Here is a 57,671-nt window from a genome sequence, read left to right as displayed (position 1 = left end):
CAGTTGTTAGTAGATGCAGAAGGGGCTGTAGCTGGGGCGACAGGAGTTAACCGTCAGACTGGTGAAAAGTGGGTTGTGCGATCGCATTCAGTGATCATTGCCACCGGAGGCTGTGCTTTCTTGAGTAAGGCCTTGGGTTGCAATGTGCTAACAGGGGATGGATACCTGATGGCAGCCGAAGCCGGTGCAGATATGTCAGGAATGGAATTTTCCAACGCCTATGGCATCGCACCTGCTTTTTCTTCTGTCACCAAAACCTTATTCTATAATTGGGCAACTTTCACCTACGAAGATGGGACACCTATCCCCGGCGCTGGTTCGCAAAAAGGGCGTTCTGTCATTGCCGAAACTTTGCTAACTCAGCCTGTTTACGCCATTATAGACAAAGCATCAGCAGAAATGCGGGTGACAATGCGTTTATCTCAACCCAATTTCTTTCTACCTTTTGATCGTGCAGGTATTGATCCCTTTACTCAACGTTTCCCTGTGACTCTGCGTTTAGAGGGAACTGTTCGGGGTACAGGTGGGATTAGAATTACCGATTATACTTGTGCTACTTCTGTGCGTGGACTCTATGCTGCTGGTGACGCAGCCACAAGGGAATTAATTTGTGGTGGTTTTACTGGTGGTGGTAGTCATAATGCCGCTTGGGCGTTATCTTCAGGGTATTGGGCAGGACAGTCTGCGGCTACATACTCCCACAATTTAGGTGTGCAAGCAAACCAAAGACCAGTTCAAGCTGTAGGTGGTGTAGGATTTATCTCTGGTAGTGAAAAACAAATTCACAGTGAAGACATCATCAAAGCTACTCAGGCGGAAGTTTTCCCATATAACCGCAATTATTTCCGCAATGAACAAACTTTAACGGAATCATTGCAAAGATTACATTCTCTCTGGGATGAAATTCGCAATAGTCAAGTTGCAGATAATAGCAATATTCTCCGCACGAGGGAAGCTGCGGGAATGGTAGCCACAGCCAGATGGATGTATAGCAGTGCCTTGGAACGCAAAGAAACACGCGGAATGCACAAACATTTAGATTATCCACAACAGGATACTAACCAACAACATCATTTAATTAGTGGTGGTTTGGATCAAGTTTGGGTAAAAGCTGCACCTATCCAGGATACAAAAGCAAAAGAACTTGTAACTGTTTAATTGTAGCGACTGTCTTGATTGTCAAGCGATCGTTAAGGAAAAATTTAAAGTCTAGGAAAAAAGTCAGAAAATAGAGGAGAAAAACAGAACAGAACAAAACAGGTAAATTATAGGTTGCCATAAATTACCAAACTAGATTGGAGGTATAAAAACGACAGTAGAACTTTATGCAGAAATTGGTTGTGAGTCTTGAGAAATAGACCAAGGAAGATGATCTCGAATCATCGCATTTAAAATAACTAACATTTTATGAACGCAAGCAGTAATGGCCAATTTTTTGGGTTTACCACGTTCAACCAAGCGCTCATAAAAAGTTTTGATAACAGGATTATGACGCATGGCAACAACAGCACCCATATAAAGAATGGCACGAACATGGGCGCGACCACCATTAATCATGCGCTTACCTTTGTGCTGACCACTATCATGATTAATTGGTGCAACACCAACTAAGCGAGAGATTTGTTTGGCAGTTAATTGACCTAATTCTGGTAAGTCAGAAACTAAAGTGGTAGAAATTACTTGACCAATGCCAGGAGTAGTTTTGAGTAGATTGACTTTATCAATCCATTGTTGATTATTTTGGGTCAACGTCTCAATTTCTTGATTGAGTTGTTGAAGATGTTGCTCAAGATAATCAATATGGGATTCAATATCTGTCAAAGCTTTACCACGAGCGCGGTCACGGCGATTCTTTTCCGCTGTAGACATTTCTACTAATTGTCTTCGGCGACTAATTAATTCGCCTAATTGACGTGACATTTCACTTTCGATTGCTAACACCTCCGGTTTCATTGCTTCACCGAAATGCGCCAAAATCTGTGCATCAATGGCATCGGTTTTGGCTAACTTACCTGTAGCTTTAGCAAAGTCTCTTCCCTGACGAGGATTGATTAATGCTACTGGTAAAAGAGCCGCTTGCAATTGAATGATTAATTCTGTTTCTAGTCCTCCTGTTGCTTCCAGTACGATTAGGTTTAAATCGTTAGATTGAAGTTGCTTAACTAGATTAGCTATTTCTGTTTCAGTATTAGCAAATTGAAATGCTTTACCCATTGGACGGATATAAACATCAAGTGTTGCTTTACTTACGTCAATGCCTACCCATTGGGAGATATAATCCATTTTTAACTCTCCAATTTCAATTACTTCTTTTTAATTTGTTTTGTTTTTATTCATCCCCTTGATTTCACTCATCCTTGCACGATACGGGCTATATTATCTATGTCTTTGTTCATAGTTTTTACCCCAGGCGACTGTTCGAGTTCTGTCATGGAGATTGTTGTGGTGATCCTTGCTACAAAGCGGTCTTTTCTGACCCAGGTTGGGACGGTCTACCACTTCTTCTAACATACCTCTAAGATACAAGGTTGGGTTGACGCAAGGAAACCCAACATGATTACAACTTGAATTGAACGCAGATGGACGCAGATGAACACAGATAAAGATGGATTAATCAAGGGATTTCAGGATTATGTGCAGCCTCACATAAAATTGGTATAACCCAACCTACATCAATATTAATTTTGGTTTTTTATTATGATTGAATTAGTTAGTGAATCCCGGTGCATTCAATGTAATCTCTGTGTTAAAGTTTGCCCAACAAATGTATTTGACAAAGTACCAAATGCACCTCCAAGAATTGCGAGACAAAGCGATTGTCAAACCTGTTTTATGTGTGAATTGTATTGTCCAGTGGATGCGCTATATGTTTCACCGGATGTAGAACCATTAACGGGAATTAACGAACAATCATTAGCAGAAGCTCAACTTTTAGGCAGTTATCGTAAAAATATCGGTTGGGGAAAATCTCTCACAACTACAGCTAAACAAGATTCAACATATCAATTATTGCAGAAGATGAAATAAGTAATTGGACAAAAATATTTACAGTCATTGCGAGCGAAGGGAAGCAATCACAACCCTTGCGATTGCTTCCCTTCACTTCGTTCCATATGGCTAACGCCACGCAACGCTTACGCAATGATATTGTGTAATTAATTCTGTCTCACTACTTAGAGTATCAAAAATAATCGGAGTTATTATGAAACTCATTTTACCTGTAGAAATTGCCCATAAAATTGAGCCTCATTTACCTAAAAATACTATTGTATTGCGTGTAGATAGTGAGGGTAATATAGATGGTGATGCCACAGATGCAGAAGTTTATTTTAGTTGGTTTTATCTCAAACCTACTACTTTACATCGAGTATTAGATGCTGCGCCTTTACTGCGTTGGCACCATGCCCCAAATGCCGGTGTAAATCATATTTTGACACCCAAATATTTAGAACGGGATTTGATTCTAACTAACGGTGCGGGTGTCCATGCTATTCCTATTTCCGAATTTGTGATTACTTATTTACTTGCTTATAGTAAGCAATTACCAAGTCTGTATAAGCAACACTCTGAACGTAATTGGCAAAGGGGTTTACCAATTCAAGAATTAACAGATAAAACTTTATTAATTATTGGTGCGGGTGGTATTGGTCAAGAAATTGCGGTTCGTGCTAAAGCATTTGGAATGCGGATTTTTGGCAGTTCTCGTAATGCAAGACCATTACCAAACTTTGATAAAGTAGTCGGTGCAAATGAATGGAAACAACTACTGCCAGAATCAGAATTTGTGGTAATTGCTACTCCTTTAACGCCGGAAACAAAGGGCTTAATTGATTTGGAAACTCTGCGTTTATTCCGTCCAGATTCCTATTTAATTAATATTGCACGAGGGGCAATTGTTGATGAATCAGCACTGACTACAGCTTTACAGGAAGGCTGGATTGCTGGTGCGGCTTTAGATACAGTATTTACTGAACCATTACCAGCAGAAAGTCCCTTGTGGACATTGCTAAATGTGTTTATTACACCCCATTGTTCTGGAAATACTCCTAGAGTTAAAGAGAGAACACTTGCCCTATTTCTGGATAATTTAACCCGTTATCGTCAAGGAAAACCTTTGCGAAATGTGGTAGATAAAACCGCTGGTTATTAGGAATTTTTATTCGTCAAAATAGGAAAACCAGATTTTTTTGCTATAATCTACAGTAAGCCTATCGAGTTGCTGTACTTTAGTTTTTTATTGACAAGAGAATTTATCATGACATTAGCCCAAGACATTAATATTCAGATCCATCAAAAAGCATATCCTCATTTTTCAGGGAAGGTATCAGAACTAGGAGTATCCTTATTTAAGTGGACATGGTGGTATATTCATCCTTATATAATAGTTTTCAAAATCATGCTGCTTGCTTTTGCTAGTCTCAGTTTTTTATATATTCATTACTCTAGGCAAAAGCTAATTAAAATTTTCCAAAATAGCAGTGTTTAAAAAAAAGAATGACTAAGATTACAAAATTACAGGCTGTATCTTATTTAGCTCCTAATTATTTTGGACTATATCAGGAGATTACAGCTTATTTAGGTCGTGTTTTACAAGTAGAAATTGCACTACATCAAAGTAAATACGACCCCTTAAAAGACACTCTATTATTTAAAGACCAAATAGACTTGGCTTTTATTTGTGGATTACCACTAATTCGTTATAGTCAAATAGCACCAAATCAATTACAGACATTAGTTGCGCCTGTGATGCAATCATCTCGATATGGTGATTGTCCTGTATACTATGCAGATGTGATTGTTAAGACTGATAGCAATATTCAGAAGTTTGCTGATTTATCAGGGAAAACTTTTTGCTATAACGACTCTGGTTCTAATAGTGGTTATCATTTACTTTGGCGGTGGTTGAGTCAAGAAAAATATTCACCCAATTTCTGGGGAAAATCTTTAGAATCAGGTTCTCATCAACGTTCTATTCGTTGGGTAGTTGAAGGACTGGCTGATTGTGCAGCCATTGATAGTGTTGTATTAGAACAAGAATTACGGGATTTTCCTGAATTATCACACCATTTACGTGTGGTGCAAATAATTGGACCTTCTCCGATGCCACCATTGGTAACAGCGCGGCATTTAGGTATCTCTTTGATTCAGCAAATGCAATTGGCTCTACTCCAACCAGATGCTCAGTTGCAAGAAATTATGAAACAATTTAGTGTTAAGCGTTTTGATGCAGTGAAGTTAGAGGATTATCGGGTACTTAATCAGTGCCAATAATATAGGGACGGGCAAGACTTGTACTGAGCTTGCCGTAGTATGCCCATCCCATAAGATTCTAAGCACTAATAAGATAAATTTGATGCTGCCTTTGTTCGTACAAGAGAGCATCTTGATAAATTTCTGCAAATAATACTCGCTGTGCATGACTTCCCCCAATCTCATGCAACCGCGATAATACAAATTTGAGTTCGTTAACAGTTGTCTGGAAATCACCTTGAGCATGAGCTACCATGCCCTTAGCTGCGGGAATTGCTATCTTTACCCAACTCCTGCCAAGAAAGGGATTAATACTCAAGGCGTGATGTTCCATACTTTGAAGCATTTCTTTTACCCAGTTATTGTGTCCAGCTTTGGCAAGGGCATAGACATAATGCAAATCCTGGAATGGTAATGCGTGTTCATCAATGCGACTGTAAAGATAAGGACTGATATCTTGCCAACGGTTGCCTACATCTACCCCACGTAATTCTAGCCGTAATAACATGGAAATTGCCCCTACTTGGTCTTTGGGAGATTGTTTGTTAGCACGTTGCCAAATATGCTCATCGTAGATTTTCAGAACCTTTTCGTAGTTTTCTAATTGCCAATAATACAGTGCTATATGCCACCAGTTGTGGGTATAAAGCATAGAGTTACAGTTGTCCCAGGTATATGCAAAATTCTCCATCCAAATTATTCCCTCCTGGGTTCTTCCTTGGGTTTCCATTACATGACCAATAGCATGATGCGCCCAAGGATCATATCTATTTAACGCTATTGCCTCAAGTGCCATTTTTTCTGCTGCTGGTAATTGGTGACATTGTTCTAAGCCAAAGGCCACCATCCCATATAGATAATGTTGTTGGGGATTGTTAGTTGACACTCCCCGCCATAAATGGACGGGGATTCTTAAGACCAAATAAATAATCTTAACGGCGATATCAATGCGCCTCTACTGATTCCACTAGAATTTAATCCTAGCTTTACCGCTACTTTTCTGAAAATATTAGCTGCACCGTTGCAATCTGCATTGATTTTTGTACCATCTTGAGAATGGTACAAACCCCGGCTAACTCTTCTTCCTGACTCTTTCCACCCTTCAGGTTTTGCACCGAATGTAGGTAGAAAATCATTGTCTAGGAACGATGTTTTTGAGGTATAAGATTCTTCAGTTTCAACGAACTTAATGCCGTATTGTTCACACAGTTGAGCAATGCGGTTTTTTAATCTTGCGGTAGGAACTTGGACAAATTTTTGATTAGTTTTAGAACCTAAATTTATAGAATCTTTTTGTCCGACGTTCCAGCCAAAAACGACAGTCCCAATTTTATGATCAATGCAATGGTTGATTACGATTCTAGCTGCTTTATTAGTAGCGTCCCTCATCCGGCGATTCCGCTTTTCAGCTATTGACGCTAATTGCTTAGACCAAAAACCTTGAGGTTGATTTTCTTTGAGAACCGAAACTCGTTTGTTGTACCATTGATTCACTGATTTTAACTTGCGTCCGTCAATCAGAAATGACGTACCAACGTTACTGATACAGGTTAGCCAGTTGTTCAACCCGTGATCAATTGATAAAACATTCTCAATATTTACGTCGGGCTTGTGAGAAGTTATTTTATAAATTAACTCCAAATAAAATTCATTATTCCTTGGCAGTATGCGGTATTCTTTGATGTCCTTATGCTCTAAATTAGAAGGCATGGGAACATAAAAAGCGTCAAGCCCAAACCAAACTTTCACCTTACTACCCATCGGAAATCTTAGCTTACCGCCCTTTAGTTTAATAGCTTGTCCAGGAAAAGTTACGAGATTTAATCCAGGTTTTCGGTATCCAGGTAGCTTAGGTTTTTGAGTGACTGTACCATTTTTAATCCCTTTCAAAAGTCCAATATAAGACTTGAACGATTCCGCCACAGTTGTTAAACATTGCTGTGCAGCTTGAGAATACATTGCCCCAAAATGTGAATTACTTGCTAACTCACGATGCAAGTCAAACTTACCAGGAATTTTACCCGTCTTAAAAAACAATTGTCTGGCATAATAAGTCCCACAATTAGCAAGTTTATTTGACTCCCCACATAAGAACTCAAGAACCGCTCCTAATTCCTTGTTGGGACTGATTAGTATTTGCTGGCATCCATACATTGCGTTTTTCTCCCTTTGTCTTATAATAACACAATGTACTAACAACCGCAAGACATGATGAAAGATAAAACAGTATCAGTCCGACTCTCAGAACGCAGAAAACATAAGCTGTTTTTATATGCAGCGCAAAGAGAGAAAACAGTTACCGCATTGATAGAAGATTGGGTAGATAGCTTGAAACTCAAGGATAATAAGGATAATATTGAAATAGGTTAAAACCTATCGTGTCGTTTTTCATCCCCTGTCTGAAGCACGAAAGACGGAACTAGCGTTCCTGTTTCTCAGGGGCTTTCAAACTTCCCGGTTTCCCTTGTAAAACTTTTTGGGCAATTTCTAGTAATTTTTCTTTATTACCTGTATAAAAATAGTGATATTGCCCCTGCTGCACGGAAATTAAATCAGTGGGAAATTGATTGGTAATCTCTTCATGAAGGGCTATTCCTACATCAATCTCTTGATTTGCCCAAGCTAAAATTGCTTCTACGTATAACTGTTCTCTGGCAGTAATTTTGCCTAAATTTCTTTGTGCGACTTGCAAATATGGTTGTGCCTGTTGCCAATCTTTTGTACTTTCTTGACTCAGATGATAAGCGGCTGCATAAGCATTAGCTAAAGCACAATTTGGATCAGCCTCAACTGCTTCTAAAATCGCTGTTTTTGCATCTTTACCATAAGCAAGGGATTGATCAATAAAACGGTTAATAGCAGCGATCGCTTCGGCTGAACCTGTTGTCACTAACAGCCCTTGTCCATCTTTAAGCATGATGAATTCCTTACAGCAAAATTTAAATTCTTAAACTACGGTAACTTGGTCGGAATACCGGGGTTATTGACTAGATTATGCCACAGCCTCTCCCAATCCGCAAGTAAAAACTACGGTAAGTTGATAGAGTTACTGGATAAATATACATTTTTGCAAGGCTTTATTTCCGAGAACTACCTCGATGAATGAATGCTGTCGATTGGGTTTAATCTAAATAAATACAAAATTACGGTATAATAGTTAAGTCACTTACTCGTAGTGTGTTAATTTTGACAGACAAACCAGAAATTTCCTTCATGCAGAAAGTGTGATAGAAAAAAGAATCCCTGAAAGCCTGAAACCTTAAATCCGCAAATATTTCTGACACGGAACTTGCATGAAGTCTTACGGGTAAAGGATTCACAGAATTAACACACTACACTCTGTGTACCTCGTTGCACTTATTTTCCTCTGTTACCCCTATTTATTGAGCCGATACGTTAATTCTTTCTTCTTGTACCTCACTTGAATGGTAATTGCTATAAAACAAGTAGAGGTCAACGTAAGTTGACCTTTACATTTTCAATGTAGATTACGCAAATTATGCAGTACAACTTATTATTTAGTCGGTTGTGTGAAATAGCTATACTCTTTTTTAAACTAGGTGTTATTGGCTTTGGTGGACCAGTTGCCCATATTGCCATGATTGAAGATGAAGTAGTGAAGCGTCGTCGGTGGTTGACACAAGACCATTTTCTCGATTTATTAGGTGCAACCAATTTGATTCCTGGTCCCAATTCCACTGAAATGGCAATTCATGTGGGATATATTTATGCAGGATGGGCAGGATTGATTGTCTCAGGTGTTTGTTTTATATTACCTGCGGTTTTAATAACAGGTATATTTGCTTGGATTTATGTTAATTATGGTAGTCTACCTCAAATTGCACCTTTACTTTATGGTATCAAACCTGCTGTTTTAGCGGTTATTGTCAATGCCCTTTGGGGGTTAGCAAAAAAAGCGGTTAAAAACCGTCAATTACTGATTATTGCTATAATTGTGGGACTACTGATATTAATTCGGCAAGTGAATGAAGTAATTGCCTTATTGTTTGGGGGATTACTAGGTATGATTTGGTTACATCCTCGAAATCAAGACAAACCACCAGGAAATAAACCTAACTTATTGATTGCTGTCTTAACTACAGGCGCAACTTTACAGACAACATCTACAATCAGTGCTATGGCAGGTACATCTATTCCTTTATGGCAATTAGGTTGGTTTTTTCTGAAAGTTGGTAGTGTTTTGTTTGGTGGTGGCTATGTGCTAATTGCATTTTTGCAAGGGGGATTAGTTCAAGAATATGGCTGGTTAACACAACAGCAGTTACTAGATGCGATCGCTATTGGTCAATTTACCCCTGGTCCGGTGCTGTCTACTGCCACTTTTATCGGCTATGTCTTAGCTGGTGTACCTGGTGCGATAGTAGCTACCATTGGTATTTTCCTACCATCTTTTCTCTTCGTTGCTGCCTTAAATCCGATTATTCCCCGTTTACGCAGTTCTGCTTGGACAAGATCATTTTTAGATGCTGTGAATGCCAGCGCTGTAGCACTGATGGTAGTAGCTGCCTTGCAACTGGGAATAGCTACTTTAAAAATAGCAAAACCACCCTATGTAGATATTCTGGGGATAGCGATCGCACTCATCTCCACAGTTTTGATTACTCGCTACCGCATCAATGCTGCTTGGCTAGTTTTAGGTAGTAGTTTAATTGGTTATGGTGCTATGGCTTTAGGTTATATCAAATAAAATACCTGTTATGGCAAGGCAAAAGGCAAGAGGAAAGAGTGAAGAGGGTTTGGGCGATTTTACGTTTCTTTACACAGTTTGGTTTTATTGTGTTCACCTACTTAATGGCTGAATACTCACTAAGAAAGGTAAAAATTTAGGTGAAGTGATAAAATACCCAAATTCTTTTGTTTAGTCAGAAGTCGGAAATCTGCTTATAAACAAGTGCTAAAGCCTCATTAAGAAAGTAATCCCATTTTTTGATATATTGGGTTTATCACTTTTCTAATATTTGATATTTGTCTAGCAAAAAAATACGTTCCCAAAATACAACAAACACCACCAAATGATAAGGAATTAGCAACGCCAATATAATTTGCTAATCCTCCGAAAAATAAATTACCAAAAGGCAATATTCCCAAAAAAGTAGTCATAAATATACTGGTTACTCGTCCTCTTTTATCTTCTTCCACTAAAATTACTTGCAGAAAATTACTAATTGAAGCTAGAGTTAAGGTGTTAGTTAATCCCACAATAAAGATTAATGCTAAACAAATTTCTAGCTGTGTTGAACGAGAAAATAATATTAAAGATACTCCCAAGATTAAAGTAGAGATTGCCATAACATTTTCTAATCCTATTACTTTCTTGCGCTGCATTAGATAAATACCAGAAAAGATAGAACCAAAAGCTGTAGAAGTCATCAAAAAACCCATCGTTTCTGCATTGCCTTTTAAGACTTCTTTGGCAAATATTGGCATGAGATTTACATAAGTCATTGCCATAAAGCAAACTATAATTTGCAATATTAAAATAGATTTAATAGGCACGAAATTATAGACAAAAATAAATCCTTCTTTTAAATTATGCCAAATTTTTGGAGATTTTGATGTAGATAAATTATTGATATTTGGTTTTATCCGCATGATGAAGATAGCTAATATAAAAGGCAAATAGCTAATAGCATCTACTAAAAAACATAAACCTGCTCCATTTCTAGCAATTATCAAACCCCCAATCATAGGACTAACAAATTTAGCTGTATTAATTAAAAATGAATGCACAGCCATTGCACTATAAGTATCACTTCTGTTTTCTAGCAATCTGGGGATAGTTACTTGACGTGCTGGTAAATCAAAAGCTTTGACTATGCCCTGAAGAATACCAATGATTATAATATCTGTAAAATTTATCTGATTACTAACAGTTAAAAAAGTTAGTAATGAAGATAGAAAAACAGATACTATCTGAGTAGTTAATAAAACATACTTTAAATTCCATCTATCTAGTAATACTCCTACCAATGGTGTAATAACTAAACCCATAGCTTGATTGCTAAAGCCAGCTATACCAACTAACATGGCTGAATTTGTCAATTGATAAACCAGCCATACTAAGGCAATTTGTGTCATCCAAGAGCCGAAAAAAGACACGCTTTCCCCAATGAGAAAACCAGATAAATTGGGTGATCTAATTGCAGGTGAAATTCTCAAAAAAGCAAATATCTTGTTGCTTTTCTTTAATGATGTTCTATTTTCTTCTAACATTAATATTACCTATTTTCAGGTATAGTCATTACCGTTCTTGTTGAGTTGGACGAATCAAGATTTCATTCACATTAACGTGCTGTGGTTGGGTAACAGCATAAATTATTGCTGCTGCTATATCTTCACTTTGTAATGGTGTAATTGCTTTCCGCCTGGCTGCAATTTCCTGCTTTGCTACTACATCGGTAATATGCTGATCAATTTCTGTTTCTACTAAACCAGGCTCGATGATAGTAACGCGGATATTATCTTGATATACTTCCTGTCTTAATGCTTCCGAAAAGGCATTTACACCCCATTTAGTTACATTGTAAGCCGCCATTCCTGCACGGGCAATGCGGCCTGCTACAGAAGAAATATTCACAATATGTCCTGATTTTTGCGCTTTGAAAATAGGTAATATAGTGTGAGTTGTGTACATTAACGCTAAAACATTAATATCAATCATTTTTCGCCAGTTTGACGGATCTGCATTTTCAATCCTGCCAGGAAATGATATACCTGCATTGTTTACTAAAATATCTACACGCCCAAATTCTGCATTAGCTTTTTGGATTAGGTTTCTAGTTTGAGCTTCATCGGTAATATCTGTAATAACGGATAATGCTTGTCCACCATTGTCAGTAATATGTTTTGCTACAGCCTGCAACCTATCTCCCCTTCTGGCTGCAATTACTACTTTTGCCCCTGCTGCTGCGAGTAAAATAGCCGTAGCTTCCCCAATTCCCGAAGAAGCCCCGGTAATAATAGCAACTTTTCCTTCTAATTTATCTGCCATAGTGAACACCCATTGATTAACTTAAAATACGGTATCTACATCAAGATACTGTGGATTAAAACTAAGCATCTCATAAATAACTAGAAAAAGCAAGAAAAGTAGCCTCTAATGCCGTAGCAATGTGTATAAATACTTGACTTGTAATTGTGCTAGAGTCAACAAGGGTAAGAGGTTGCCCAGTATCACCGCCATTACAGATACGAGGATCAAGGGGAATTTTGCCTAAAAGTGGTGCTTGGAGTTCATTTGACAATTTTTCACCGCCACCACTCCCAAAAATCGCAGTTTCTTCCCCATTTACGCCGATAAAATAGCTCATATTCTCGATAATACCGAGAACAGGAACACCCACTTGGCGAAACATATAGATACTGCGACGCACATCAGCAACAGCGACCTGTTGAGGTGTTGTTACCAATATCACCCCACAAATCGGGCTTTCTTGCACAATCGTAATTTGAGCATCACCAGTACCGGGAGGCAAATCTATTAACAGATAGTCCAATTCTCCCCATTCAACATCATGTATAAATTGAGTAATGATTTTATGTAATACAGGTCCACGCCAGGCTAAAGGATGATCCGGTTCTGCTAACAATCCTACAGACATGACTTTGATACCATGAGCTTCTAATGGTAAAAATTTCTGCCCATTAGCAGTATCAATAACCGTAACTTCAGATTGTCCTAATCCAAGCATCTGAGGAACGTTGGGACCATAAACATCAGCATCTAATAAACCCACTTTTGCTCCCGTTAATTTCAACGCTGCGGCTAAATTAACTGCGGTTGTGGATTTACCTACACCCCCTTTACCGCTAGATATGGCTAATGTCGTTTTTACCCCTGGAATTGTACAAACTTGAATGTAGGTTTTTTTACACCAACCTAATGATGATAATACCGCTTTAATCTCTGCTTCTAAGTGCTGCTGACGAGAACCTATATACAAGCGCAAATAAATATATTGATCAACTATCCGCAGATTTCGCACCATTCCCAAACTAATGATGTCGTTTTTTAGAGTGGGTTCAATTACTTGTTTCAGGAGTTGGATAACTTCTTCTTGTTGAAGATTGGCAGGATCTATTTGTACTTCCTCGCCCACAACACTTTTGTTCAAATCTAATTTTTCTGGCATTTTACGGCAAATAAGGGTATACGACTACACGCACGGTTAATATTTTTCCATAGACCTCTTGCATTCAAATCACTTTTATGTGATTATTTAAGAATAAAATACGGTAACTTGATTGATATACTGTAGTTTTATCATAAATTCACCTAAAGATAGCCCTCAAAGCAAAAGTCTGAGGCTATACGAAGTCCACCTATGCGGCTCTTTGAACCGACTCAGGCGGTCACTGAGCCTGCCGATAGCGTAGCGTGGCCTTAGCCATAGTGTAAGTTTTGTCTGTGTAGCCGTGATTTCCAATCGCCATCTGTTTTTAGATTCTCTTTACTCCGATTAGTTGAAGTTGGGATTATGTTTCTTAAAAAATCGAACATTCGCACTTTTTCTTTACTATTTACAGTTGGATTAGGTTCAACATTAGCTATTTCTGTTTTTTCTCCCAACGTTAGCAATAATGGCGGGACAATTCAGAAAGCTAATGCAAATACAATCGCTCAAAATAATAATAGCAAGACAGTAATTCGTATTGGTTATCAAAAAGCAGCAACTATCCTCTATGCACTCAAAGCAAAAGGCGAATTAGAAACAGCTTTAAAAGCCTCTGGCACTTCTGTTACTTGGACTGAATTTCCTGCTGGACCACCAATGCTAGAAGCTTTAAACGTTGGTAGTATTGATTTTGGCTACACAGGAGAAGCACCTCCTGTATTTGCTCAAGCGGCTGGAGTTCCTCTAGTTTATGTTGCCTATGATCCTTATGGTACTAAATCGGAAGCAATTCTTGTTCATAAGGACTCACCAATTAAAAGTGTAGCTGACCTCAAAGGCAAAAAAGTGGCTTTTGCGAAAGGATCAAATACTAACTATTTGATAGTCAAAGCACTGCAAAAAGCCGGATTAAAATACACTGATATTAAGCCAACTTTCCTCGCACCTGCTGATGGCCGTGCTGCTTTTGAAGGGAAAAATGTTGATGCTTGGGCAGTTTGGGACCCTTATTTAGCTGCTGCTCAAAAAGCCACAGGCGCACGTATTCTTACCGATGCCACTGGACTAGCTCCCAATCGAGGTTATTATTTGGCTGCTAAATCCTTTGCCCAGAAAAATCCAGCAGGTTTAAAAACAGTTTTGGCTGGGGTAAGTAAAGTCAGTGATTGGGCAAAGGGTAATCCTAAAGATGTGGCAAAGTTACTTTCTCCTGTATTGGGTATAGATGCGGCTGTGTTAGAGGTAGCAGAAAAAAGACGCAAGTATGGCGTTCTGCCATTAACCAATGATGTAATTGCCAAACAACAAGAAATTGCTGATACTTTCTATAAAATTAACTTGATTCCTAAAGAAATCAAGGTCAAAGAAATAGTTTGGCAAGGTAAGAAATAATTTAGTAATTGGTAATTGGCAATAAGAAAATTGCTAATTATCAATTATTTCTAGAAATCTTCGTTGACTTTCTCTGCGTGAGAAAAAATTTAAATTCTTGAAAGAGTTTTATATGGTAACAAACATCAATACACAGTGGCTAAAAACCGATGTTTTAGTAATTGGGGGTGGTACAGCAGGGACAATGGCAGGAATTAAAGCCAAACAGGCAAATCCTGATGCTGAGGTGTTAATTTTAGAGAAAGCAAATATACGCCGGAGTGGGGCGATCGCTATGGGAATGGATGGAGTTAATACAGCCGTCATTCCTGGCAATTCTACTCCAGAACAATACGTCCGCGAAATCACAATTTCTAATGATGGTATTCTGCACCAAAAAGCCGTTTATCAAACAGGTAAATTAGGTTTTGAAACCATTCAAGAATTAGAAAGTTGGGGCGTTAAATTCCAAAAAGATCCTCAAGGAAATTATGACGTTAAACAAGTGCATCGGGTAGGTAAATATGTCTTACCCATGCCAGAAGGTAAAGATTTAAAAACCATTCTTACCCGTCAAGTTAAACGCCATAAAGTGAAAGTTACAAATCGCGTTATGGCAACTAGAATACTAGTAAAAGATAGTAGAGCCATTGGCGCAGTTGGATTTGATGTGCGCGGTGGTGATTTTGTAGTTATTCAAGCCAAAGCAGTTATTCTTTCTACAGGTGCTTGTGGACGTTTGGGTTTACCTGCATCTGGCTATCTTTATGGAACTTATGAAAATCCCACAAATGCCGGAGATGGTTATTCAATGGCTTATCATGCAGGAGCAGAATTAAGCAACATTGAATGCTTCCAAATCAACCCGTTAATTAAAGATTATAATGGTCCAGCCTGTGCCTATGTTGCAGGACCCTATGGAGCATATACCGCCAATGCTGAAGGAAACCGCTTCATTAATTGTGATTATTGGAGTGGTCAAATGATGTTAGAGATTTGGAAAGAATTAAACTCTGGTAAAGGACCCATTCAAATGAAAATGACTCATTTGGATGAAGATACAATTTCTGAAATTGAGTCCGTTTTATGGGCAAATGAAAGACCGAGTAGAGAACGTTTTCATGAGGGTAGAGGGGAAGATTACCGGACTCATGGCGTAGAAATGAACATCTCAGAAATAGGATTATGTAGTGGACATAGTGCGTCTGGTGTATGGGTAAATGAAAAAGCAGAAACTACAGTAACCGGACTTTATGCAGCCGGAGATATGGCCAGTGTTCCTCATAATTATATGATTGGTGCATTTGTCTTTGGTCGGTTAGCAGGAGAAAATGCCATTGATTATATTGAAAATTTGGAACACATAGAACCTGATACTGATTTTCTGGAAATAGAAAAAGCCAGAATTTATGCGCCATTAAATCAACCAAATGGTATTCCTCATACCCAAGTAGAATATAAATTACGCCGACTGGTGAATGATTATTTACAACCACCAAAATCCGGTAATAAAATGGAAATTGGGTTAAATAATTTTGTGCGTTATCACGAAATATTAGCCCAAATGGGAGCGCGTGATCCTCATGAATTGATGCGATGTATGGAAGTACATTTTATTCGTGATTGTGCAGAAATGGCAGCACGAGCATCTTTATATCGTCGGGAAAGTCGTTGGGGTTTATATCATTATCGGTTGGATTATCCAAATAAGAATAATGAAGAGTGGTTTTGTCATGTGAATTTGAAAAAAGATGAAGCAGAAGAAATGATCTTATTTAAGCGTCCAGTTGAGCCTTATGTTGTGGAGGTTGATTTACAGCAAGAAGTTTATAACGTTGCTGTTAGATAAATGGAATGATTAAGTTAAGTAATTGGACAAAAATATTTACAGTCATTGCGAGGGAAGGGAAGCAATCACAACCCTGGCGATTGCTTCATTTCACTTCGTTCCATATGGCTAACGCCAACGCCCCCGAACTATTTATCCGTCAAGGTGATGTCTCAAAATTAAGCAATATTGACGAAATTCGCGCCATTGTTGCCAAAGTTCCCGACTCTCAAGTTTTATCAGATTTAGATGCTACCGTTGATTGGGCAGTAAAATCAGCAAAAGGTAACGCTGATAAATTAGCAATTACGGGTTTTTGCTGGGGTGGTCGAATTACCTGGCTATATGCAGCACATAATCCCAATGTAAAAGCAGGTGTAGCTTGGTACGGGAGATTGGTAGGCAATGCTACCGAGCTACAACCCAAACATCCCATTGATATTGCTTTTGAGTTAAAAGTCCCCATGCTGGGACTCTATGGAGGTCAAGATACAGGTATTCCTGTGGAAACAGTAGAACAAATACGAGAAAAACTCAAATCTAGCAGCAGTAAATCGGAGATAATTGTTTATCCTGATGCACCTCACGCCTTTTTTGCCGATTATCGCCCTTCCTACCGCGAAAAAGAAGCCCAGGATGGTTGGCAGCGTCTCCAGAAATGGTTTAAACAATATGGAGTCTGAGTTTCAAGATTTCTAGAACTTACGCACAAATTACGGATAAACGAACCGCAGAGGCGCAGAGGACACAGAGAAATAAGAGTTTGAAAGGTTTTGCGTAAGTTCGAATTTCATGTTTTGATAGTCAACCTATTTAAATACTAACTATGTCAGAAAATTATCGTTTTGAAACCCTACAAGTCCATGCTGGACAAGAACCTGCACCTGGTACTAATGCCCGTGCTGTACCAATTTATCAAACTACTTCCTACGTTTTTGATGATGCTGAACATGGAGCGCGGTTATTTGCTCTCCAGGAGTTTGGTAACATTTATACCCGGATTATGAATCCGACAACGGATGTATTTGAAAAACGGATTGCGGCTTTAGAAGGGGGCGTAGCAGCTTTAGCTACTGCAAGCGGTCAAGCAGCACAATTTTTGGCAATAAGTACGATCGCTCAAGCAGGAGATAATATTGTTGCTACCAGTTTCCTCTATGGGGGAACTTATAACCAGTTCAAAGTTACTCTTCCACGATTGGGAATTAATGTCAAATTTGTTGAAGGAGATGATCCAGAAAATTTCCGTCAGGCAATTGATGAAAACACCAAAGCCCTGTACGTTGAAACCATTGGTAATCCCCAATTTAACATCCCCGATTTTGCTGCTTTAGCCCACATTGCCCACGAAAATGGCATTCCTTTAATTGTAGATAATACCTTCGGTGCAGGTGGATATCTAGCACGACCCATTGAACATGGTGCAGATATTGTTGTAGAATCTGCTACTAAATGGATAGGTGGTCATGGTACATCTATTGGCGGCGTAATAGTAGATTCTGGTAAATTTGATTGGGGTAACGGCAAATTTCCCCTCTTTACCGAACCTTCCCCCGGTTATCATGGATTGAATTTTCAAGAAGTATTTGGGAAAGGGAGTCAATTTGGTAATATTGCCTTTATTATTCGTGCCAGAGTGGAAGGATTACGAGATTTAGGAGCAGCATTAAGTCCATTTAACGCTTTTCTATTACTGCAAGGATTAGAAACCCTTTCCCTGCGTGTAGAACGTCATGTCAATAATGCTTTAGAATTAGCTAAATGGTTAGAACAACAAGAGCAGGTAGCATGGGTTAATTATCCCGGACTTCCCAATCATCCCTATCATGAACGCGCTAAAAAATATCTTCGACATGGCTTTGGTGGCGTTCTTAATTTTGGTATTAAGGGGGGATTAGAAGCAGGTAAAGCCTTTATTAGTAATGTGAAATTAGCCAGTCATTTAGCAAATGTTGGTGATGCAAAAACCCTTGTCATTCATCCTGCTTCCACAACTCATCAACAGCTAAGTGATAGTGAACAAATTTCGGCTGGTGTCACATCAGATTTGGTGCGGGTATCTGTGGGAATTGAACATATTGATGATATTAAGGAGGATTTTGAGCAAGCATTTAAGAAGGTGACAGGTGACAGGTGACAGTAAAAGAAAGTATGAGTGCAGAGGGAAAATTGCCTGTTCCCTGTTCCAGATTCCCTATTCCCTACTCTATGAAATATTTAGACTTCATTTCATCAAAAACCCAGTTGTATCAATTGTCAGTACCATTTCAATTAGAATCTGGTGAACTATTAGTTGGTGTTCAGGTTGCTTATCGTATCTGGGGAAAATTAAACGCAAACCGCGATAATGGGGTCTTAATTTGTCATGCTTTAACTGGTTCTGCTGATGCTGATGATTGGTGGGGAGATTTGTTTGGTTCAGGAAAAGTCTTTGATCCTAATCAGGATTTTATCGTGTGCAGCAACATTTTAGGAAGTTGTTACGGTACAACTGGAGCAACTTCTATTAACCCAAATACAGGAAAGGTTTATGGTGGATCTTTTCCGAGAATTACAATTAGGGATATGGTTCACCTCCAAGCTGCACTATTAGAATATTTAGATATTCAATCTCTACAGTTAGTAATTGGCGGTTCATTGGGTGGAATGCAAGTTTTAGAATGGGCTTTATTATATCCAGAAAAGGTGAGAGCGATCGCACCAATGGCTGCACCTGGAAGACATTCAGCATGGTCTATTGGCTTGAGTGAAGCCCAAAGACAGGCAATTTATATAGATCCAAATTGGCAAGGGGGAAACTATACAATTGATGCACCACCAGTCCAAGGATTAGCAGTAGCGCGGATGATGGCAATGATTACTTATCGTTATTGGGAGAGTTTTACAAATCGTTTTGGAAGACAGCAGGATGAATCTAATCAGTTTGCGATCGCCAGTTATTTACAATATCAAGGTCAAAAACTAATAGAACGTTTTGATGCTAATACTTATATTACATTAACTCAGGCAATGGATAGTCATGATGTTAGTTGGAACAGAAAAGATTATCAATCAGTTTTGCAAAGTATCAAACAACCAACTTTAGTTGTGTCTATTGATTCTGATGTTCTTTATCCTCCAGGAGAACAACAAGAATTAGTAGATTTAATCCCTCATGCTCAATTGGGGTTGCTCAAATCAACTCACGGACATGATGCGTTTTTAATTGATATGGGAGCATTGAATAAAATGGTAGTTTCTTTTAGGGAAGAATGGGAATTTTTTGGTTAATTTTTAATGAAATTAGGGAGTTACGAAATTATGGCTTTAATTAATCAAAGAGTAGATGTTCCTGTAATTGTGGATGAATCTAAATGTTTAGAAAAATGTGTTGCTTGTATTGAAGTTTGTCCTCTGGATGTATTAGCAAAAAATCCAGAGACGGGAAAAGCCTATATGAAATATGATGAATGTTGGTTCTGTCTACCCTGTGAGAAGGAATGTCCAACAAACGCCATTACAGTACAAATTCCTTTCTTATTGCGGTAGAGGTACAGAAATGTTTATAGATACTGATTCAGCGTTAAATCAATGGTTGGAAATGTTGCGTTCAGTTAACGAAGGCGATCGCCTAGTTGCGGTAAAATCTCTACAGCACCTTGGAGAAGACGCAGCAGTTGACGCTTTAATTATCGCACTGGAAGACGAAAGCACCGCAGTCCAAAAAATTGCCGTATCTGCACTTTGGGAACTTGCTAATCCTGTTGCTGTACCTGCTTTATTAAAAACTCTTGCTTCCCCAGATGAAGACGTTCGCACCGAAGGATTATCAGCATTAGGTGAATTAGTCACCACAGATCATTTATTGCTTTTATTGGATGCACTACATCAAGAAAATATCAATCTTCAAGTTAACATCTTAATCTTATTGCGGAAGATACATGATGTTCAATCTCTACCTGCGGTGTTATCTTTCTTTGATTCCAAATATCCACAACTACGAGAAACTGCTATTACAACTCTACGCTATTTAAACCAGGTGCAAATATGTCCACCAGCTTTATCTTTGATGAATGATCCTGATGATAATGTCCGTCGTGCAGTAGCATTAACTTTAGGACATTTAGCAGATAAAGAAGTTGTAGAATTATTAAGTCAATTACTCACTTCCGATCCTGATTGGCAAGTACGACGCAATGCAGCTAAATCTTTAGCAATTCACGCTAATTCAGCAGCAGTTCCCGCTTTAAAAATTGCGCTAAAAGATGAACATTGGCAAGTGCGAAAATTCACGCTTCAAGTATTACAAAAAATGCCAGATCAAAATTTATTACCTGATTTAATTAAAGGATTAACAGACGAATATTCGGATGTCAGAAAAGAGGCAGCTATAGCACTTGGTAATTTAGATAATACTCAGGCTTTAAATGCTCTCCAACAAGCACTAGATGATCCTGATCGAGATGTTTCTATTTACGCAGAAAAAGCAATTAAAAAGATAAGGAGATAGATCCCCGACTTCTCAAAGAAGTCGGGGATCTGGATAAGTTGAATATGTACAAATTTGCCCCTGCTTGGGAACAAGAAACAATAGTTTTTGGTGCTTCTCAACCTGGATATACTGATAATCAGGTATATGATTGGATTGAGTTTATGAAATCCCAAAACATTCAGCGAATTTGCTGTTTACTTAGTGAAAAACAACTAGCTAATTATGCCCATCTTTTAGATACATATCGGCAAGAATTTGGTAATCAACAAGTTTGTTGGACACCAATTGAAGATTTTCATTTATCTGATTTAGAAACACTCACACAAACAATACTGCCTTTTTTAATCACAGCAAATCAACAAAATGAAAAAGTAGTTGTGCATTGTGCTGGTGGAATTGGCCGGACTGGACATATATTAGCAGCGTGGTTAGTTACTGTGCGGGGATTTTCTCATCAAGATGCAATTTCTGCTGTTATAAAAACAGGGAGAAATCCTTATGAAGCTGTAATTTTAAGTAAAAATCCGTTACAAGTTGCAGAAGAATTAAATGTGCTGCTGAATAATTGTCGTCTAGCGTTCTTAACTAATTGATGGATATTGCTGAATTTGTCTGAAAAATCAGCAATTTATAAACACTTTACCTGTAATAAAATAGATGATTATCAAAATCATTGTAAAATTGTAAACGAGCGGTTCCCACAACTAAATTATTTGTCTTTTCACCAGAGGAAATAACATGAACTCGAAATAGATAAATACCTTCGCTGGTGGGATTATAAAAAGGTTTGAAAACGATAGTAATTGTTTGATTTGCAGAAACTGGTTTATCAAAAGTAGCAATGATAGTTTGTGGTTGACTTGAACTCTTGGTTAGGGTAATACCTAGCGTTTCTTTTTGTCCACTTGCTTCTACAAAAGCAAAACTGTTTTTCTGATTGAATTCAATATTTTCTACACCTTCTATTTGTGTTAAAACAACCTGTTGCAGTTGCCAATTAGCCAGAGATTCTGGTAATTTGATTGTAAAATAATAAGTTGCGTCCCAAGAACCTGTTTGATTGTAAGTTGTTTTGGCAGTTAACAACGGTTTTGGTGGTATCCCGTAGGTAGTAGGCACAGATAATAAAAATATTCCTGTACTAATAGCTAGGGTTTTACAAAGAGTTTTGAATCTGTTCATGTTTTTAGGATTTGATATTTTAAATAGGTTTTTCTATTGCATTACACCCTTTCAATTTAGCAAGTGGAACTTATTAATGATTACAATACTGTTTGGTTAAGAGTTTTTGTAGGTTGGGTTAAGCGACAGCGCAACCCAACAAAAGTCTGTAAATGTTGGGTAACAAGAACGTCAAACGCCATTCGCCACAAGCCGGGAAACCCGTCCAGATGGCTCCCCAACCTACCTGATTTAATGTTTTTAGATTATGACAAGTATAGGTTGTTTGAAAAATGGTTCTAATTGCATGATTAACTCCCTAATAATCAAAATGAATTAAATTGAGTGTTGGGTTAACCAAGCTTCTAAATCAGCAACACTAGAAAAGTCTAATAATGCCTCTCCTAAATTTTCTAACTGTTCAATTGATAATCCTGTAATTCGCTCGATTAATAACGCATCAATTTCCCCAATCCGACGATGTAGTAGACGCAGTATTAAGTTTTTTTCTCCTTCTTGCTTCCCTTCTTGCTTTCCTTCTTGTCTTCCTTCTTGTCTTCCTTCTTGTCTTCCTTCTTCTTTAGCTTGTTCTCTATTTCTTTGATAAAGTGGTTCTAGTCGCATAATTAACTCCCTATCATCTGTTTCTAGTTTTTGATTTACTCTCAAATTTTCGCGCAAGTTGTAAACTAATTCCAGGGTGGTTTTTTGGTAAGGGTGATCTAATGGTAACGCCTGCAACTCGATAATTGCTTGTGATTGTACGCTTCCCCTACCCAAAAGCCTCAACCATAAAGTCTCCGGTGTTTGTGGTAGTTGGTGTATTGCCACAATTGCTGTTCGCAAGGGATCTGCTAAAAAGTGTACTCCCGATAACCAACCTTCTTGTTGGATAGTTCTAAAGCTAGATAAACGAGTTTCAGAAATAGTGGGGGTTAAAATCCACAATTTAGGAATTTCTGACTCCTGAAGTTTGATTTTATTGGCTTTGGCTTCTCGTCGCAATGAAGCCTTGACTTCTAATAACTTGAGAATACAGTCGCAGATTTCATCGGTAGAAGCTGGATTGCGGTATGGTTCTATTATTGCAGGATTTTCGGCAAGTCTTCCTAGTAAGCCCAGTATTTGTAATTTAGAACTTTGTTGTTTAGCAGGTGTGAATAAAACATCTATTTCTTTAATTTCTCCTGAGACTTTTTCTGATGCTTTGACTTCTCCGTAATCTTTTAATAATTCTTCTAGATAGTCTTTGGCGAATTTATCATGTATAAACCTAGTCATTAAATTTTAATTTTGAGTAAAATCTGGGAAATAATTTGGATTTCTATTATATAGCAGTTATGAATTTTCTGTAAGAGGATGTTGGAAAATTTTTGGTGTTGTATTCAATACTTTGAGATCCCCGACTTCTTTAAATGATCCTCATTATTTACAAAAAATTTAATTAAGAAGTCGGGGATCTTTCTTACCTGGCTTAACTTATATTTATTATTTGTTAATTTCTTTGATTATCTCTATAGCCTTTTGATAGTCTGTTTCCCCCGCATTTCTCGCAAACAATGCGATTCCTAGGTCGCGCTATCTCTATTCCTTCGGAACGCTATGCGAACGAGACGCTACCGCGAACGCTATCGCAATCTATCTAATCCTTATAGAGAAACGGTTTTGGGCATTTTTCACGGAGTTGATTTTTGATGCAGTGTGAAAACCCAGAATCGAGATTTTATAAGGGTTTGAGGATTTTGGTGAGAAATCCGGGTTAGCCCCCTCATCGCTTGCGGGGAGGGGGTTGGGGTTCTTGTTCATTTACTTCATATGATGTGTATTTAAATGCTAAATTACCAACAGGCTAAACACCAGACTCATTTTATCTTAAATTACTTATGACCGTAGTTAGAGCTATTCCCGAACAGGGTCAACTGGTGAATGTGCGTTCCCGTCAATATGTTGTCAGTGATGTTCATCATACCAGCTTACCCACTAACCCCGTGTTGGGTGGAGTGACAAAAACCCAGCATTTGGTCAAACTCTCTTCTGTAGAAGATGATGGTTTGGGAGAAGAACTACAGGTTATATGGGAATTGGAAGTGGGGGCGCATATTTATGAAAAAATGGAGTTACCCCAACCTAAAGGTTTTGACTCACCAGAACGGTTAGATGCTTTTCTCGATGCAGTAAGATGGGGTGCAGCTTCCACGGCTGATATTCGCACTGTACAATCACCTTTTCGCAGTGGTATAGATATTGAAGATTATCAATTAGATCCGGTAGTACGGGCAATTCAAATGCCCCGTGTTAACTTATTAATTGCTGATGATGTGGGTTTAGGTAAAACCATAGAAGCTGGTTTAGTAGCCCAAGAATTAATTATCCGTCATCGTTGCCATCGGATTGTCATAGTTTGTCCATCTTCGCTACAAGTGCAATGGCAAGAACAGATGCGGGATAAATTTGGTTTGGATTTTCGGATTGTTGACAGTGCATTAATGAAAGAACTGCGAAGGAAACGGGGTATTCATGTGAACCCTTGGCAACATTTTCCCCGGTTGATTACTTCCATAGATTTTTTGAAACGCGATCGCCCTTTACGTCTCCTCAAAGAAATATTACCAGGTGAAGGGGAATCTCTCTACCCCCGCAGGTTTGATTTATTAATCGTTGATGAAGCCCATAACGTTGCCCCCTCTGGTGGGGGCAAATATGCCGTAGATTCCATGAGAACGGCTGCTATTCGGCTATTAGTCCCCCACTTTGAACATAAGTTATTTTTGACTGCCACACCCCATAACGGCTACCCCGAAAGTTTCACCGCTTTGTTAGAATTACTCGATTCTCAACGGTTTGCACGGGGGGTAACACCAGACAGGAAACAATTACAGGTGGTGATGGTACGCAGGTTAAAACAGGAAATGCAAAATTGGGATGGTTCACCACTATTTCCTAAACGCCAATTAGCAGCCATTTCTGTAGATTATCCAGCCGCAGAACGTCAAGCCCACGCTGCCTTAAAAAGATATACAGAATTACGTTGCAAGGGCGTGGCAGATAATACAGAAAAATATGCCACTGAATTTGTGTTAAAACTCTTAAAAAAACGCCTATTTTCTTCACCAGCAGCTTTTGCTAGTACCTTAGAACAACACCAACAATCATTAACTACTGCCCGTCGTCGCACAGCATCTAGTTTATCTCGACCCAGTGAAGGAATTTTGCGGCGACAGTTACAAGAAATTGAAGAAGATTTTGCTGATGATGATGTTTATGAAGAATCTACAGATGACGCAATTACTCATACAACTCGGTTATTTAGAGAATTAAATCCTGAAGAACAAAGTTTATTAACCCAAATGTTGCAATGGGCAGAAACAGCAGCGAGATTAGCTGATGCTAAAGCCAAAGAACTCCTCAACTGGATTCATACTTATATTAAACCAGATGGAAAATGGTCTAATGAAAGAGTAATTATTTTCACAGAATATCGAGCCACACAAAAATGGTTATATAACCTCTTAGCGGCACAAGGGTTAGTCCAGGAAGAACGGTTAATGACTTTATATGGGGGGATGAAATCAGACGACAGAGAACAGGTAAAAGCGGCATTTCAAGCTCATCCTGATATTTCCCCAGTGCGAATTTTATTAGCTACGGATGCAGCCAGTGAAGGTTTAGATCTACAAAACTTTTGTTCGCGGTTAATTCATTATGAAATACCTTGGAATCCTAACCGCATGGAACAAAGAAATGGGCGGATAGATAGACATGGACAAAAGGCTTCAGAAGTATTAATTTATCACTTTGTCGGTAAAGATTATCAGCAAAATAGCACCCAAGGAATTAAACCGGGAGAACTAGAAGGGGATTTAGAATTTCTCATGCGGGCAGCTTTAAAGGTTAATAATATTCGGGAAGATTTGGGAAAAGTTGGCCCAGTTATTGCTGCCCAAGTAGAAGAAGCAATGATGGGAAAACGGACTATTTTAGATACAACAGTAGCAGAAAAGGAATCAGAACCTGTCCGCCGGATGTTAAAATTTGAGCGTCAAGTCCGGGAACAAATTGAAAAATTACGAGAACAATTAAATGAAACTCGTCAACATTTACGACTGACACCAAATAATATTGAAGCAGTGGTAAAGATTGGGTTGGAATTAGCAGAACAACCAGGGTTAATTGAGGCTAATTTAGCAGAAGTAACCGGGAAAGCTTTTTATTTACCACCTTTGAAAAGTAGTTGGGCTGCTTGTAGTGAAGGGTTAGCACATCCCCATACAAAAGTAATTCGTCCTATTGTTTTTGACCCTGAATTATCCCACGGTCGAGATGATGTAGTATTGGCGCATTTGAATCATCGGTTGGTGCAAATGTGTTTACGTTTGTTAAGGGCGGAAGTGTGGTCAAAAGAGGGGAAAAAATCATTAAATCGCGTGACGGCGCGATTAGTTCCTAATTCAGTTTTAGAGACACCGGCAGTAATTGCTTATGGAAGATTGGTAATATTAGGAAGTGACCAACAGCGATTACATGAAGAGGTAATTACAGCAGGAGGTTTATTAAAGGAAGGTAAGTTTAACCGTATGGGTGTAATGCAAATTCAAGCAGCTTTATCGGCAGTTTTACCAGATTTAGCACCGGAAAAGATCAGAAAGACTTTAGAGAGTTTATGGAATAGTCATGCAGATTTATTAATGCAATCTTTGCAAGTGCGAATGCAAGATAGGGCTAAGAGTTTGCAGCGCGATTTAAGCAATCGGGCGGAAAAAGAAGCGGCGGATATTACTGCTATTTTAACAGAATTACAAAGGAGTATTGAACAGGAATTAAATGAACCGGAGATTAAGCAATTGGAATTGTTTAATACGGCAGAAAAAGAACAGTTTGAGCGTAATGTTAATAGTTTAAAGGTGAGATTGGCACAAATTCCCGCAGAAGTTGAAAGGGAGGTTGCAGCAGTGAAAGCGCGGTTTACAAATCCGACACCTAGACTATTTCCGTTAGCGGTTATTTATTTAGTTCCGCAGAAATTGGCGAAATAGGGAATTGGGATTAATTTTGTCAGAATCAGGATGTCCAGGATTTGAGGATTTACAGGATGTAATTTTAGGTTTTTTCATGGGGTGTTTTTGATTTTTTTATCTGAAATGGCTAACGCCACGCTGCGCGAACAGGATGTCCAGGATTTAAGGATTTACAGGATGTTATTTGGATATTTTCTGGGTGGTGTTTGATATTTGTTATTTGTCTGATAGCGTGGCGTTAGCCATGTTTAGACAATAAATAAGAAAATTTCTCATAAAAATAGTCGGTTTTAACCGACTTTAGCTTTTAGACAGGGAATTTATTCCCTGGCTATTATAATGAGTTGACTATTAAGATGAAAGTATTTTATAATGTCAACTATTCACAGACAATTTATCAAAAACATCCTGAAAATCCTTAAATCCTGGATATCCTGATTCTGACAAAATACTATCTACAAATAATAGATGATTGAACGCGGATAAACGCCGATAAACGCGGATTTTTAACAGATAATTAATTTTCAATTGTTATCCCATCCTATACATCCTTAAATCCTGGATATCCTGATTCTGACAAATTATTACCCAATTCCCCATTTCCCAATTATGTCTACCGCACGTCATCACGCTGAATGGTTATCTTTAGTTGAAGCTTCTGGTCCGTTTCTGAGTTTACCTGTACTTTTAAAGGCTTTTCCCACTGGTTTGGATGCCCATGATCCAGAACATTTAAAAATGTTACGGTTAGCTTATCAAGAATGGCAAGATAATCAAAATGGTGTAAAACCAGAGGTGGCGATTCATCGCGCTTGGGTGAATTTTGTTTTACAACAGACTTTAGAATTACCTGATGAAGTGCTATTAAAAGGGCAAAGTATCCCCACAGGTCTTTATGCTAATATTGCCCAACATGGTGAAACTTTACGTCCTGACTGGGTGGTAGTTGAACCTGCACCTCTGGGGGGAAAAGGAGGTGAGGGGAAAGTCCGGTTATTGGTGCAGATAGTCCCCGCTAACCAAAGTCTAGAAAAATCTTTAATTGATAAGCGTTGGAAAGCTAGTCCGGCTACAAGAATGATGGAGTTACTGCACGCTTGTAATGTGCGGTTGGGGTTGGTGACAAATGGCGAACATTGGATGTTAGTTAATGCACCCAGGGGAGAAACTGCTGGTTATATTTCTTGGTATGGTAGTCTGTGGTTAGAAGAACATATCACTTTGCGGGCTTTTAAAAGTTTGTTGAGTGTTTACCGCTTTTTTAGTGTTGATAATTCGCAAATTTTAGAACAACTTTTAGCTGATAGTCTCACAGACCAACAGGAAGTTACAGACCAACTGGGGTATCAAGTCCGTAAGGCTGTGGAGGTGTTGGTACAGGCTTTAGACCGCATAGACCAAGATAGAAACCGGACTTTATTAACAGGAATTTCCGAAACTCAACTTTATCAAGCGGCGTTAACTATAATGATGCGGTTGGTATTCCTGTTTTCCGCTGAAGAACGGGGTTTGCTATTGTTGGGCGACCCGATTTATGATCTGTATTATGCGGTTTCGACGATTCGGGAACAGTTACAGCAAAAAGCAGATAAGGAAGGGGAGGAAATTTTAGAACGCCGTTATGATGCTTGGTGTCGGTTGTTGGCAACTTTTCGGGCGGTTTATGCTGGTGTAGATCATGATAGTTTAAAGTTACCGGCTTATGGTGGGAGTTTATTTGACCCCGATAGGTTTCCGTTTTTGGAAGGAAGGACGGAGGGGACAACCTGGGAAACAAGTTCAGCCGCACCTATTCCCGTAAATAACCGGATTGTGTTGCATTTGTTGGAAGCGTTGCAGATATTACAAATTAAAGTCGCGGGAACTGTAGAACCACGCAGGTTATCTTTCCGGGCTTTGGATATTGAACAAATTGGTCATGTGTATGAAGGGTTACTTGACCATACGGCAGTTAGGGCAACTTCCCCGGTGTTGGGACTGGTGGGGACTAAGTATCAAGAACCGGAAATTGAGTTAGGGGAATTGGGAATAAAGAATGAAGAATTTAGAATGAAGAATTTAGAAATGGGAGTGGGAAATAAAAAGCCTAAGCTGGAAGATAATCAGGATTTGATTAAATTTCTCAAAAAAGCTACTGGCAGGTCAGAGACGGCTTTAAAAAAGGCTTTGCAGGTGGAATTAACAAGCTATGAGGAACAACGTTTATTAACTGCTTGTAATAATGATCTGGATTTGTTTAACCAGGTGCGTCCCTTGGCGGGGTTGGTGCGCTTGGATACCTTGGGATATCCGGTGGTGATTCCTGCTGGTAGTGTGTATGTGACTCAGGGGACTGATAGAAGGGAAACGGGAACTCACTACACACCCCGGAATTTAACTGAGGAAATTGTCAAGTACACTTTAGAACCTTTGGTATATGAGGGTGTAGCGGAGGGGAAACCGCAGCAGGAATGGCGACTTAAATCTGCGGCTGAGTTATTACAGTTGAAAATATGCGATATGGCTATGGGTTCGGGGGCGTTTTTGGTGCAGACTTGTCGCTATTTGGCGGAAAGGTTGGTGGAAGCCTGGGAAAATGCGGAAAAGGCTAATCCTGGTAAGGTGGTGGTAGCGCCGGAGGGTACGTTGTCAAAATCTGTACCGCAGGAGTGCGTAATTCCCAAGGAAGCTGATGAACGCTTGACGGTGGCGCGGCGGATTATTGCGGATAGGTGTTTGTATGGGGTGGATAAAAATCCGTTGGCGGTGGAAATGGCGAAGTTATCTTTATGGTTGATAACGTTGCAAAAAAACCGTCCGTTTACGTTTTTAGATCATGCTTTTAAATGTGGTGATTCGTTAATTGGTGTGAGTTTGGAACAGTTGCGTTATTGGAATTTAGATATTACTGGAACACCGGAATTATTTGCAGAGGAAATACGCCGAGAAATTGATAAGGTGGTGGAGTTACGGCGAGAAATTGCGGCTTTACCTGTGTTGACTCCAGAAGACCAAAATCGCAAGGGGTATTTGTTGACAAAGGCTGAAGCTATTAGTTTTGATTTACGTCAAGGGTGTAATTTATTGGTGGGGAGTTATTTGAATAATTGGAATGAGAAGGAAAGGGAAGGTTTAAGAAAAACTTTATTAAATTCGTTTCGGGAAGGTGCGGATATTCCTGATGGTATGGGTAAGGCTTTACCCGATTTTGATAAGTTGTGTCCGTTTCATTGGGAGTTAGAATTTCCTGAAGTTTTTATTGATAGTTCTTTATCGTTGGTTGCTAATTCTGCGAGTTCTCAAAAATCAAAGTCGTCAAAATCAAAATCTACCAATTCTTCATCCCCAACTCGTACTGAACAACGTGTACTGAGCGAAGTCGAAGTAAGTCGAAGTATTCCCCATTCCCAAAAAGGTTTTGATGCAATTGGGGGAAATCCGCCGTTTATGGGTGGATTAAAACTATTTACTCAATTTGGTTTAAGTTATCGTGATTATTTAGTAAATCAGTTAGCTAATGGAGTTAGAGGAAAAAGAGGAACGGCAGATTTTTGCGCTTACTTTTTCTTACGCGCTAAAGATTTGTTAAATGAAAATGGTGGATTTGGGTTAATTGCTACTAATACTATAGCCCAGGGTGATACAAGAGAAGTCGGTTTAGACCAATTAGCTGAAAGTTGTGTAATTTATCGGGCTGTACCAAGTAGAACTTGGCCGGGTAGTGCGAGTTTAGAAGTTGCTTATGTTTGGTTAAGAAAAGGTAGCTGGAAGGGTGATTTTATTTTAGATGAAAAGCCTGTTAATGGAATTACGGCATTTTTAACAAATCCTGGTAAAGCATCTGGTAATCCTTATCAGTTAGCAACTAATAAAAGTAAATCCTTTCAAGGTTCAATTGTGTTGGGAATGGGTTTTACTATGTCTCCAGAAGAGGCACAAGCATTAATTGAAAAAGATCCAAAAAATCAAGATGTTTTATTTCCTTATTTGAATGGGCAAGATTTGAATACAAATCCTGATCAGTCTCCTAGTCGTTGGGTGATTAATTTTAAAGATTGGCCTTTAGATGCTGAATATGATGATCCCAAAAAGCCTAAAGGTAAACCCTATGTAAGTGATTATCCTGATTGTTTAGCAATTTTAGAAGAAAAAGTAAAACCTGATAGAGAAGCACTAAAACCTATTAACCACTTTAACAAATTTGCTTCCAAATATTGGTGGAAATATGGTGGTCCTAGAGTAGAACTTTATAATGAGATAGCAAGAATGGAAAGAGTCATTAGTGTTGCAGCTACAAGTAGAACTTTAGCCTTTACTATCGCACCATCAAACATAGTTTTTTCCAATACTATTTATATTTTTACTTTAGATAGTTTAGATTATTTTACAATTCTTCAAAGTATGATTAATGAATCATGGACTAGAGAATATGCTTCATCTATGAAAGGAGATTTACGATATAATGCAACAGACTGTTTTGAAACATTCCCCTTCCCCACGTCAACCGCAAACCTAGAACAAATAGGCGAAAAATATTACACTCACCGCCAAAATATCATGTTAACCCGTCAAGAGGGATTAACCAAAACCTATAACCGTTTTCACAACCCCGACGAAAGCAACCCCGACATTGAACAATTACGCACATTACACATAGAAATGGATAAGGCGGTAGCTGCTGCTTATGGTTGGGAAGATATAGATTTAGATCATGATTTTCATGAGACAAAACAAGGTATCCGTTTCACCATTTGCGAAAATGCACGCAGGGAAATATTAGATAGATTATTGCAATTAAATCATCAAAGATACGCGGAGGAAGTCGCCGAAGGTTTGCATGATAAAGGGAAGAAAAAAGCGAAAGGTGGGGGGAAGAAGAAGGTACAGGAGGAAGTGAATAATGATGTGAAACAGATAGAGATGTTTTAGGGAATGGGGAAATTGTCAGAATCAGGATTTCCAGGATTTAAGGATTTACAGGATGTGGTTTTGATATTTTTTGTGTGGTGTTTGGGAGTTGTTATTTGTCTGAATCAGGATGTCCAGGATTATAGGATTTTCAGGATGTTGTTGATAAATTTTCTGTTTGGTGTTTGGTAATTGGTAATTGTCTGAATCAGGATTTCCAGGATTATAGGATTTACAGGATGTTGTTGATAAATTTTCTGTTTGGTGTTTGGTAATTGGTAATTGTCTGAATCAGGATGTCCAGGATTATAGGATTTACAGGATGTTGTTGATAAATTTTCTGTTTGGTGTTTGGTAATTTTAATTGTCTGAATCAGGATTTCCAGGATTATAGGATTTACAGGATGTTGTTTTGATATTTTCTGTTTGGTGTTTGGTAATTTTAATTGTCTGAATCAGGATTTCCAGGATTATAGGATTTACAGGATGTTGTTGATAAATTTTCTGTTTGGTGTTTGGTAATTGGTAATTGTCTGAATCAGGATTTCCAGGATTATAGGATTTACAGGATGTTGTTTTGATATTTTCTGTTTGGTGTTTGGTAATTTTAATTGTCTGAATCAGGATTTCCAGGATTATAGGATTTACAGGATGTTGTTGATAAATTTTCTGTTTGGTGTTTGGTAATTTTAATTGTCTGAATCAGGATGTCCAGGATTATAGGATTTACAGGATGTTGTTTTGATATTTTTTGTTTGGTGTTTGGTAATTTTAATTGTCTGAATCAGGATGTCCAGGATTATAGGATTTACAGGATGTTGTTGATAAATTTTCTGTTTGGTGTTTGGTAATTTTAATTGTCTGAATCAGGATGTCCAGGATTATAGGATTTTCAGGATGTTGTTTTGATATTTTTTGTTTGGTGTTTGGTAATTTTAATTGTCTGAATCAGGATGTCCAGGATTATAGGATTTTCAGGATGTTGTTTTGATATTTTTTGTTTGGTGTTTGGTAATTGGTAATTGTCTGAATCAGGATTATAGGATTTACAGGATGTTGTAAAAAAAAATAGTCGGTTTCAACCGACTTTAGCTTTTAGACAGGGAATTTATTCCCTGTCTATAATGATGATAAAATGACCAATGTTGGGGATGATTAATCTTGATTTGAATTTAACCAAGTTCCCAAATCATTGATATTAGAAAAGTCTAATAAAGCATCTGCTAAATTATCCAACTTTTCAATATTCAAAGTTTTGATTCTATCAACCAATGATGAATCTAATTCTCCAAACCGACGATTAAGTAAACGGATAATTGTCCTTTGTTCACCTAATTCTCTACCTAGTTTTTCACCTTCCTTCCTACCCTTTTCTTCGCCTTTTTGCAAAATATCTTGATAAATTACTGATTCTCGCATAATGTCCTCCCTAAGTAATTGACTAATCAGCTTTTTCTCAAACCGTAAACCTGCTAAAATCTCAGTACAAGCTACAATGTCCCGCTTGATTTCTATTTCCTCAATTTTAGCAACACTTTCAGCAACCTGCGATAATAAACTTTGAGGTGAATTAGTGCGGGTTAATGGTGCTAATGGTAAGAGTGCGGGATTATTAAGAAATAAAACAGGGTCTTGTTCCCACATTCTAATTACTTGATAATAGTGAGTAGTATTTACATCTTGGTAAACATTGATAAAAGCGTTTTCATCTTTTGTTTCCTGGAGAAAAATCACGACTTGGATAATGGTACATTCGGGATATAGTCTTTTTAACCGAATATAATAATCTAGGACGCGGAAAGGAATGGGTTTTCGAGAAGTTGATAGTGTCTGAAATTCGATGTGTAAAATTTGGTTTTCACTTTTCAGAAACGTGACAAAATCAGCACGAATTGGTTCAATACTCAATTCAGTTTTTAAAACTTTGACGCTTTGTGGTTCTTCTGGTAGTAACCACCGGGCAAAATCAAGAGGATATTTTTCAGCTAATAGCTTACAAACGTTGTCAAAACTCACAGCTTGAACAGAATTTATATAGTATTTTCAATTATAACTTAAATTGGTAATTGTCTGATAGCGAAGCGTGGCGTTAGCCATTTCTGACAAAAAAATCAAAACCACTACACAACCAAACTAAAAACCACATCCTGCATATCCTTAAATCCTGGAAATCCTGATTCTGACATTTTTTAAATAAACTTTAATAATTGTAATCTAGCTTAAATTTTTGTTATAAGTTATACTATTACTAATACTTCACCAATATGATGTATAATTTGATTATGTTAAAAAATATGCTAACTCCCTAATTTTAACATCTTAATAAATACCCAATTCCCCAATATATGATTATCCAACTTCCTGCAATTCTCCCCGGTGAACTTAATTTAGTAGAGATAAATCAAAAACTCCATCAACATCAAATTACCTTAGATTGGAGTAGTGTAATTTCTGCACCAGAATCACAATTAGCAATACTTTTAGAAGGAATTGATTCAGTAGAAGATGCTGATTGGTTAGGAATAGATGGAGAAATTAGTGATCATATTGCTGCGAATATTAATAATTATATCAAAACCCATACCAAAACCGAAAAACAACAACCTATTTTATCATCAAATATACCTTCAGCTTATAAAATTCGAGAAGAATTAGAAATAGCAATTATTAACGATTTACTCGGTCCTGCTGGTGGTGAAGATGAAGAATTAGATGAAAAGAGTGTAAGCGATCGCTATTTAGTAGGACTACTTGCACCCCAACACCGTCGCATCACTGAAGAAACAATAGAAAAATCCAGTGTTGTTAATCAAATATCCAAAGATGATAATTTAGATAATTCGGATAATTTAGATGATAATTTACGGGAAGTAGATTGTTATTTACCCGGAAATAATGATGAATTAGCTATTAGTGGTAAAGGTACTGTGGAAGATGGTAGTACAGAAGTTAATGTCCCTCCATTAGAAACTATGTTTCCATCCTCTCTAGGAATGACATTTTGTGTTAATGATACAGCTAAAGCATTACAAATTACCGGAGGATGGGGACAGTATCACCGCACTGATAGCGAAATATTAACTAAAGCAGATGGTAAACCTAAAAAGGTTTGGAAACGGGAACAAATTCGCTCTAATTCCCCTACTATTCCTTTAATTGAGGGAGTAATTAATAATTGGATAGTTGATCCACAATATCCTGAAGTTCATGTTAAAGGACAAATTAGAAAACAAAATAACGGTGATTTTATTGTCAGTTTATTTTTAATCAATGGACAAAGAGAAACTAAAGAAAAACGAGATGAAACTTGGTTATTTCAACCAGAACTAAGGGTTAAATCCGCCGATTTTCAACATCATGATATTTTCTTAAAACGACATCAACCCCGATCATTAGGAAAATTAGATCCTGTAATTTATACTGAAGAAAAAACTATGGCCATGCTTTACCGTAAACAGGTAGAATTTGCCATTGGTCATGGTGTCAGTGTCCATGCAAAAACAGCATCAGGAACTAAAGAACGTGCTGTTGAATTATCAATTTCAGTAATTCCAGCTTATGAAGTTCCTAAAACCTCTCCTCCACAAGTAGACGAAATTCCCGAATTAGCAGGATTGGTTTTAGATATGCAAGAATTATCTACAACTGCAACTGGTGATCTTGCTAATAAAATTAGTCCTTTAATTACAGCTTATCAGAGTTGGATTAATACCCAAAAACAACGGATATCTGACCCCGCAACCGGATTAACCGACTATGAAAATGAAGCGAAAACTGCTATTCAAAAATGTGAACAGACTTTAAATAGAATTAGGGAAGGACTGACATTGTTACAAACTGATGAAAAAGCAGCAGACGCTTTTCGGTTTATGAATCAAGCAATGTATTTACAGAGAGTTCATTCTATTTATTCAGAACAAATCCGTCAAAATAAAACCGCAGATTTACAGCAAATTTCCCTTTCTCAACCTCGCTGGTTTCCCTTTCAGTTAGCATTTATTTTACTCAATTTACCTAGTATTACCAATTTACATCACCCTGATAGAAGTCATCCCCAGGATGCAGTTGCAGATTTACTTTGGTTTCCTACTGGTGGGGGTAAAACTGAAGCATATTTAGGTTTAACAGCTTATACTCTGGGTTTACGAAGATTACAAGGTAATATTGCGGGACGTTCTGGAGAGTATGGGGTTGCTGTTCTCATGCGCTACACGCTACGATTGTTGACTTTACAGCAATTTCAACGCGCTACGACTTTAATTTGTGCTTGTGAATCTATCCGTAAAACAAATGAAAGTAGATGGGGTAAAGAACCTTTTAGAATTGGTTTATGGGTAGGTCAGCGCACAACCCCTAATCATACTAATCAAAGCGAGGAATTTTGTAAACAAGAACGGGGACAGTATCAGCAAAGCGGTAGCGGTTCACCCCATCAATTAAATAATTGTCCTTGGTGTGGTACTAAAATTAACCCCGGTAAACATATAAAAGTTGAATCTGTTGCTAAAGGAAGGGGACGGACATTAATATACTGTGGTGATGATTTAGGACGGTGTTTATTTACTGAAAAACAATCTCCGGGTGAGGGTTTACCCATTCTGGTGGTTGATGAAGAAATATATCGCCGTTTACCAAGTTTACTAATTGCTACAGTGGATAAATTTGCCCAAATGCCCTGGAAAGGTGAAGTACAAATGTTATTTGGTCAAGTGGATGGCTATTGTCAGCGTCATGGTTTTCGTTCTTCTAATATAGAAGATACAGATTCACACCGTAAAACTACTAATTTAGCTGCTGCTAAAACTATCCCCTTTAACAAGCTGCGACCACCAGATTTAATTATTCAAGACGAGTTACACCTAATTAGTGGACCTTTGGGGACTTTAGTGGGACTCTATGAAACAGCCGTAGATGAGTTAGCATCCTGGGAAGTTGATGGTAAAAAAGTACGCCCTAAAGTTGTGGCTTCTACGGCTACGATTCGCCAAGCACAAAGTCAAATATATAACTTATTTTTGCGAGATTTACAGGTTTTTCCTCCCCAATGTTTGGATGTGGAAGATAACTTTTTTTCCCGTCAACGTCAACCTAGTGAAATTAATCCCGGTAGGCGTTATTTGGGAATTTGTGCCACAGGACGCAGGTTAAAAGCGGTATCAATTCGCGTATATATAGCGATTTTATCAGCTTCCCAATTTCTGTATGAAAAATATGGCGATCGCGCTGATCCTTGGATGACCCTAGTAGGTTATTTTAATTCCATGCGAGAATTAGGGGGAATGAGAAGGTTAGTAGATGATGATGTGCGTATTCGTCTAGGAAAAATGGATCGTCGGGGACTAGCAAAAAGACTGAGAATAAATTTAGAAGAACTGACATCACGCAGAGACTCTACAGAAATTCCAGAAATTTTAGACAGACTCGAAACCACCTTTGATCCGCAAAAAGATGCCGAAATTAAAGCCAAGCGGAAAGCAAAACAAACAGTTAATCAATTAGAACCATTAGATGTTCTCCTAGCTACTAACATGATTTCCGTAGGTGTGGACGTAAAACGGTTAGGTATTATGGCAGTAACAGGACAGCCAAAAAACACAGCCGAGTATATTCAAGCTACCAGCCGTGTAGGGCGGACATATCCAGGTTTAGTATTAACAGTGTATAACTGGGCGCGTCCTAGAGACTTATCCCATTATGAAAGATTTGAACATTACCACGCCACCTTTTACCAGCACGTAGAAGCCTTATCATTAACACCTTTCGCGCCTCGTGCCATTGATAAAGGTTTAGCAGCATTATTTGTTACATTAGTGAGGTTAGCAGGTAAGGAATTTAATGGTAATGACCAAGCAGGAAGAATTGAACGCCACCATCCTTATATTCAAGCTGCAATAGAGACAATTTGCGATCGCGCCGGATTAGTAGGGGATGCTGAAACCCAGAAAATGGTAAAACAAGCACTAGAAGCCAAACTAGATATTTGGTTAAGCAAAGCCCAAAACATACAAGGTGGGGGCATTCTTAAATACCAAATAGAAAAGCGGGACGGTTTAACCATAGAACTATTAAAATCAGCAGGTCGAGAAACCTGGCAAGATTTTACTTGTTTAAATTCCCTACGCAATGTAGAACCAACCGTAGGATTAATTTTACAAGACCAAGTACCTGACGACGACATTAACCGCCTTCCAGAAAAAATGACCAAACAGAAACAGAATTAGTAAACATATTCCCAATCCCCAATCCCCAAAATGTATAAATACAAAGTTGGCGAATTACGCCCCAGTCAAATATTATTTTCCTTCGGTGTCGGTGCTGTACTTGACCTACCCAACCTCTCAGTTATGGTCATGGGTTTAGAAGACTGGAACACTCAAAATGCACTCGAATTAAATGAACCAAGACTTTTAGCTGCTGTTCGTAAAGAATTAGGTTCACAAGTAAAACGACTGCTTTCACCTCCCACGCCTCCAGAAAATGTCACATCATCTGGTCCCTTTGATGAAGTCAACAGAATAGGAATCCCAGTCGCACCTTTTCCTAGTTGGATGGTTTGCCCTAAATGTCATTTACTTGCTTCCCTAAAATCAGAACTTTTTCAATTCAAAGACAATCCTTACCGACCAGATCAAACTAAATATGTTCATAAAAATTGTCCTAAAAGCAAAAAAGAACCAACAGCCATACCCTCACGGTTTCTTGTTTCTTGTGAAAGAGGACATTTAGATGATTTTCCCTGGAGTTACTTTGTCCATCGAGGAGAAAATATTAACTGTAATGGCGCTTTGAGATTTGAAGAATATGGTGTATCTGGTTCTCCCAGCGATATTTTTGTAATATGCAGTTGTGGTCAACAACGCCCTTTATCAGATGCTTTTGGTGAAAGCGGAAAAGAAAATATGCCTCGTTGTCGCGCCCGTCATCCCCATTTACGTGACTTTGATGATACCTGCGACAAACAAATGAAAACCATTTTATTAGGTGCATCTAATAGTTGGTTTCCCATTACCCTTTCCGCTTTGTCAATTCCTGAAAGTTCCCATCAATTATTCCAAATAATCGAGCAATATTGGCACGTTTTAAATAAAGCTACCAGCCAAGATATTTTAAAAAGTAATCTAGATTTATTACAAGCGATCGGTCAATTTCCTGACTTATTAACCGAATTATCAAAACATCCCCTAGAAGAAATCTGGACAATAATTGAAGAAAAACAAAATCAACAAGAAAGTAATTCAGATGATAAAAATGCCAGGGACTTAAAAACTCCAGAATGGGAAATTTTTTCCCAAGCAGACCCCAATTTTAATACACCAGATTTTCAGTTAAAACCAGTCAAACCTCCTGCTGGCTATGAAGATTATTTTTCCCAAGTTGTATTAGCAGAAAGATTGCGGGAAGTTCGCGCCCTAATTAGTTTTACACGGATTCAATCACCGGGTGACTTTATAGATGAAGGGGAAATACTCACGGAACATTTAGTAGACTTGAGCCGTAAAAATCCTCAATGGGTTCCCGCAAGTGAGGTAAAAGGGGAAGGTATTTTTATTCAGTTTAACGAACAAAAATTGAGTCAATGGGAACAAAGTCAACTATTACAAGATTATCAAAATCGAGCTTTTGAAGCTCATAAACAGTGGTGTAAAATTCGTTCTCTCGACCCAGTGAAAATAACATTCCCTGGAGTTCGCTATATTTTACTACACTCTTTCGCCCATGCCCTCATGCGACAAATGGCAATAGAGTGTGGTTATAATGCTGCCAGTTTAAAAGAACGAATTTACTCCAAACGTCCTCAAGAAGAAGGTAGTCCAATGGCAGGTGTACTGATTTACACCGCAGCACCTGACAGCGAGGGAACTTTGGGAGGCTTAGTAAGTTTGGGAGAACCAAAAAAGCTGGGTTATCATATTGACCAAGCTTTAGAACAGATGCAGTTGTGTACTTCTGACCCCTTGTGTGCAGAACATACCCCTTTGAAGGGAACAACTTCTCTACATTGGGCAGCTTGTCATGGGTGTTTATTCAGTCCAGAAACCTCCTGTGAACGGGGAAATAAATATCTAGACCGTGCAGTTTTAGTTCCCACTGTACTAAGTGCGGATTTGGCTTTTTTTCCAGAGGTAAAAGTGTGAGTTCCTTGCCGTCATTGCTTTTAGCTCAGATTTACGCTTGTGCCAAGCAACTTCCACCTGCAACATTAGTGCTTTTATTCCTTCCTTTATTAAATGTTCTATGGGTTTATCTTGAAAAAAATCAGGGAATAAATATAGTGGTCTTGATACAAAACCCAGTCCATTGAGAATGATTGCTTTGACTACTTCGCCTGTATTTACTTTCTCTCTACTATCTACTAAGAATATTTCATTAATTTTTTATACTATTCCTATCTCATCTATTATTCCTGCTATTATTCCTAAGTGATCTAAGTTTTTACTTTCCAACTCTTCTTTTTGGTATACTAAACACGGTTGAGACATGGACTTTTACAAAATCACGAAAAACCTAGATTTGTAGGGGTAAAGCAAGAGCTTCATTGGTGTCAACTTAGGTTACAGATGGCTTATTTGTTTGGCTTCCACACCCGCCAGGGAATAAATTCCCTGTCTCATAGCTCAAGTCCGTTAAAACGGACTAATGAATTTTCCTAGTATTTAGTCATCTTTTAGATGACTTTCGCTATTAGCAAGGAACTTGAGTTCCTTGCGGGATGAAGATTTTGCGTTAAGTTGACACCATTAAGCTTTTGCTTTACCCCTACCCACAGAATCAAATTATTAAGCCGTGTTGAGTATAATTCATATTTTTGGATATTTTTAGTTAATTCAGACTTATTCTCTCATTTTTGCTTCTGAATTTATTGTCCATACCTTATTCATTTCAATTTGTTGGCAATCTTTATATTACTGTCTATATTTATGACTTAATAACCTATGTATTTATATTTAGCTTATCTCTGCTACTTATTACACTCGTACTTATACTACACAATGAAGTGCGGAATGTGGGGTCTAACCTTTTGCCAGAAGTGACAGTTAATTCACTATGCTGGTCTTTTTCGTCACAATGGAGTAATTTAGCAGATTTAAGTCTTGGAATAAAATCAGTCTGTTGTGCCTTGAGTGGTGTTGTCCAGTCCATATTGGTTTAAATTTACTCTAGCGATATTTTTAGATAGAATGTGAATAGGAAAATTTAAGCCTACAGGTGCAACACCTCAAGAGATTGGATAGGTAATTGCTCAAGTAGGGTAAATTTGTCAGGGCTAAAATCTATCCACAACAGTTGTTTGAACAGTGGTTCTAGTCGCATAATTAACTCCCTATCATCTGTTTCTAGTTCTTGATTTACTCTCAAATTTTCGCGCAAGTTGTAAACTAATTCCAGGGTGGCTTTTTGGTATGGATGATCTAATGGTAACGCTTGCAATTCGATAATTGCTTGTGATTGTACGCTTCCCCTACCCAAAAGCCTCAACCATAAAGTCTCCGGTGTTTGTGGTAGTTGGTGTATTGCCACAATTGCTGAACGCATGGCATCTGCTAAAAAATGTACTCCCGATAACCAATCTTCTTTTTGGATAGTTCCAAAGCTAGATAAACGAGTTTCAGATATAGTGGGGGTTAAAATCCACAATTTAGGAATTTCTGACTCCTGAAGTTTGATTTTATTGGCTTTGGCTTCTCGTCGCAATGAAGCCTTGACTTCTAATAACTTGAGAATACAGTCGCAGATTTCATCGCTAGAAGCTGGATTGCGGTATGGTTCTATTATTGCAGGATTTTCGGCAAGTCTTCCTAGTAACCCCAGTATTTGTAATTTAGAACTTTGTTGTTTAGCAGGTGTGAATAAAACATCAATTTCTTTAATTTCTCCTGAGACTTTTTCTGATGCTTTGACTTCTCCGTAATCTTTTAATAATTCTTCTAGATAGTCTTTGGCGAATTTATCATGTATAAAGCGCGTCATTCAATTTTAATTTTGAGTAAAATCTGGGAAATAATTTAGACTTCTATTATATAGCAGTTATGAATTTTCTGTAAGAGGATGTTTGAATTTTTGGGTAAGAGGACTTTTAGAAGAGAAATAAACGCAATGTGTACAAAACTTAGTTTGTCTGATGTAGTATTTAATACTATTAAACTGTTTTTTGAGAAGAATCAATTATTTGTTTTAGTCTATTAATATCCTTATTATTATTATTGAATCCATCAAGCTTTTCTCGGAAAGATAACCAATAAGGCTCTACAGATCCAGTGATTTCGACAGATTTCTTAAAAAGTGATATAAAAATATCTGGACAATTAAATGAGCAATATATTTGGTCATTGCTACAAAAAGCTTCTAGGATGTATTCCCACTGTTTAGGATTGAAATATTCAACTATTTCAATTAATAGAGAAGCATTTTGTGTGGCACTTACAAAACTGCTAGATTTTATAAATCTATCTACTACACTAGGAACATTATTTTTAAGTAAATTCTTAAAATGTTCGTCAATTATTGGATGTTGATAATTAGATTTTATTTCTATTAACTGATTCAGATTATCGAAAGAAATTTGTTGAATTTTTTCTATTATACAAGTATTAGTTAAATCAATTAATTGTTCATCCAGTTTCATTAATTCAGATTTACACCTGAATCTAGCTAATAGTAAATCATCCAATGAAGCTTTATTGATTTTATCCTGCATACACGGTTTAATAAGTTTGTGTAGATATTCATTATTGTATTCCAAAATTAGTAGAACTAATTCTTCTAAAGATGCTTTTTTTATTTCATTTTTTATACAAGGCTCAACTATATCATGTAGAGTTGTATCTGCATCACAAATCATGGCAGTTAAATTATCCAATGTAGCTTCATGAATAGCATTTCTTAAAAGAGGATTAATGACTTTTTCATTCAATAGTGTATCCTTGTAATGCTTTTTAATCTCTATCAAGTTATTAAAAGGTATTTGTAGTTTACTAATTACTGAATTTCTTAAAAAATCCACATAAGCTGCTTTTACTAATATATTGATATTATCAAAAAACAAAGGATGTTCAAATGCAAAATATTTTGCTGTTTCATATATATCTAATTTATCAATAAAAACTTTTGCTTTATTCTGACATGGTTCGCTAATCCTTTCCCATGCTGTAATACTCCCAAGATAAATAATTACTTTGTCCCAATTTGCATCAACAATTTTATTCAGAATAATATCAGATAATTTATTATTTAATATTTCTCCAGTTTCCTGGGGATACATTTTTGAAACAGCATTAAGTGCTGAAAATTGGCGTTGTCTTTCATCTTCTGAAAGTGATTCTATTAAAAGACTTTTAGTTAATCCAATAACAATATCTTTTATTAAGCTTTCACGCGCACGCGCTAGAGGACTTTTCTCAAAATATTTTACTGCAAGTTCTGGTTCTACTGGAAAATAATCAGATTTTATAGACTCCCAAATGAGATTAAGAGCAGAACGACCTTGAACAGGTGGACGCTGTAAAAAGTGCATTACGGCACTTCTTAAGTGATAGCGTGCTAGTTCGGCTGTAGCTTCAAATGGTTCTTCTAAAGATGCCATAGAAGGATGAGCGCATCGACTTCTATCTTCAAACAGCCTAATAATATCTTTTTGTTCGACGGGTGATATTAATTCAAAATCTTCAAGAGCTTTTTTTGAAATATCTGATTCAAAGCCCCAAAGTCCTTTAAAATCTGAATTTAAATTTAGATTTTCAAAACCTTTTAACATCTGAGTTGCTTTACCGTCTCCGAGTAGTTCTAGTTCTCTCAGTTTGTGAAGAAAATCAAATACTACTGCATTCCATGTTGCAACTATGCACGAGCGAAATGCTCCGGCTCGATAACAAGCAACAGCCTCTTGGATCAATTTCTTCGCTTGCTTATCTCTACAACGCCCTATCAATTCATCTAGATCAATAAAAGTTTCATACATAGAATTACGTATCTAATTATAACTTGTGCTTGGTTAATAAACACATAATAGAAATTATTACACATACAGTAGTAAAATAGGTACGAGATTTGACAGGAATATTTATTGTTATTTATCACAGTTGCCTGTTGTCAGTCTAAACTCCAGCTACAATAGCCAATCAAAAATATATCAGATATGATATAAATCATAGCATGGACGAAAATGATAAACCTTTAATTTGGTTGCATGGTGAAATTAAAACTCCACCCTTCAGTCAAGAAGCACGGATAGAAACAGGTATACTACTCAGACGATTACAGCAGGGTGAAAGATTAGGAATGCCGCATTCAAAACCAATGTCTAGTATCGAAAAACACTGTTATGAACTACGGATTCGGGATGCGGACAAAAACTGGCGAATTATTTACCGAATTGATGATGATGCAATTTTGATTCTGGAAGTTTTCAACAAAACAACGAGAACAACACCAAGCACCGTTATTGACATCTGTAAAAAACGACTAAGCAAGTACGATCAAGATATACAAGATTAGTATTATGGATGAAGCTAAAAGAAAACGTCTAGAACAAAAGGGCTGGAAAGTTGGAAATGTTTCCGAGTTTTTAGAACTCACAAAAGAGGAAACCGCTCTGATTGAGATTAAATTAGTTCTTAGTCATAATCTGAAAGAACGACGACAGAAATTAATGACACAAACAGAATTAGCAGAAAAAATTCAATCCAGTCAACCTCGAATTGCTAAAGCTGAAAATGGTGATACTTCCGTTTCTATTGAACTCTTAATCCGGGCAATGCTGGCCACCGGTGCAACACCTCAAGAGATTGGACAGGTAATTGCTCAAGTAGGGTAAATTTGTAAAGGCTAAAATCTATCCACAATAATAGTATAGCGATCGCTCTGCTTTAGTCTAAACTCCAGGCTGAAAGTACAATAAAATTATCCTTCATTTAAACCCCATCATGGTTATCCCAGAACTCGAACAACAACTCCTTCAGCTTTCCCATAACGATAAACTGCATATTATTCAAATCCTTGCCCAAAGCCTAACTACGGGCAATACTAACTCAGAAAAACCTACTAAAATCTCAGAATTTTTCCGTCAATCCCCCTTGGCTGAACTCACTGAAGAACTTGACTTGAACCGAGATCCCAGCCTACCCCGCGATACCTTCAACCCATGACCTACCTTCTTGATACTTGTCTAATTTCTGAACTTGTTGCCAAACAACCAAATCAAAAAGTTTTAGATTGGGTAGATGCCCAAATTCCAGAAACACTTTACCTCAGTGTAATTACTATTGGCGAAATCGCTAGAGGCATCTGCAAACTTACTCCATCTAAGAGAAAAGAATCTCTCACAACTTGGCTAAATGAAACTCTACCCAATCGCTTTGAACACAGAATCTTAACTATAGATGTCTCCACAATGGTGTTATGGGGAAATTTAATCGGGCAACTAGAACAGAATGGCCGACCTCTACCCGCTATGGATTCTTTAATTGCTGCTATCGCACTTCAACACGCTCTATCACTTGTTACTCGTAACGAAAAAGATTTTGCTGGTACTGGGGTTGTCATCGTTAATCCTTGGTCTTGACTTTTAGCAGAAATATGTCAAACTAATATTTAGATACTCTAATTATTTGAATAAGGAAGTAAATCCGACTCGTGACGAAACTTACGGGAAGAATAGAATCTGCGGAAATACCTGCACAAGTTCCAAAATCGGTAATATTGCAAACCTTGGAACTGACGCGCCGCTTTGAAAAATCAACAGCCGTTGATGCTTTAAATATCTCCGTTGCATCGGGAGAAGTTTTTGGTTTACTTGGCCCCAATGGTGCGGGAAAAAGTACAGTAATTAAGATGTTAACTACCTTGCTACCAGTCAGTAGCGGGAAAGCATACTTAGCCGGTTATGATGTGACTCGTCAACCTGATGCAGTTAGAAGAGTAATAGGTTATGTACCCCAGGCTTTATCAGCAGATGGTAGTTTGACGGGTTACGAAAATCTGTTAATATTCTCTAAATTGTATGATATTCCCCCTCGACGCAGAAAACAGCAAATCTCTGAAGTGCTGGAATTCATGGGTTTGGAAGATGTAGCACATCAATTAGTGAGAACTTTTTCTGGGGGAATGATTCGGAAACTGGAAATTGCTCAAGCTATCTTACATCAACCCCAAATCTTATTTCTAGATGAGCCAACAGTCGGATTAGATCCAGTTGCAAGAACACAAGTATGGCAACTTGTACAACAACTTCGTGTTGATTACGGTACAACTATCTTTTTAACTACCCACTTTTTAGAAGAAGCGGATCATCTTTGTAATCGAGTCGTGATTATGAACCAGGGTAAAGAAATTATCACCGGTTCACCCGCAGATTTAAAAGCAGCTATTGGGAAACCAGACGCAACTTTAGATGATGTCTTCATCCACTACGCAGGAAATCAATTAGTATCAGGAGTGAGTTATCGTGAGACTGCAAGAACCAGACGTACCACTCAACGGTTGGGCTGAACCCAGATATAATCGCCCCAACGGGATTTTTGCTAATATCAAAGAACTATTTACCAAAACCCTGGTAATTACTGAATTGGAAGTGCGGAAACTCCGCCATGATCCTAGTGATTTAATTATCAGGGCTGTACAACCGGCTTTATGGCTGCTGATCTTTGGGCAAGTATTTACTCGGACTCGTGCTATCCCTACAGGTAATTTACCTTACTTAGATTTTATGACTCCCGGTATTTTGGCTCAGAGTGCGCTGTTTGTTGCTATTTTTGCTGGGGGAATGACATTAATTTGGGAACGGGATTTAGGGATTTTGCAGAAATTCTTAGTTGCACCCATACCCCGTGCAGCGATTGTCTTGGGTAAAGCTTTTGCGGCTGGGATTCGTTGTTTTTCCCAAGTGGTGTTTATTTACCTTTTAGCATTTTTGTTGGGTGTACACCTCAATCTCAATCCTTTGGCTTTCCTACAAGTTGTCCTAGTCATATTTTTGGGAGCAGCTTGTTTTTGCACTTTTTCCTTAATCATCGGCTGTTTGGTGAAATCGCGGGAAAGGTTTACGGGAATTGGGCAATTAATCACCATGCCATTGTTTTTTGCCAGTAATGCCATATATCCTATTTCATTGATGCCAAGTTGGTTAAAGGTCATTTCTCACTTGAATCCTTTGACATATCAAGTGGATGCTTTACGGGGTGCAATGCTGGCGAATGGCTCAAGTATTTATGGGTTTGGGTTAGATTGTACAATTCTCTTGCTAACATTAATAGGTTTAACCTACATCTGTGGACGACTTTATCCACGGGTGGCAATGTAATCTGGAGAAAAACGGTCTTATGAGTTTGGATAAACCCTCTGAAGAATGTGCCGCTAGGGTGATGGAAACTGTCCCCTTATTGATGCGGTTTATCCGAGCCGAAATGCGATCGCACAGTTCTGACTCTTTATCTATACCACAATTGCGATCGCTCGCTTTTCTGAATCGCAATCCCGGCGCTTCTTTATCTGAGGTAGCAGATCATTTAGGTGTCACCTGTGCTACAGCATCCACAACTATAGAAAAATTAGTCCAACGAAATCTGGTGCAACGGACAGATAATCCTCAAGAACGACGACGAGTAGTCCTGAATTTGACGAGAGAGGGAAAACTGCTTTTAGAGCAATCTCAGGAAAAAACTCGCGGGGAAATTGCGGAGATTCTGGAGGGTTTGACACCAGAGCAAGTATCACATATTGAATCAGGCTTGACTCTACTAAAAAATGTCTTCGAGCAAACAGAAACCAACTCACCATAACAGCAAGGCTGCACAACACGATCCTTTGGCAGCCATGAGATTTCGAGATTATCGGCTCTTTACCATTGGGCGTGTACTCCTCTTCACGGGTGGACAAATGCAGACGGTAGCGCTGGGCTGGGAGCTATATGAGCGGACAAATTCAGCGATGGCCTTAGGGGGAATCGGGTTGGCGCAGGTTTTACCAATGATTGCCCTAACTTTGATTACAGGACACGTTGCTGATAAAAATGACCGGAAAAAGATTACTTTATTGGCAATGCTGCTATTAATGTTTTGTTCTCTAACTTTAGCGGCTATTTCCTATTATCAAGGTGCAGTTTTTCTAATTTATGCTTGCTTATTATTAACAGGTGTAGCTAGGGCATTTCTCAAACCAGCCGGTGATGCGCTGATGTGGCAGTTAATACCGATGAGTGCTTTTACCAATGCAGCAACTTGGAATAGTAGTAGTTTTCAATTAGCGTCGGTAATTGGTCCAGCTTTGGGAGGATTGAGTATTGCTGTTTTTAAGAGTGCGACGGGAGTATATATATTATCTGCGATCGCTGCACTATCATGTTTTTTCCTCACCGCAGCCATCAAACCCCAAAAAACCAACTTTAAGAAAGAACCAATATCCCTGAAAACCCTAGCTGCTGGTGCTGAATTTGTTTGGAATAATCAACTAATTCTCGCAGCTATCACTCTAGATTTATTTGCAGTTTTACTGGGTGGCGCAGTGGCATTATTACCCGTTTTTGCTAAGGATATTCTGCACGTTGGTCCTGTGGAATTAGGCTATTTACAAGCCGCCCCATCTATAGGTGCATTGATTATGGCAGCATTGTTGGTATATTTGCCACCTATTCGTAAAGCCGGTCCAGCATTACTTTGGTCGGTTGTCGGGTTTGGGATTGTGACAATTATTTTTGGGTTATCTCGTTGGGTGTGGCTGTCGTTGTTGATGTTGGCATTAAGTGGGGCGTTGGATAGCATTAGCGTGGTAATTCGTCATACTTTGGTGCAAATTCGCACTCCTGACCATTTACGGGGTCGAGTGGCGGCTATCAATAGTGTGTTTATCAGTGCTTCTAACGAGTTGGGGGGTTTTGAGTCTGGGTTGACTGCGGCTTTATTTGGTCCGGTGTTTTCTGTGGTTGGTGGGGGTATTGGGACGATTTTGGTGGTGGTGGCAACAGCCGCAATTTGGCCGGAGATTAGGAAGTTGGGGGCTTTGCATGAGGATTTATAGGGGAAATAGTCTCACGCAAAGGCGCAAAGGCGCAAAGGAAGAAATGCGTTAATATTGTAAGATATATGTAGGAAATATAATTAGGGATCAGTATGTCGGCTAAAGATGTCTTTCATGAAGTTGTCAAAAAAGCTCTACAGAAGGACGGTTGGCAGATTACTCACGATCCCCTATCAATTAGTGTAGGCGGGGTAAATCTGTCTATTGATTTAGCCGCAGAAAAATTGATTGCGGCAGAAAGAGAAGGAGAAAAAATTGCTCTTGAAATCAAAAGTTTTTTGGAGAGGTCGTCTGCAATTTCGGAATTTCATACAGCGTTAGGACAGTTTATTAATTATCGAGGTGCATTAAGAAGACGACAGCCAGATCGTGTTTTGTATTTAGCAGTACCTTTAACAACCTATAAGACATTTTTTAATCTTGATTTTCCCAGAGATATGATTGAAGAGAATCAAGTCAAAATGATTATTTATGATGTAGAGCATGAGGTAATTGCAGAATGGATAAACTAACTAGATATCGCCAGCTTGTACAGCAGATTTTACAAGAATATAGCGAACAAAAACCTGCTAATGGAGATATAGAAGTTGAGACAATTTTTGATACACAACGTGACCATTATCAAATAGTTCATGTAGGTTGGGAAGGTCAAGAATGGATACATAGTTGTATTATTCATATTGATATTAAATGTGAAAAAATTTGGCTGCAATGGAATGGTACAGAAGATGATATTGCGGAGAATTTAGTTGCGGTGGGAGTTCCAAAGGAGGATATTGTATTGGGGTTTCAGTCTCCTTTTATGAGGAAGTTTACAGAATATGCTGTGGGTTAGGTCAGAATCAGGATTTATAGGATTTGAGGATTTACAGGATTTAATTATCTTAGGTCTTACGGACAAGTCACGGAATAATGAACCACGAAGAAGCGAAGGACGCGAAGATAAGAGGGTTTGAGAGATATTTTGAGTAAGTCCTGTATCTAGTATTTTTTTCATCCTGTTAATCCTTTAATCCTGGACATCCTGATAGCGCAGCGTGGCGTTAGCCATTTCTGACAAGGGATAGATTATCTAGGAAATCTTACAGAAATAATTATTCCTGGAAATCGAATTAATCAGACTGTACAGAAGTTAACTATTTCACCGCTATTAGATGTTAAAAATAACCCCTGTCAATAGGTGGTTCATGTCGAGAATGATTTCAGGATGATAAGTTATCCAAATCTAGCGGATCACTCTCAACATATTCCTTTGCTGTCATGTCTTCCAAAGATACTACCAAGCCATCTACTGATTGAAAACGACCGGATGGTGGAATTAATTTCAACCAATTTTCACAAAGTTGATCCCACCTTATATCTTGAAACTGAACTTGTTCTTCATCACGGATAAACAAAAAAGTCAGGTTGATTGTAGCGTCATTCCAAGAAGGTTCTGCATATACTCTAATTTCACGCAAAGCACGAAGAGCTTCACCTTCAGGGCTAGATTTATCATGCTTATCTTGCATTCGTGTTTGCAACTTTTTAGCAACTTGATTGAATTCATCAGGAAAAGCAAATCTAGCTCGTTTCCGCGCTAATGCTTGGCCTAATACCCTAATCTCTTGATCATTTTGGCATCCAGACTTGCGCTCCCATTCTGCAATAACAGCCTTCTCTACTGTCATCACACGATCAAGATCAGCCACTAGATTCAGTTCTGCTACTCCTGGAATATAAGCATATTGAGGTTGTCTACTTCGTTGAATTTGATATAACTGCTTCTCATCAACCTCCACCAGAGGAACTATTTCGACAAATGGACGAGTGCGACAAGTACGCACAATATCGCAAGTTTGCGTAACCACTACAAAACCCCTGACTTCTGACTCAGCAAGATCAGTCTCCTCTTGTGCAACACCTGTAGATTCTTGTGTTAGAGGACGCTGAGGGTGAAAACGCTGTACAAACCAATGTTCGCCAAGCACATAATCACCTTGCTGCCATTCTTGAAGAGCAGCATCCACTTCCTTAATCCAAACATCAAGCTCATTGTCCACTACCGTTTTTGCGGCTCCTTACCGCTCTAGCAGGTTTGGATCGTCCAACTTCACGATGGATAGGCTCTTGTAGAGCATCAACTAGATCAGCCGGATTGGGTGGTCTACGTGACGCACGTGCATCCTCAGATAAGGGAGCTAACTGTGGTCTTTCAGGAGCATTACCATAACCAATAATTCGTTTTACCTCTTCATATTCATTAGCTACCAGGAGATCGAAAGGAAGTTGACTATCACTACCAGGAGTTAATAAAAGACTACGATTAAGACTGGCACTTCCCCGATTAATATACTGAACAGTAGCCAAAAGGCGATTAAGCTTCTCCTCATTAAAACGAGATAATGGCTGGCCACTTGCCCAAAAGTGAATACTTCTACGTGAAACATGAAAAAGCCTAGCAAGTTGATCCCAGGTGAATCCACTTAACTTTCTCAGTTGGTTAATAGCAGTCCGTGTTATTTCCGCAGAATTAGTTGATGGAAAAGTCAACCCACTCGTTGTCATCTCCAAAGTAGGTAATAAATTTCGATCAAATGTTGCTGTCGTACTTGCTGTAATAGGAATAGTTGAAAAAATTTTATATATAATAGTGGGGCGGTAATTATGCTGAGGACGCATTGAGCCACGGGCAGAAGTACCCGATAACTGCTCAGGTTTTCTATCTAAAAGAGAAGTCATGGTTCACCTCCAAAATGCTGCAAAAATTCATCAGTTACTGCCCATCTGAAAAAAGTATAAATTCTTTCAGCAAAACGCTGTGCTTCATTCAGAAGTTCTTCAACATCAAAATCTCGTTGTTTTGAAAGAGACATATCTAAATCAAGTATCCAGCTAGGTTCATCAACTGGTTCAATTGCATCTGGATCAAAAGTTCCATTAGGAGGAATTAACCCCCAACGCGCAATTATCTGGTCTTCCCCCCCAGGTAAACTAAACAAAGATTCATTGATACTCTGATGAATATATTCTCCAAAGTCTAATGCTACGATACCCGTAATTTCCGAGCGTACAAGCTTAGATATATCATTTACTGCCTGTCCAACGAGCCGATCAATATATCTCACACCGAATCGTTGAACAATTTTAGGTTTAATGTGTTCATTAAGTGCTGTTAGCAAGGTTTCTAACCGTGCTATAAAATCACTACGACTTGTATAAGCAGTTGTCTCAAGTGCTACGAAGTCAGGTGATAGTGATAATCGCCAATTACCTTGAGCATCTACAAATCTCCAAGTTACTTGCTCAGACTGGGTAACGCCTTGAGAACCAAAAACTAAACTTCGGGTCTGCTCTTGTTGTAATATTGGATACTTATCTCTAATAGCTTCTTGAAATCCTCCTATAAAGCTTTTGTTTTCAATTGACGTAATCAGCGGAAAGCGTATTTGTGCAATAACACGAACTAGAGGTGCTTTTTTAAAAGACACCTCTTTCGGCGGTTGTGCAATAAGTGGATTGATTATGGCCACTGCTCTCCATCCTTTGTTCGTTGGTTTTCAGGAAACTGTGTATGTTCTGAAAGCAGGAAATACTGCCTTTAGTCTCGTGAATCTATAATAGAACAAATGTGTGAATTATAGTGTGAAGTTTAAGCAATATTTATCAGAAAAATAGTATCCACTCAATTAGCGTGCATATACAGGTCTAAAAGTTTATTTATTAAGCGATCACACCGTATAAATAAATTTTCCCAAATTTTACAGCAGTAAAAGCCAGTAAGTTATCCTCACTCTTGCTTGTACTGCTGAAAATCCCTAACTACCCAACCGCTACCGGAACTTTATAATAAACTGGCTCATTCCCTGCTTTCCATTTAATATTACAACCAATACTCGGCTTTTGCTGCCAAATAATTTCCTCATCTGCTAAAACATAATTAATCGCTTTTCGCAAATCTTGTCCAGTCACAGGTAAATCATTTTTCGGACGACTATCATCTAATTGTCCCCGATAAGCCAGCTTTCTATGAGCATTAAATATAAAAAAGTCAGGAGTACAAGCTGCAAAAAAATCTTTAGCCGCTTTTTGACTTTCATCATAAAGTAAAGAATAAGATAAATCTATTTCTTGGGCAAAATCTTTAAGTAGTTCTGGTGCATCATCAGGATGAGTATTAATATCATTAGAACTAATTGCTAAAATACCTACATTTCTATTTTTGTAATCTTGTCCTAATTTTGCTAATTCAAATTTGATATGTTGCACAAAAGGACAATGACGACTAACAAATATAACTACTAATACTTTTTTATCAGCAAAGTTTGCCAATGAAATCGTTTTACCTGAAACCACATCTGGGAGATTAAATTTAGGTGCTAAAGTTCCCAAAGGTAACATTGTCGAAGGTGTTAAAGCCATAAAATCCAATTCCTTAAATTATCAAATTACAATTATTTAATGCTTGTAAATCTAAAACCTCTCTCCTTGTAGGAGAGAGGTTTTGATTTCCCCCCTTCCCTTAAAGGGAAGGGGGTTAGGGGGTTAGGTTAAGCTGCTACAAGATTGGGAATATATGCCGCAGAATCTCCTTTAATGGCTTGACTATACTTACCGTCAATACCTAAAGGAAGATCACCAGCAATGGTTACACGCTGCACACGACGGGGTTGATCTCCATAGTCGGCGATCGCATAATGTTGAGTAGCGCGGTTATCCCAAAATGCCACATCACCAACTTTCCACCGCCAACGTACTGTATTCTCAGGTCGTGTAATATAAGATTGCAACAAGCGAATAATATCGGCTGATTCAGTGGGAGATAAACCGCGAATTTGCCGCACAAAACCACCAATAAACAAACCCTTTTCCCCAGATTCAGGGTGAATTCTCACCACTGGATGTAAGGTTTCATACACCGTTGAAGTAAACACATCCCGGTAAGATTTGACTTCTTCCGGTATATCAAAGGCTGTGGCATAATCATAAGCATTGCTATGTACAGCCCAAAGTTTATCCGCTAAATTACGCAAATGCTCCGGTAAATCTTGGTACGCAGTCACCGAATTTGCCCAAATAGTATCCCCTCCCGCCGGCGGAATTACCAATGCCCGCAAGACCGAGCCAAGGGGCGGACGATCTACAAATGTGACATCGGTGTGCCAGTTATTCGCACGGGCAACAGTGCGGCTATAATCTAAATCCAATACTTCTGGATGTCCAGGAAGTGATGGAACTGTGGGATGTGCAGTAGTGATTTCACCAAACCGACGGGCAAAATCTACTTGTCCATTAGCATCAAGTTCCTGTCCACGAAAGAAGATGACTTTATATTCAACTAAGGCTTTTCTGATTTCGCTGATGATTTCATCACTGAGGTGATCAGCCAAATTAACACCTTTAATTTTTGCACCGATGCGTCCAGCAATTGATTTAACTTCTATGTTTTGATAACTCATAAATCTGTGTTCTCAATTTAGGAATATTTCAATGCAGCGTTTGACTAAGCAGCGACAGGCACAGGAGCGGCAAATTTAGCATATCGCTCAATATAAAACTCTTTAGAATGAGCGATCGCTTTCACTAATTCACGTTCTTTGAGCGCGTGTTTCCACTGTTTTAAACGAGTAAATTCAGCAGGGATACCAAAGCCACGATAATGTTTAAGAGCAGCCCATCTTTCAAACCAGGGAAAAAAGGTAAAATCAACCAAACTGACAGATTCACCAAACCAGTAAGGACCATCTTCAGAAAGTTTCCCTAAACCTTCATTTTCAATAAATTCTAGATGTTTATAGAGTTTTTGTTTGGCTTCCTCTTGTTTTTGGAAATCTGAACTGCGTAACAGAGTAGAAAAAGCGGGAACTAATCTAGTATTAGCAAAATCTATCCAAATCCGAGCTTGAGCTTTAGCAATGGGTTTATTAGGTAAAAGCGGGGGGTTGGGAAATACTTCATCCAGATATTCATTAATAACTGCTGATTCCCAAATCCGATTTTCTCCATGAGTAATTGCAGGTACTTTTCCATAAGGAGAAACTTTTGTAAAACCTTCTGGTTTATTCTGCAAATCAATTTCAATCAAATCAAAATCAATACCCTTTTCTTGAAGTACCAAGCGGGTACGGTGAGCATAAGGACAAACAACCGCACTATAAATCTTAATGTCAGCCATGTTTAAATTCCTTAGTAAATTAGGATTTGTGTTTGGGAAATTTGTTGACATCAAAATCCCAAATCTTAAATAATTTAGGTGTAAAGAAGTTCCATGGAACGTCTCTACATTCTTTTCCAGCAGATGTCTAATAGCAAAACTAGCGCAGACATAACTATTGCCAGTTATCTGTGCATCACCCTTATTGAGATAATACTTGGGGTAAAATATAAACTACAGTTTGTTGACCGAGTTACAGGTGATTGTTCTAGTAGTATTGCATGACCCCAGGAAAAATTCAAGTGGTTTGACAAGAAAATAGATGTTTGACTAAATTTATGGCTGACTAATGATTAGTATATCTAAATAATTATTGAGTTATACTTGGCTAAACTGTGCCAAAACGGGATACTTGAGAACAAAAGGTGAAATCAAGAACTATGAATACAAATACTGATATTACTGGTTTTCATGCACATATTTATTTTGATACCGTCAGTCGTGAATCGGCTGCTCGTGTAAGAGAAGGTTTAGGTGCTAAATTTGATGTAAGATTAGGACGTTGGCATGAACAGCCTATAGGACCACACCCCAAATCCATGTATCAAGTAGCTTTTTTACCACATCAATTTGGTGAAGTTGTGCCTTGGTTAATGGTTAATAGGGAAGGTTTAGATATTTTGGTTCACCCAGAAACGGGAGATGATGTCAAAGATCATACTGATCATTCTCTGTGGTTAGGAGAAAAACTACCGTTAAATATTGAGTTTCTGCAAAGGTTATAGCAGGTGACAGGGAACAGGTGACAGGTGACAGTGTTAAAAGTTTCTTGGAGTCTAAGTTTTATCAATGACCTTACGTCAACGTGCGCTATCATTTGATATTTTAACCCCCTTAGTGGTTGCTATAAAAACTATCTAATTTCACCAAAATGCTTTCTCACACAGTCCTTTTTGACCTAGATGGAACTCTAACTGATCCTAAACTGGGGATTACTCGCTGTATTCAATATGCGTTATCGGAACTTGGTTATAAACCACCAGATGCTAATGAATTGCTTTGGTGTATTGGACCACCACTGAAAAGCAGTTTTTCCCAGTTATTGCAAACCTCTGATGACACATTACTGGAGGAGGCAATTTTACTATATCGTAGTCGCTTTTCTACAATTGGGTTATTTGAAAACTCCCTTTATCCGCAAATTCCCGAAACTCTAAAAATTATTCGTGCTGCTGGTTATCAAACTTTTGTAGCTACTTCCAAACCTCAAATTTATGCTACACGCATTATTGAATATTTTGATTTAGCACCTTTGTTTGATGGTGTTTATGGTAGTGAATTAGATGGTAATAGAAGTGTGAAAGGTGATTTAATTTCCTACATTATAGAGAGGGAAAGTCTTTTAGATTCTACTGTCGTTATGATAGGCGATAGGCTACATGATATTATTGGAGCTAAGAAAAATAATATTGCTTCAATTGGTGTGACTTATGGTTATGGAAGTAGGGAAGAATTGGAAACTCACAAAGCTGATTTAATTGCTGATTTTCCAGATGAGATTGCTACATTGCTACCTTTGATTTGATCGCTCAACTCTGATCTCCATCAAAAGCGATACTTACAGAAAATTATGCTATAGCTAATAAACATCATTATGACTCTTCACTTAAATAAGATTGGCGACTATGACGAACATGAAGAATGGCGATAACATCTTCTTCGACTACAAACAAAACTCGATATTTTCTTTGTTTTCCAATCCAGAGTTGACGAACTTCACCACCAATTACTTTTGCTTCTGATGCTATCATACAGCGATTAGGAAATTTTTGTAATGATGCTATAGCATCTTCAAGTTCGTAGTACCAATTGTTTGCTACTTCAGGACTCAGATTATCGCACATCCAACGATAAGCAGTTTCGATTTCTTGAAAAGCTGTAGGTTGAATAATAACTTGGTAATTCATGAGCGAGGAGGAATATTAAATTTGTGTTTTAGGGTTGCTAATGCTTGATCGGCTGGTATTCCTTCACCTTGCTTAAATTCATCTAGTCCTTTACGAATACCTACTATTGTTTCTAAGTAATCAATTCGTTCTAAGAGTTCTTGATATGTACTTAGAGGCTGTTTTGGAGTTGTTTTCAGTGATTGTAAAAAACTCAGCAGATCCTCTAGGAGTTCGTTGGGGGTGTTGTCAATTTCTTGTAAGAGTAATTCTTTGATAGTCATTACAGTTAACCGTGAAGATTGATATTTCTATTATAGTGATATCTTTGCTCTGACTGTGTAAGGAATATGGTAAGCGTTCGATAACTGTATAAAAAGTGTGATAGCGTTCGCGGTAGCGTCTCGTTCGCGTAGCGTTCCGAAGGAATAGAGATAGCGCTCCGTAGGAATCTTGAAACGCTGCTG

General features: G+C 38.2%; 52 protein-coding genes and 1 pseudogene (1 of these 53 cut by a window edge). 31 read left to right on the top strand and 22 right to left on the bottom strand.

Going from position 1 to position 57,671, the window contains the following annotated elements:
• On the top strand, positions 1-1,158 hold the 3' portion of the coding sequence (locus tag NG743_RS25800) for an FAD-dependent oxidoreductase (protein WP_257121164.1). Its footprint begins 468 nt before the window's first position; only the last 1,158 of its 1,626 coding nucleotides appear in the window; its start codon lies off the left edge, out of view; it ends in the stop codon at positions 1,156-1,158.
• Between the two features lie 165 nt (positions 1,159-1,323).
• Here the strand turns inward: NG743_RS25800 and NG743_RS25795 are convergent, their stop codons facing one another.
• Positions 1,324-2,283, bottom strand: coding sequence for an IS110 family RNA-guided transposase (locus NG743_RS25795; protein WP_027404406.1), 960 nt, complete (start codon positions 2,281-2,283; stop codon positions 1,324-1,326).
• Positions 2,284-2,697: 414 nt separating this feature from the next.
• Between NG743_RS25795 and NG743_RS25790 the strand changes: the two genes are divergently transcribed.
• The 4 genes from NG743_RS25790 (at position 2,698) to NG743_RS25775 (ending at position 5,271) form a co-directional block, all read left to right on the top strand.
• A complete protein-coding gene (locus NG743_RS25790; RefSeq protein WP_193962560.1) occupies positions 2,698-3,027 on the top strand; it encodes a 4Fe-4S dicluster domain-containing protein in 330 nt (109 codons plus the stop codon).
• A gap of 175 nt (positions 3,028-3,202) precedes the next feature.
• On the top strand, positions 3,203-4,150 hold the full coding sequence (locus NG743_RS25785) for a D-2-hydroxyacid dehydrogenase (protein WP_027401217.1): 948 nt from the start codon (positions 3,203-3,205) through the stop codon (positions 4,148-4,150).
• A gap of 105 nt (positions 4,151-4,255) precedes the next feature.
• Entirely contained in the window at positions 4,256-4,486 is a 231-nt protein-coding gene (locus NG743_RS25780) for a hypothetical protein (protein ID WP_027401218.1), read from the top strand.
• 8 nt (positions 4,487-4,494) lie between these two features.
• Positions 4,495-5,271, top strand: a complete 777-nt coding sequence (locus NG743_RS25775) for a phosphate/phosphite/phosphonate ABC transporter substrate-binding protein (RefSeq protein ID WP_027401219.1) — start codon at positions 4,495-4,497, stop codon at positions 5,269-5,271.
• Positions 5,272-5,329: 58 nt separating this feature from the next.
• On the opposite strand, the gene NG743_RS25770 is transcribed toward NG743_RS25775, so the two are convergent.
• A complete protein-coding gene (locus NG743_RS25770) occupies positions 5,330-6,136 on the bottom strand; it encodes a tetratricopeptide repeat protein (RefSeq protein ID WP_306459816.1) in 807 nt (268 codons plus the stop codon).
• A gap of 26 nt (positions 6,137-6,162) precedes the next feature.
• A complete protein-coding gene (locus NG743_RS25765) occupies positions 6,163-7,404 on the bottom strand; it encodes an RNA-guided endonuclease InsQ/TnpB family protein (RefSeq protein ID WP_027401220.1) in 1,242 nt (413 codons plus the stop codon).
• A 54-nt stretch (positions 7,405-7,458) separates the two neighbouring features.
• Here NG743_RS25765 and NG743_RS25760 point away from each other — a divergent pair, with 54 nt between their 5' ends.
• Positions 7,459-7,620, top strand: coding sequence for a hypothetical protein (locus NG743_RS25760; RefSeq protein WP_160170594.1), 162 nt, complete (start codon positions 7,459-7,461; stop codon positions 7,618-7,620).
• Between the two features lie 49 nt (positions 7,621-7,669).
• On the opposite strand, the gene NG743_RS25755 is transcribed toward NG743_RS25760, so the two are convergent.
• Positions 7,670-8,167, bottom strand: a complete 498-nt coding sequence (locus NG743_RS25755) for a tetratricopeptide repeat protein (RefSeq protein ID WP_027401221.1) — start codon at positions 8,165-8,167, stop codon at positions 7,670-7,672.
• A gap of 582 nt (positions 8,168-8,749) precedes the next feature.
• On the opposite strand from NG743_RS25755, the gene chrA reads away from it, so the two are divergent.
• Complete coding sequence (gene chrA, locus NG743_RS25750; protein WP_257121162.1) at positions 8,750-9,958, top strand: chromate efflux transporter; 1,209 nt, start codon at positions 8,750-8,752, stop codon at positions 9,956-9,958.
• Between the two features lie 218 nt (positions 9,959-10,176).
• Here chrA and NG743_RS25745 read toward each other — a convergent pair whose 3' ends face one another.
• From NG743_RS25745 to NG743_RS25735, 3 genes are all read right to left on the bottom strand, one after another.
• Positions 10,177-11,484 (bottom strand): MFS transporter, encoded by a 1,308-nt coding sequence (locus NG743_RS25745; protein WP_257121161.1) that lies wholly within the window; start codon positions 11,482-11,484, stop codon positions 10,177-10,179.
• Between the two features lie 28 nt (positions 11,485-11,512).
• The gene (locus NG743_RS25740) at positions 11,513-12,262 is read right to left on the bottom strand and encodes an SDR family NAD(P)-dependent oxidoreductase (protein WP_027401224.1); all 750 of its coding nucleotides are present in this window, start codon (positions 12,260-12,262) and stop codon (positions 11,513-11,515) included.
• A 70-nt stretch (positions 12,263-12,332) separates the two neighbouring features.
• Complete coding sequence (locus NG743_RS25735; RefSeq protein ID WP_051424233.1) at positions 12,333-13,403, bottom strand: Mrp/NBP35 family ATP-binding protein; 1,071 nt, start codon at positions 13,401-13,403, stop codon at positions 12,333-12,335.
• A 345-nt stretch (positions 13,404-13,748) separates the two neighbouring features.
• On the opposite strand from NG743_RS25735, the gene NG743_RS25730 reads away from it, so the two are divergent.
• The 8 genes from NG743_RS25730 (at position 13,749) to NG743_RS25695 (ending at position 21,648) form a co-directional block, all read left to right on the top strand.
• On the top strand, positions 13,749-14,777 hold the full coding sequence (locus NG743_RS25730) for a sulfonate ABC transporter substrate-binding protein (RefSeq protein WP_257121160.1): 1,029 nt from the start codon (positions 13,749-13,751) through the stop codon (positions 14,775-14,777).
• A gap of 112 nt (positions 14,778-14,889) precedes the next feature.
• On the top strand, positions 14,890-16,605 hold the full coding sequence (locus NG743_RS25725) for a fumarate reductase/succinate dehydrogenase flavoprotein subunit (protein WP_257121159.1): 1,716 nt from the start codon (positions 14,890-14,892) through the stop codon (positions 16,603-16,605).
• Positions 16,606-16,610: 5 nt separating this feature from the next.
• The gene (locus tag NG743_RS25720) at positions 16,611-17,267 is read left to right on the top strand and encodes a dienelactone hydrolase family protein (RefSeq protein WP_257121157.1); all 657 of its coding nucleotides are present in this window, start codon (positions 16,611-16,613) and stop codon (positions 17,265-17,267) included.
• Positions 17,268-17,410: 143 nt separating this feature from the next.
• Entirely contained in the window at positions 17,411-18,721 is a 1,311-nt protein-coding gene (locus NG743_RS25715) for an O-acetylhomoserine aminocarboxypropyltransferase/cysteine synthase family protein (RefSeq protein WP_193894371.1), read from the top strand.
• Entirely contained in the window at positions 18,718-19,854 is a 1,137-nt protein-coding gene (metX, locus tag NG743_RS25710; protein WP_442548597.1) for a homoserine O-acetyltransferase MetX, read from the top strand. The genes NG743_RS25715 and metX overlap by 4 nt, the downstream gene beginning before the upstream one ends.
• A 30-nt stretch (positions 19,855-19,884) precedes the next feature.
• Positions 19,885-20,112, top strand: a complete 228-nt coding sequence (locus tag NG743_RS25705) for a 4Fe-4S dicluster domain-containing protein (RefSeq protein ID WP_027401230.1) — start codon at positions 19,885-19,887, stop codon at positions 20,110-20,112.
• Positions 20,113-20,122: 10 nt separating this feature from the next.
• Positions 20,123-21,073, top strand: coding sequence for a HEAT repeat domain-containing protein (locus tag NG743_RS25700; protein WP_193961967.1), 951 nt, complete (start codon positions 20,123-20,125; stop codon positions 21,071-21,073).
• A gap of 44 nt (positions 21,074-21,117) precedes the next feature.
• Positions 21,118-21,648 carry a protein-tyrosine phosphatase family protein gene (locus tag NG743_RS25695; RefSeq protein WP_027401232.1) on the top strand — a complete coding sequence of 177 codons (531 nt, stop codon included), beginning with the start codon at positions 21,118-21,120 and terminating at the stop codon, positions 21,646-21,648.
• A 46-nt stretch (positions 21,649-21,694) separates the two neighbouring features.
• On the opposite strand, the gene NG743_RS25690 is transcribed toward NG743_RS25695, so the two are convergent.
• Positions 21,695-22,237 (bottom strand): DUF2808 domain-containing protein, encoded by a 543-nt coding sequence (locus NG743_RS25690; RefSeq protein WP_193961968.1) that lies wholly within the window; start codon positions 22,235-22,237, stop codon positions 21,695-21,697.
• Positions 22,238-22,552: 315 nt separating this feature from the next.
• Complete coding sequence (locus NG743_RS25685; RefSeq protein ID WP_027401233.1) at positions 22,553-23,497, bottom strand: DUF4351 domain-containing protein; 945 nt, start codon at positions 23,495-23,497, stop codon at positions 22,553-22,555.
• Positions 23,498-24,099: 602 nt separating this feature from the next.
• On the opposite strand from NG743_RS25685, the gene drmD reads away from it, so the two are divergent.
• Positions 24,100-27,249, top strand: coding sequence for a DISARM system SNF2-like helicase DrmD (gene drmD / locus NG743_RS25680; RefSeq protein WP_257121156.1), 3,150 nt, complete (start codon positions 24,100-24,102; stop codon positions 27,247-27,249).
• A 357-nt stretch (positions 27,250-27,606) separates the two neighbouring features.
• On the opposite strand, the gene NG743_RS25675 is transcribed toward drmD, so the two are convergent.
• The gene (locus tag NG743_RS25675; RefSeq protein ID WP_160170595.1) at positions 27,607-27,759 is read right to left on the bottom strand and encodes a hypothetical protein; all 153 of its coding nucleotides are present in this window, start codon (positions 27,757-27,759) and stop codon (positions 27,607-27,609) included.
• Between the two features lie 81 nt (positions 27,760-27,840).
• On the opposite strand from NG743_RS25675, the gene NG743_RS25670 reads away from it, so the two are divergent.
• Positions 27,841-32,139: an Eco57I restriction-modification methylase domain-containing protein gene (locus tag NG743_RS25670; RefSeq protein ID WP_257121155.1), complete on the top strand. Its 4,299-nt coding sequence runs from the start codon at positions 27,841-27,843 to the stop codon at positions 32,137-32,139.
• Between the two features lie 1,134 nt (positions 32,140-33,273).
• Here the strand turns inward: NG743_RS25670 and NG743_RS25665 are convergent.
• Positions 33,274-34,134 carry a DUF4351 domain-containing protein gene (locus NG743_RS25665; protein ID WP_027401235.1) on the bottom strand — a complete coding sequence of 287 codons (861 nt, stop codon included), beginning with the start codon at positions 34,132-34,134 and terminating at the stop codon, positions 33,274-33,276.
• A 329-nt stretch (positions 34,135-34,463) separates the two neighbouring features.
• Here NG743_RS25665 and drmA point away from each other — a divergent pair, with 329 nt between their 5' ends.
• Both drmA and drmB read left to right on the top strand, forming a co-directional pair.
• Positions 34,464-38,339 carry a DISARM system helicase DrmA gene (drmA, locus tag NG743_RS25660; protein ID WP_257121154.1) on the top strand — a complete coding sequence of 1,292 codons (3,876 nt, stop codon included), beginning with the start codon at positions 34,464-34,466 and terminating at the stop codon, positions 38,337-38,339.
• A 30-nt stretch (positions 38,340-38,369) separates the two neighbouring features.
• Positions 38,370-40,253: an MrfA Zn-binding domain-containing protein gene (drmB, locus tag NG743_RS25655; RefSeq protein ID WP_257121153.1), complete on the top strand. Its 1,884-nt coding sequence runs from the start codon at positions 38,370-38,372 to the stop codon at positions 40,251-40,253.
• 72 nt (positions 40,254-40,325) lie between these two features.
• On the opposite strand, the pseudogene NG743_RS25650 reads toward drmB, so the two are convergent.
• From NG743_RS25650 to NG743_RS25640, 3 genes and pseudogenes are all read right to left on the bottom strand, one after another.
• Positions 40,326-40,598, bottom strand: a pseudogene (locus NG743_RS25650) (DUF4277 domain-containing protein); the annotation flags it as partial.
• A 721-nt stretch (positions 40,599-41,319) separates the two neighbouring features.
• Entirely contained in the window at positions 41,320-42,087 is a 768-nt protein-coding gene (locus NG743_RS25645; protein WP_257121151.1) for a hypothetical protein, read from the bottom strand.
• Positions 42,088-42,256: 169 nt separating this feature from the next.
• Positions 42,257-44,074: a hypothetical protein gene (locus NG743_RS25640; RefSeq protein ID WP_257121150.1), complete on the bottom strand. Its 1,818-nt coding sequence runs from the start codon at positions 44,072-44,074 to the stop codon at positions 42,257-42,259.
• 194 nt (positions 44,075-44,268) lie between these two features.
• Between NG743_RS25640 and NG743_RS25635 the strand changes: the two genes are divergently transcribed.
• From NG743_RS25635 to NG743_RS25590, 10 genes are all read left to right on the top strand, one after another.
• Positions 44,269-44,610 carry a type II toxin-antitoxin system RelE/ParE family toxin gene (locus NG743_RS25635; RefSeq protein WP_027401239.1) on the top strand — a complete coding sequence of 114 codons (342 nt, stop codon included), beginning with the start codon at positions 44,269-44,271 and terminating at the stop codon, positions 44,608-44,610.
• A 4-nt stretch (positions 44,611-44,614) separates the two neighbouring features.
• Positions 44,615-44,929, top strand: coding sequence for a helix-turn-helix domain-containing protein (locus tag NG743_RS25630; protein WP_257121149.1), 315 nt, complete (start codon positions 44,615-44,617; stop codon positions 44,927-44,929).
• A 109-nt stretch (positions 44,930-45,038) separates the two neighbouring features.
• The gene (locus NG743_RS25625; protein ID WP_257121147.1) at positions 45,039-45,260 is read left to right on the top strand and encodes a hypothetical protein; all 222 of its coding nucleotides are present in this window, start codon (positions 45,039-45,041) and stop codon (positions 45,258-45,260) included.
• Complete coding sequence (locus NG743_RS25620) at positions 45,257-45,676, top strand: type II toxin-antitoxin system VapC family toxin (RefSeq protein WP_027401242.1); 420 nt, start codon at positions 45,257-45,259, stop codon at positions 45,674-45,676. The genes NG743_RS25625 and NG743_RS25620 overlap by 4 nt, the downstream gene beginning before the upstream one ends.
• 71 nt (positions 45,677-45,747) lie before the next feature.
• On the top strand, positions 45,748-46,602 hold the full coding sequence (locus tag NG743_RS25615) for an ATP-binding cassette domain-containing protein (protein WP_257121145.1): 855 nt from the start codon (positions 45,748-45,750) through the stop codon (positions 46,600-46,602).
• Positions 46,559-47,413 carry an ABC transporter permease gene (locus NG743_RS25610; protein ID WP_193961974.1) on the top strand — a complete coding sequence of 285 codons (855 nt, stop codon included), beginning with the start codon at positions 46,559-46,561 and terminating at the stop codon, positions 47,411-47,413. Before NG743_RS25615 ends, NG743_RS25610 begins: the two co-directional genes overlap by 44 nt.
• Before the next feature lie 19 nt (positions 47,414-47,432).
• Positions 47,433-47,891 (top strand): MarR family winged helix-turn-helix transcriptional regulator, encoded by a 459-nt coding sequence (locus NG743_RS25605; RefSeq protein WP_027401245.1) that lies wholly within the window; start codon positions 47,433-47,435, stop codon positions 47,889-47,891.
• The gene (locus NG743_RS25600; protein WP_257121144.1) at positions 47,857-49,125 is read left to right on the top strand and encodes an MFS transporter; all 1,269 of its coding nucleotides are present in this window, start codon (positions 47,857-47,859) and stop codon (positions 49,123-49,125) included. Before NG743_RS25605 ends, NG743_RS25600 begins: the two co-directional genes overlap by 35 nt.
• Positions 49,126-49,217: 92 nt before the next feature.
• Complete coding sequence (locus tag NG743_RS25595) at positions 49,218-49,637, top strand: XisH family protein (RefSeq protein ID WP_027401247.1); 420 nt, start codon at positions 49,218-49,220, stop codon at positions 49,635-49,637.
• A complete protein-coding gene (locus tag NG743_RS25590; protein ID WP_027401248.1) occupies positions 49,625-49,960 on the top strand; it encodes a XisI protein in 336 nt (111 codons plus the stop codon). Before NG743_RS25595 ends, NG743_RS25590 begins: the two co-directional genes overlap by 13 nt.
• A 367-nt stretch (positions 49,961-50,327) precedes the next feature.
• On the opposite strand, the gene NG743_RS25585 is transcribed toward NG743_RS25590, so the two are convergent.
• The 6 genes from NG743_RS25585 to NG743_RS25560 all read right to left on the bottom strand — a co-directional run bounded on the left by NG743_RS25585 (position 50,328) and on the right by NG743_RS25560 (position 55,279).
• Positions 50,328-51,167 (bottom strand): hypothetical protein, encoded by an 840-nt coding sequence (locus NG743_RS25585; protein WP_027401249.1) that lies wholly within the window; start codon positions 51,165-51,167, stop codon positions 50,328-50,330.
• Entirely contained in the window at positions 51,157-51,846 is a 690-nt protein-coding gene (locus tag NG743_RS25580; RefSeq protein WP_027401250.1) for a hypothetical protein, read from the bottom strand. The genes NG743_RS25585 and NG743_RS25580 overlap by 11 nt, the downstream gene beginning before the upstream one ends.
• Complete coding sequence (locus NG743_RS25575) at positions 51,843-52,637, bottom strand: TIGR04255 family protein (protein WP_193961977.1); 795 nt, start codon at positions 52,635-52,637, stop codon at positions 51,843-51,845. The genes NG743_RS25580 and NG743_RS25575 overlap by 4 nt, the downstream gene beginning before the upstream one ends.
• A gap of 289 nt (positions 52,638-52,926) precedes the next feature.
• Positions 52,927-53,526: a thioredoxin family protein gene (locus NG743_RS25570; RefSeq protein ID WP_257121143.1), complete on the bottom strand. Its 600-nt coding sequence runs from the start codon at positions 53,524-53,526 to the stop codon at positions 52,927-52,929.
• A gap of 128 nt (positions 53,527-53,654) precedes the next feature.
• Positions 53,655-54,563 carry a TauD/TfdA dioxygenase family protein gene (locus tag NG743_RS25565; protein ID WP_257121142.1) on the bottom strand — a complete coding sequence of 303 codons (909 nt, stop codon included), beginning with the start codon at positions 54,561-54,563 and terminating at the stop codon, positions 53,655-53,657.
• 44 nt (positions 54,564-54,607) lie between these two features.
• On the bottom strand, positions 54,608-55,279 hold the full coding sequence (locus NG743_RS25560) for a glutathione S-transferase family protein (protein ID WP_027401254.1): 672 nt from the start codon (positions 55,277-55,279) through the stop codon (positions 54,608-54,610).
• Between the two features lie 419 nt (positions 55,280-55,698).
• Here NG743_RS25560 and NG743_RS25555 point away from each other — a divergent pair, with 419 nt between their 5' ends.
• Positions 55,699-56,043: a DOPA 4,5-dioxygenase family protein gene (locus NG743_RS25555; protein ID WP_027401255.1), complete on the top strand. Its 345-nt coding sequence runs from the start codon at positions 55,699-55,701 to the stop codon at positions 56,041-56,043.
• 146 nt (positions 56,044-56,189) lie between these two features.
• Entirely contained in the window at positions 56,190-56,843 is a 654-nt protein-coding gene (locus tag NG743_RS25550; protein ID WP_257121141.1) for an HAD family hydrolase, read from the top strand.
• Between the two features lie 67 nt (positions 56,844-56,910).
• Here NG743_RS25550 and NG743_RS25545 read toward each other — a convergent pair whose 3' ends face one another.
• Both NG743_RS25545 and NG743_RS25540 read right to left on the bottom strand, forming a co-directional pair.
• Entirely contained in the window at positions 56,911-57,225 is a 315-nt protein-coding gene (locus NG743_RS25545) for a type II toxin-antitoxin system RelE/ParE family toxin (RefSeq protein WP_027401257.1), read from the bottom strand.
• On the bottom strand, positions 57,222-57,488 hold the full coding sequence (locus tag NG743_RS25540) for a hypothetical protein (RefSeq protein ID WP_027401258.1): 267 nt from the start codon (positions 57,486-57,488) through the stop codon (positions 57,222-57,224). The genes NG743_RS25545 and NG743_RS25540 overlap by 4 nt, the downstream gene beginning before the upstream one ends.
• Positions 57,489-57,671: the final 183 nt, after the last annotated feature.

The organism is Dolichospermum heterosporum TAC447 (genome assembly GCF_024584745.1).
Classification (GTDB): Bacteria; Cyanobacteriota; Cyanobacteriia; order Cyanobacteriales; family Nostocaceae; genus Dolichospermum; species Dolichospermum heterosporum.
The sequence above is the reverse complement of the archived record's forward strand: the minus strand, read 5'-3'. Positions and strand labels throughout refer to the sequence as shown.

Excerpts from the sequence above, each read along its gene's own strand:
- NG743_RS25795 (WP_027404406.1), bottom strand. The coding sequence starts at position 2,283 with ATGGATTATATCTCCCAATGGGTAGGCATTGACGTAAGTAAAGCAACA.
- NG743_RS25790 (WP_193962560.1), top strand. The coding sequence starts at position 2,698 with ATGATTGAATTAGTTAGTGAATCCCGGTGCATTCAATGTAATCTCTGT.
- NG743_RS25785 (WP_027401217.1), top strand. The coding sequence starts at position 3,203 with ATGAAACTCATTTTACCTGTAGAAATTGCCCATAAAATTGAGCCTCAT.
- NG743_RS25780 (WP_027401218.1), top strand. The coding sequence starts at position 4,256 with ATGACATTAGCCCAAGACATTAATATTCAGATCCATCAAAAAGCATAT.
- NG743_RS25775 (WP_027401219.1), top strand. The coding sequence starts at position 4,495 with ATGACTAAGATTACAAAATTACAGGCTGTATCTTATTTAGCTCCTAAT.
- NG743_RS25765 (WP_027401220.1), bottom strand. The coding sequence starts at position 7,404 with ATGTATGGATGCCAGCAAATACTAATCAGTCCCAACAAGGAATTAGGA.
- NG743_RS25760 (WP_160170594.1), top strand. The coding sequence starts at position 7,459 with ATGATGAAAGATAAAACAGTATCAGTCCGACTCTCAGAACGCAGAAAA.
- NG743_RS25755 (WP_027401221.1), bottom strand. The coding sequence starts at position 8,167 with ATGCTTAAAGATGGACAAGGGCTGTTAGTGACAACAGGTTCAGCCGAA.
- chrA (WP_257121162.1), top strand. The coding sequence starts at position 8,750 with ATGCAGTACAACTTATTATTTAGTCGGTTGTGTGAAATAGCTATACTC.
- NG743_RS25745 (WP_257121161.1), bottom strand. The coding sequence starts at position 11,484 with ATGTTAGAAGAAAATAGAACATCATTAAAGAAAAGCAACAAGATATTT.
- NG743_RS25740 (WP_027401224.1), bottom strand. The coding sequence starts at position 12,262 with ATGGCAGATAAATTAGAAGGAAAAGTTGCTATTATTACCGGGGCTTCT.
- NG743_RS25735 (WP_051424233.1), bottom strand. The coding sequence starts at position 13,403 with ATGCCAGAAAAATTAGATTTGAACAAAAGTGTTGTGGGCGAGGAAGTA.
- NG743_RS25730 (WP_257121160.1), top strand. The coding sequence starts at position 13,749 with ATGTTTCTTAAAAAATCGAACATTCGCACTTTTTCTTTACTATTTACA.
- NG743_RS25725 (WP_257121159.1), top strand. The coding sequence starts at position 14,890 with ATGGTAACAAACATCAATACACAGTGGCTAAAAACCGATGTTTTAGTA.
- NG743_RS25720 (WP_257121157.1), top strand. The coding sequence starts at position 16,611 with ATGATTAAGTTAAGTAATTGGACAAAAATATTTACAGTCATTGCGAGG.
- NG743_RS25715 (WP_193894371.1), top strand. The coding sequence starts at position 17,411 with ATGTCAGAAAATTATCGTTTTGAAACCCTACAAGTCCATGCTGGACAA.
- NG743_RS25705 (WP_027401230.1), top strand. The coding sequence starts at position 19,885 with ATGGCTTTAATTAATCAAAGAGTAGATGTTCCTGTAATTGTGGATGAA.
- NG743_RS25700 (WP_193961967.1), top strand. The coding sequence starts at position 20,123 with ATGTTTATAGATACTGATTCAGCGTTAAATCAATGGTTGGAAATGTTG.
- NG743_RS25695 (WP_027401232.1), top strand. The coding sequence starts at position 21,118 with ATGTACAAATTTGCCCCTGCTTGGGAACAAGAAACAATAGTTTTTGGT.
- NG743_RS25690 (WP_193961968.1), bottom strand. The coding sequence starts at position 22,237 with ATGAACAGATTCAAAACTCTTTGTAAAACCCTAGCTATTAGTACAGGA.
- NG743_RS25685 (WP_027401233.1), bottom strand. The coding sequence starts at position 23,497 with ATGACTAGGTTTATACATGATAAATTCGCCAAAGACTATCTAGAAGAA.
- drmD (WP_257121156.1), top strand. The coding sequence starts at position 24,100 with ATGACCGTAGTTAGAGCTATTCCCGAACAGGGTCAACTGGTGAATGTG.
- NG743_RS25670 (WP_257121155.1), top strand. The coding sequence starts at position 27,841 with ATGTCTACCGCACGTCATCACGCTGAATGGTTATCTTTAGTTGAAGCT.
- drmA (WP_257121154.1), top strand. The coding sequence starts at position 34,464 with ATGATTATCCAACTTCCTGCAATTCTCCCCGGTGAACTTAATTTAGTA.
- drmB (WP_257121153.1), top strand. The coding sequence starts at position 38,370 with ATGTATAAATACAAAGTTGGCGAATTACGCCCCAGTCAAATATTATTT.
- NG743_RS25645 (WP_257121151.1), bottom strand. The coding sequence starts at position 42,087 with ATGACGCGCTTTATACATGATAAATTCGCCAAAGACTATCTAGAAGAA.
- NG743_RS25640 (WP_257121150.1), bottom strand. The coding sequence starts at position 44,074 with ATGTATGAAACTTTTATTGATCTAGATGAATTGATAGGGCGTTGTAGA.
- NG743_RS25635 (WP_027401239.1), top strand. The coding sequence starts at position 44,269 with ATGGACGAAAATGATAAACCTTTAATTTGGTTGCATGGTGAAATTAAA.
- NG743_RS25630 (WP_257121149.1), top strand. The coding sequence starts at position 44,615 with ATGGATGAAGCTAAAAGAAAACGTCTAGAACAAAAGGGCTGGAAAGTT.
- NG743_RS25625 (WP_257121147.1), top strand. The coding sequence starts at position 45,039 with ATGGTTATCCCAGAACTCGAACAACAACTCCTTCAGCTTTCCCATAAC.
- NG743_RS25620 (WP_027401242.1), top strand. The coding sequence starts at position 45,257 with ATGACCTACCTTCTTGATACTTGTCTAATTTCTGAACTTGTTGCCAAA.
- NG743_RS25605 (WP_027401245.1), top strand. The coding sequence starts at position 47,433 with ATGAGTTTGGATAAACCCTCTGAAGAATGTGCCGCTAGGGTGATGGAA.
- NG743_RS25600 (WP_257121144.1), top strand. The coding sequence starts at position 47,857 with ATGTCTTCGAGCAAACAGAAACCAACTCACCATAACAGCAAGGCTGCA.
- NG743_RS25595 (WP_027401247.1), top strand. The coding sequence starts at position 49,218 with ATGTCGGCTAAAGATGTCTTTCATGAAGTTGTCAAAAAAGCTCTACAG.
- NG743_RS25590 (WP_027401248.1), top strand. The coding sequence starts at position 49,625 with ATGGATAAACTAACTAGATATCGCCAGCTTGTACAGCAGATTTTACAA.
- NG743_RS25580 (WP_027401250.1), bottom strand. The coding sequence starts at position 51,846 with ATGACTTCTCTTTTAGATAGAAAACCTGAGCAGTTATCGGGTACTTCT.
- NG743_RS25570 (WP_257121143.1), bottom strand. The coding sequence starts at position 53,526 with ATGGCTTTAACACCTTCGACAATGTTACCTTTGGGAACTTTAGCACCT.
- NG743_RS25565 (WP_257121142.1), bottom strand. The coding sequence starts at position 54,563 with ATGAGTTATCAAAACATAGAAGTTAAATCAATTGCTGGACGCATCGGT.
- NG743_RS25560 (WP_027401254.1), bottom strand. The coding sequence starts at position 55,279 with ATGGCTGACATTAAGATTTATAGTGCGGTTGTTTGTCCTTATGCTCAC.
- NG743_RS25555 (WP_027401255.1), top strand. The coding sequence starts at position 55,699 with ATGAATACAAATACTGATATTACTGGTTTTCATGCACATATTTATTTT.
- NG743_RS25550 (WP_257121141.1), top strand. The coding sequence starts at position 56,190 with ATGCTTTCTCACACAGTCCTTTTTGACCTAGATGGAACTCTAACTGAT.
- NG743_RS25545 (WP_027401257.1), bottom strand. The coding sequence starts at position 57,225 with ATGAATTACCAAGTTATTATTCAACCTACAGCTTTTCAAGAAATCGAA.
- NG743_RS25540 (WP_027401258.1), bottom strand. The coding sequence starts at position 57,488 with ATGACTATCAAAGAATTACTCTTACAAGAAATTGACAACACCCCCAAC.